Below are 54,668 nucleotides of genomic sequence, written 5' to 3'. Positions count from 1 at the left end.
GATCAGCGCACGCCATCGCATCGGCCGACCACCCGCCGACCACGACCTGTAGCGTTCGCGCGCCGCCTCAGCTGATCAGGAAATCCGTATGGCCCGGCGATTCCGCCGGCTCGCGCGTCACCGATTCCACGGTGGCCGCGACCGGGCCATCCCACAGCCAGCGCTCGAGTGCATCGAGCGCCGCCAGGTCGCCGCAGGCCAGCACTTCGACCCGCCCATCGGGCAGGTTGCGGGCATGGCCAGCCAGGCCCAGTTCGTGCGCCTGTTCACGCGCGCTGGCGCGATAGAACACGCCCTGCACGCGCCCGCTGACAAGGAAGCGCGCCGCGTGCATCACTTGCCCGCCGGGATCGCATGGCCGAGCACGCTGGCGTCGATCGGGCCGATGAAACGCTTGGCCACGGTACCGTCCGGCGCAATCAGATAAGTCGTCGGCAAACCCTGCGGCTCGTCGAAATCCTTCGGCGACTTGTCCAGCGTCACCTGTGCCACCGGGTAGCTCACCGGATGCTTTTTCAGGAAGGCGCGGATGTCCGCTGCCGGGCTGTCGTCATAGGCCAGTCCGATCGCGCGGACGTTCGCATGCTTGCTGACGAAGGCCGAGATGTCCGGCATTTCCTTGATGCACGGCACGCACCAGGTTGCCCAGAAATTCACGATCACCCAGTGCCCGCGCTGCGCGGACAGATTCCACGGCTGGCCATCCAGCGTGGTGACTTTCAGCGTCGGATGCGTGGGCATGCTGGCGAACGCAGGCGTCACCGCCAGCGCAAGCAACAGCGACGCCCAGGCCGGAGCCAGCCATTTGCGCGACTTCATGGAGCGGATTCCTCGACAGCGGGGGGTGGGGTCGAAGCAGGATAAGCCTGATCGAGGCGCGTTCCCAGCGTCGATGCCAGTGTCTGCGCCATCTCGTCAAGCAGGGCCAGCAATTCATCGGGAAGCTCGACATCCAACTCGGCGACATCCTTCATCGGCTCCAGCGGCAGGCGATAGCCGCTGTGGACATACACGCGCAACAAATCGGTACTGTCCAGGCTGCGCGCCAGCAGCCAGCCCCCGGCCTCGCTGCGCTGGATCAGGTCTGCGCGCTGCAGCGCATCGAAGCAAGCCGCGATGGCGGTGCTGTGCATGGCCGGTTCGGCCAGTTGCACCGAGGCCGGATCCACCGGTTTTCCCTCTCGCTGTCCCGTCACGAAGTGCCGCAGCACCACCAGCAGGCCGAGAAACTCGGCGTCCTTTGGCATCGCCTTCGCCGCGGGGCGATATTCGAATGACGAGATCGACGCGGCAATCGACGCACCCAGGATCACGATGATCCACGATAGGTAGATCCACAGCAGGAAGATCGGGATCGCCGCCAGCGCCTTGCCGTAGATCTGCTGATAGGTGTGCGCGCCATGCACGAACAACCGGAAACCCCAACGCGCAATTTCGAACAGCACTGCGCCGAGCACGGCCCCCACCGCCGCATCGCGCCGCGACACGCGACAGTTCGGCACCATCGTGTAAAGCAGCCACAGCGTCACCAGCGTCACCACGAAGGGCAGCACGCGCAGCACCACCTCGCCCAGCCCGAACTGGTCTGCCGTTCCATGCAGCAGCGGCAGCGCCGTGATGTAGGAGCTGGCAGCGAGGCCACCCACCACCAGGATCGGTCCCAGCGTCAGTGCCGCCCAGTACAGCAGCAGGCGCGAGCCCCAGCCGCGCGGCTGATGCACGCGCCAGATGCGGTTGAGCCGATCCTCGATGCTCACCATCATCGAGATTGCGCTGAACAGCATCACCAGGATGCTGATGCCGGTGAGCTGGCTCGCGTTGCTGGAGAATTCCTGCAACGCATCCTGCACGTGATGGCCGGCGGCGGGCACGAAGTTGCGGAACACGAAATCCAGCAGCGTGTCGCGCGCACCGGCGAATACCGGGAATACCGAGAACATCGCCAGGCCGGCCACCATCAGCGGCACCAGCGACACCAGCGTGGTATAGGAAAGCGCGCCGGCGGTCTCGAAGCACTTGTCGTCGACAAAGCGCTGCCACAGGAAGCGACTGAAAGTGGCTGCGCGGTCGCGGTCGAAACGTTGGGTCATGGACGGCTCGGCAACATCGCGGAGATCGACCGGTACACTAACAGCCTGCCGGGCTTATGAGGAATCGGCTGCACATTCGCCCGTGAACGGCCTACCCACACGAACCGAGAACCGCCACGCATGTCCGATATCCTGGTGCTCTACTACAGCCGCTCGGGCCACACCGCACAGCTTGCGCGACTGATCGCCCGCGGCATCGAGGAAGTGCCCGGCATGCGCGCACGGTTGCGCCAGGTGCCGCCGGTGGCGCCGGTGACCGAAGTCGCCCAGCCACCCGAACCCGAAGACGGCGCGCCCTACGCAACCAAGCAGGACCTGCACGACTGCGTCGGCCTCGCCATGGGCAGCCCGACCCGTTTCGGCAACATGGCCGCTCCACTGAAATACTTCCTCGACAGCACCGGTGCCGAATGGGCCAGCGGCGCGCTCAGCGGAAAACCGGCGGCGGTATTCACCTCCACCAGCACCCAGCACGGCGGCCAGGAAAGCACCTTGCTGACCATGGCGTTGCCACTGCTTCATCACGGCATGCTGCTGCTCGGCATTCCGTTCACCGAAGCAGCGCTCACCGCCACCCGCAGCGGCGGCACGCCCTACGGCGCCAGCCATGTCGCCGGGTCGAATGGCGAACAAGCCATCAGCGAACACGAACGCGAACTGGCCCGCGCGCTGGGACGCCGCCTTGCCGTGACCGCGCGCAAGCTGGCCGCCGACGCATGAACAGCAGCCCGGTCACCAACACCGACCGCATCGGCCTCGGCGCATGGGCTGCACTCGGGCTGTTGCAGATCGCCTGGCACGGCTGGCTGTTTCCGCCGCAAACGATGCCGGTATGGCTGGCGCTGGCCATCACCGTGGTTCCGCTGCTGCTGCCGCTGTCCGCCCTGCGCAAGGTACGCCGCGCATTGCTGTGGACCGGCATCCTCAGCCTGTTCTATTTCTGCCATGGCGTGGCCGAAGCGTGGAGCGCACCCGACGAGCGCGCCATCGCGTCACTGGAAATCGTGTTGACCCTGTTGCTGATCGGCACACTCGGCGCAGGCGTGCGCCGCCCACGCACCTGATCGATCCAGCGCCGCACCATGCCCGCACGGAAAGTCTTTCCCGCACCAGCCTGACCATCGCGCCACCCATTTCCATGTCGCCCCCGTTTGCGACATCGCGGATGTCGATCGCCAAATTTGCGAAAACCCCGGCATTCCGTTCGGCCGCGCCACTGTAATTTGGCCGTGCAGGGGAAGACATCAGGCACATGGAAGGAACAGCAAATGCCGAAACACACGGGTTGCAACGTGATGCTTGCGCGCGCGATACGCATGGCGCTCGCCGCCACCGCACTGGTGGCATGGTCGGTCCAGGCACGGCCACAGGACACGACGGAACATCCCCTAACCTCAGCGTCGACACCGGCACAAACCAACGCCGGCAAGAACAAGACCCCCACCAACCTGCAGGAAGTCGTGGTCACCGGCACGCACCGCGCCGGCCTTTCACCGACCGAATCGGTGTCGCCCATCGACACCTTCAGCGGTAGCCAGATCGCGAACCAGCCCTCGGCGAACCTGACCGACTCGCTGACCAACATCGTGCCGTCGCTGACCACCCAACGCTTTCCCATCGCCGACGGCACCGCCTTCGTGCGGCCGGTCTCGCTGCGCAACCTGTCGCCCGACCAGACCCTGGTCCTGGTGGATGGCGTGCGCTTCCACCGCTCGGCCCTGGTCAACCTGCAACTGGACCCGCTCGGCACCTTCAACCAGGGTGCGCAGGCGGTCGACTTCTCGGTATTTCCGTCCAACGCGATCAGCCGCGTGGAAGTGCTGCGTGATGGTGCGTCGGTGCTGTACGGATCGGACGCGATCGCCGGCGTGGTCAATGTCATCCTCAAGAAAGCCCGCGAAGGCGCCACGGTGAGCGCGCAATGGGGTCAATACAGCAAGGGCGACGGCAACATGCGCCGCTACGACGCCGACGCGGGTTTTCCGCTTGGCGCCAAGGGCTTTGTCCACGTGAGCCTGGAGCGTGAAACCACCGACCCCACCTCGCGCGGCGTCGCCCAGCACGACGCCGCCACCGTCGCCGCGGCGGTAGGCGCGAACCTGGTGCCCTACCACGGTCTGGGCCAGCGCTGGGGCGATCCGGACACCACGGCGAACAAGCTTTTCGTCAATGCCGGCTTACCACTGGAGGGCGACGTGGAGCTGTATGGCCACGCCAGCTACATGGACAAGAAAGTCCTGTCCAGTTTCTTCTATCGCAACCCGGTGCTGCCGCCGCAATACGGTGTCAGCGGCAGGTCGACGCTGGTCAGCTATGCTAACGGCAGTCTGGTGCCGGCCAACGCGCCGCAATCGCTGGTGAACAGCATCGTCGCCGGTGGCGGCAACCCCGCGAACTACCTGACCTCCAGCGCTTCCAGCCCGAGTGGCTGGACCTTGCTCAATCCGGTTTACAAGGCCTTCCCCGGCGGCTACAGCCCGCTCTTCGGCGCCGACATTGCCGATCACCAGATCGTCGGTGGCGTGCGTGGCGGCGCACAAAGCAACCTGCAGTGGGATGCGCATTACCGCACCGGCAGCAACGAGATCGACTACCGGCTCGAAGGCTCGATCAACCCCAGCCTGGGCAGCCTGTCGCCCACGAACTTCCATCCCGGCAAACTGACCCAGCGCGAACAGGGCGCCGGCGCGGACCTCGTCCGTTCGTTCGACGACTCGCCGCTCACGCTGGCGTTCGGCGCGCAATGGCGGTCGGAAACCTACATCATCCATCCCGGCGATGCCGGCTCGATCGAGGTGGGACCGACGGCGTCGGTCTTCGGTGTCGGCTCGGATGCCTTCCAGGGCTTCCCGACCAGCGCGGCAGGCCGCTTCACCCAGGACAGCGACTCGGCCTACTTCGACGCCGAAACCAACCTGACCGACCAGTGGTCGGGGGCCGCGGCCGTTCGCTACGAGCACGCGAACAATTACGGTTCCAAGGTGCTGTACAAGCTTTCCAGCCGCTATGCGTTCAATGACAAGTTCGCCTTGCGCGGCACCTACAACACCGGCTTCCGCACGCCGACGCCGGGCCAGGCGAATACGCTCAATGTCACCACCACGGCCAACGCACAAGGCCAGCTGATCCCCAGCGGCACCTATCCCGTGAACAACCCGGTGGCACGCACACTCGGCTCGACACCACTGAAGACGGAAACGTCGAAAAGCCTGACCATCGGCGCGGTGTGGACGCCCATCGACAGCGTGACCGCCACGCTCGACTACTATCGCATCCGCATCCACGATCGCATCGGCCTGGTCAGCAAGACCGTCACCCAGGCCAATGTCGACCAGCTCGCCGCGGATGGTTATCCGAACGCGCAACTGTTGCTCGGCAGCGATGCCAGCTACTTCAGCAACGCGTTCGGCTCGGTCGTGCATGGCATCGACTTCGTGGTGGACACGCGGCACCGGCTGGGCAGCGGCACGCTGAACGTCGACCTGCGCTACAACCGCAACGTGCAGGACGTGGTCAGGGTCAAGCCCGACACGCTCAACCGCGATTTCGTCTACGACCTCGAACACCAGGTGCCCGGGAGTCGTTCGGTGCTCAGCTTCGACTACGGGCTGCACCGGTTCCACGCCGTCGCGCGCATCAACCATTACGACGGCTGGAGCACCACGGCCGGCGTGTTCGGCAGCAACAACCCGCCGGCCGACGTGGCGCATTACGGTGGCAAGACGCTGCTCGACCTGGAAGCGAGCTTCCGCTTCAACGACACCTTCACCATGGCAGTGGGCGGCAACAACGTCTTCAACACCTATCCGGACAAGGAGCAGAACGCGACCTTGCAGTTCCTCGGTGCGAAGTACGCCCTCACCTCGCCATTCGGCTTCAACGGCGCCTTCTGGTATGCACGGCTGACCGCGCGGTTCTGAGCGGACACAAGACGGGACGCCGCCCAGGTGGCGTCCCGTCTTGCCGGCACCTTGACCGACAGGCAACGCGATCCTTCCTATAATGGCTTTCCTTGCACGGGAGCCAGCCATGGGATTTCTGCAGACCGCCCCGCAACTGCCGCACCCCTGGCGCAGCGATCGCCTGCTGCACGCGCTGCTCGATCGCGCCCTGCCCGCCGAGCGCCGTGCCGCGCTGGATACCGACCTCGACGTTCTCGGCGATTACGCCGTAATGGCCTGGCAACGTGCCAGCACCAGCACACGGCGCAAGCCGGTGCTGACGCAATGGGATGCGTGGGGACGCCGGGTTGACCGCATCGAGCTGACCACCGCATGGCAGGAAGGGCCGGTCATCACCACCGGCCATGCCGTGCTCGCTGCCGGCCACGAAGACCACGAACACGCGCGGCTGGAAGAATTCGCGCGCGTCTACCTGTACCACGTGGCCAGCGAGTTCTACACCTGCCCGCTGGCGATGACCGATGGCGCGGCAACCGCGCTGAAGGCCTCCGGCAATCGCGAACTGATCGAGCGCGCGCTGCCGCATTTCCTCAGCCGCGACCCGGCCACGTTCTGGCTCAGCGGCCAGTGGATGACCGAGACCCACGGCGGCTCCGACGTGGGCAACACCGAGACCGTGGCGAAACAGGACGCGGACGGCCAATGGCGCCTGTACGGCCGCAAGTGGTTCAGTTCGGCCGTGGTCGGCGAAGCCGCGCTGGCGCTGGCGCGACCGGAAGGCGCGGGCAGCGGCACCGGTTCGCTGGCACTGTTCTACGTGGAGACGATGGATGGCGCCGAGCGCAAGCCGGAGCTGATCATCGATCGCCTGAAGGACAAGCTGGGCACGCAGGAATTGCCCACCGCGGAAGTCCACCTAGATGGCCTGCCCGCCTGGCCGCTGGGCGAATTGGCGCATGGCGTGCGCCAGGTGGCGCCGATGCTCAACGTCACCCGCACCTGGAACGCCATCGGCGCGGTGTCGCACATGTCGCGCGCGATCAGCCTGGCACGCGACTTCGCCACGCGGCGACAGGCGTTCGGCCGCCCGTTGATCGAACAGCCGCTGCATGCACGGACGCTGGCCGACATGCAGGCCGAATTCGAGGGCGCATTCGCACTGGCTTTCGAAGTGGCGCACCTGCTCGGTCGCGTGGAACACGGAGCCTCCGCTGCGCACGAAGTCGCCCTGCTGCGCCTGCTCACGCCGCTGGCCAAGCTGTGGACCGGCAAGCTGGCGGTACAGACCTGTTCCGAGGCGATTGAATGCTTCGGCGGTGCCGGCTACATCGAGGACACCGGCCTGCCGCAACTGCTGCGCGATGCGCAGGTGTACGCCATCTGGGAAGGCACCACCAACGTGCTCTCGCTGGACAACCTGCGTGCGCTGGCCGGCGATGGGCTCGACGCCTTGCGCACCGCCACGGCGCGCTGGCTGGAAGGCAACGACGACATGCACGCCGCCAGCGCGATCCGGCAAACGCTGGACGCCGCGGCACGCTGGCTCAACCAGCACGCCGCCCAGCGCGACATGCTGGAAGCCGGCGCGCGTGGGCTCGCCTTCACATTGGCACGTTGCGCCGCGGCCACCTTGCTGGCACGGCAGGCGACCTGGTCGACCGATCACGGCGACCGCCGCCCCGCCGCTGCACTGCAGCGCTTCATCGCACTGGGCCTCGACCGGCTGGTTGCGCCGGATGCCGGCAATACCGCGCTGCTGCTGGGCTGACGGCGTTGTTCAACGCGGCTACCAAGCCAACAAGTTTTGCAGGAGCCCGCTGGCGGGCGATGCTTCTGCGACGTGCCGAAGAGCATCGCCCGCCAGCGGGCTCCTACGGCACCATGAACCGTTGCGCGACCCGCGGCCTCTGCCTACGGGCTAAAATGGCGCGTCCCCACCACCACGGCCCAACGACATGCAGCACCTGACCATCGTCACCACCGGCGGCACCATCGACAAGATCTATTTCGACGACAAGTCGGATTACAAGATCGGTGCGCCGCAGATCGGCGACATCCTCGGCCAGCTCGGCGTGGCGTTCCAGTTCGACGTGATCCCGATCCTGCGCAAGGACAGCCTGCATGTCACCGACGAGGACCGCGCGCTGATCCGCTCCACTATCGAGGCACAGCCGCACCGCCACGTGCTGGTGACGCACGGCACCGACACCATGGTGGAAACCGCCAAGGTGCTGGCCGCCATCCCTGGCAAGGTGATCGTGCTGACCGGCGCGTTGAACCCGGCGCGGTTCCAGGGCTCGGACGCGGTGTTCAACGTCGGTTGCGCCGTGGCCGCGGTGCAGACCCTGCCCGACGGTGTCTACATCACCATGAACGGCCGCGTGTGGGATCCGGCACATGTACGCAAGAACCGCGCCGCGAACCGCTTCGAAGAGGCCAACTGACCCGTCGCGAGGCGCCCTGATGCTGCCATCACCGGCAAAAAGAACCCCGGCCGAAGCCGGGGTTTTCGTTGGAGCCGTGTGGAGCTGCACCGGTTACCCGGCGCAGCTCCGGGCCGGCATCAGTTCAGCGTTTCGGTCAACGTCACGCCCGAGAACGTCTGGTACGCACGCACCTTGATGTAATAGGTGGTGCTTGCCGACGGCGTGAAAGTGCAGCTTTCGTTGCTGCCGGTCTTGTACGGACGGCAGCTGTAGGCGCTGGTGGTCGGCGCCGCGCCAGCCCGCACGTACAGGTCCGCGTCACCGGTGCCGCCGGAAATCGCGAAGGTCACGGTATGACCGGCCTGCACCGTCTCGGTGTAGGTCTGCGACCAGTTGCCCGAAGTCACTGTCGGCAAGTTCACCGTGTCGGTGCTGCCGCCACCGTTGCCACCACCGGTGCTGTAGCTGGCCTTTACCGTCACGCCGGAATACGACGAGTAGCCGTGCACCTTGATGTAGTACTTGCCGGCCGACGGCGACGGCACGCTGCAGCTTTCCGAGTTGCCGGTCTTCCATGGGCGGCAATCGTAACTACTGGTGGTGGGCGCACTGCCGAACTTGGTGTACAGGTCGGCGTCGCCGCTGCCGCCGGAGATCGACATCACCAGGTTGCTGGCACCGGCCGGCACGGTGATGAAGTAATCGTTGTCGGCACCCGAACCACCGGCCACGCCGGTTACGCCCACGTTGTTCTGCAGTTCCGTGGTGCCACCGTTGCCCGGATCGCCGCCACTGCCCGGGCAGGTTACGCCGACGCCGTTGAACGCGGCGATCACCGCATTCTTGTCATAACCCAGGTCGGTCGCGGCCGACTCCACGCCACAGGCGCCGGAGTTGAAGGTCGAGTTGGCCGTCCAATACGCCTTGTTGGCCAGCGCGTAGACCTGGAAGGCCTTCTTCACGTTCCAGCCACTGGTCTTGGCCAGCAGGCAGAACGACTTGTTGTAGACGCCACTGGAATAGTGCACGTCCAGGCCGGAGTTGTAATCCGCGGCGTTGTCGATCGAGCCGCCATCCTGCGTCGGGTTGCACATGTAGCGCAGCGCCTGGCCGATACCCGCGCTGGCCTTGACGATGTCGGCGCCGACCAGGAAATCGGCCGAGCCGCGGTCGAAGTATTCGGCGGCTTCGCCGGCGATGTCCGAATAGGCTTCATTCATGCCGCCGGACTGACCGGTGTATTCCAGGCCGGAGTTCTGCTCGGTGTAGCCGTGGCTGATTTCGTGGCTGGTCACGTCCAGCGAAACCAGCGGATAAAACGTGCTGGCACCGTCACCGAAGTACATCGCCGAACCGTCCCAGAATGCATTTTCGTAATTGGACTGGTAATGCACCTTCATCAGCAGCTGGATATTCAGCGGCGGCGCACCGGTGTAGGACTGGTACATGTCGTGCACCACGCCACCGAAATGATGGGCGTCGTTCACCGGCGAATAGGCGCCGTTGATCGCGTCGGTATTGCTGGTCGGGCAGATGAAACTGACCACCGAGCCACCGCTGCTGCCATGGTTGAGGTTGTAGGTCTTCACGTTGGCGTTCTGCAGATAGCAGGTGCTGCCGGACTGCGTCACGTCCAGCGCCGCGTAGTCGGTGCCGTAATTGTATTTGCCGGTTTTCTGGTTGCCGCCCGGGCCATTGGCCGTCGCATCGGTCAGGCCATTCCAGCTCTTGACCACTTCGCCGGTATTGGCGTCGATGATGGCGGTGGGCCGGCTCGGGTTGGCACCGTTGACGAAATAGGAAACGCGATACACCAGGCGCGCCGGGCCATTCTCCTGCGGGTAGACGAACAGGTCGGTCTTCCGGTTTTCGATCGTCGCACCACCCACCAGCATGGTGTGCGCATGCGCGCGCAGTGTGGCCACGGCGCGATCCGCGCTCAACTTCGGCACCACCGACAGCAGCCCGGGCTGCGATTCCTGCATCAGCTCACCGGTGGCACGCAAGGCATTGCCCTGCGCATCCTGCAGCACCGCGATGCTGCGACCGTACACCGGCACGCCGCGATACATCTGCTGCTGACGCACCACGTGGCGCCCATTCGCCACTGCTACCGCACTTTGCGGCGCCAGCGACATCTGCGGACCAAGATTCAGCTGGGTTGCCAGCGAACTGGCCGGCACCGCACCCAGGTTCTGGGCGCGCAGGGTTTGTGTGGTGGCGGCCGTGGCGACCGTGCCGGTGGCCATGCCGATGGCGGCCACGAGTAGTTTCAAGCGGAGATGATTAACCATGTCAGTAAAACTCCTGGACAAAACGAAGGGACAAACGGGCCCGATGCAGCCGTACGGCCACATGCGAGAAATGTCGTGCAAGGCACGACGCGCTATTCGTCTGCTATCCGACGATCCCCAACTACGCCCATAAGCGGCTTCCTCCCCCCCGCTTTCCATGCAGGAACAGCACGCGGACGCGTAACTGCAAAACGGCGCTCACGCCGCCAAAGGATCATCCGCCAGCCTCCCAGATGGCGGATTCAAAAACGTTATTACTTGCGATTACTTATGACAATTCGTTTTTTCCAACGCGTGATAGACATCACGGATGCATCCATGTGTCACGAGGGAAATCCGGTACGGCTTCACAGATCGCAATGCAAAAATGCCGCTGGATTCAGCGGCATTTCGCAAGATGACCAAGTGTTTGATGGGCCTGCGGGGCGATCGCGCCGCGTTGAGGAGGTGGCCCCAGAATCCGGGCCGACACGCAACAAATTACGCCACTCGAAGCCCGTTTGCTGTGCCCATGCGCCGCGCGTTCAAAGCATGCCGGTTTCGAGCTTGGCCGCGTCGGACATCATCGAATGGTTCCACGGCGGATCGAACACCAGGTCGATGTCCGCCTCGGAAATGGTGGGCACCATTTCGAGCTTGGTGCGCGCGTCATCCACCAGGATGTCGCCCATGCCGCAGCCGGGTGCGGTGAGCGTGAGTTTCACGTAGACCTTGCGCTGTCCATCGTCGAGATGGCCCAGGCTGACGTCGTAGACCAGTCCCAGCTCCACCACGTTGATCGGAATCTCCGGGTCGAACACGGTGCGCAACTGGTCCCACACCAGCTTTTCCACATCCGCATCGCTGGCATCGGCCGCCAGTTCCAGCGGCGGTGGCGGTTCCTTGCCCAGCGCGTCGGCATCATCGCCCGCCACGCGGAACAGGTTGCCCTCCACGTACACCGTGAAGCTGCCGCCCAGGGCCTGGGTGATATAGCCGATCTGGCCTGCGGGAAGAGTCACGCTTTCGCCCTGCGGCACCATGATCACCGTGCAATCACGCGTGAGAGTGAAAGGTTCGCTGTTCAGACTGAAACCGCTCATGCCATCCTGCCGATCATTGGGGACAGGCCGCCATGAGGTGACGGCCCGATTGTCTATTATGCCGGTCGCACGCCCGGCCTGCCCTGTTCCAGATCAGGTCGGCGACGTTTTGTCTCAAGGGCCGGATCGACCAATCCGGTTAAAATGGCTGCTTTTCCAAGGGAATCCAGATGACCATCGCTCCGTTTTCCGCCGCGCGTCGGACATGAGATTGCGCTCGCTTGCCGGCACCATCTTTGCCTTGTTCTGCGCAGCCATGCTCGGTCTGGCGGCCGGTGCGGTGTGGATGCTGGCCGCGGTTTCCCTGGGCCAGGTGGCCGCCTGGCTGGCGTTGCCGGCCGGCTGGTTGCTGGCCACGGCGATGCGACACTGGGTCTATCCCGGCCATCGGCTCGGAGCCGCCACGCTGGCGGCCGCGGCCACCCTGCTCGCGGCGATTTACGTCAGCGTGCTGATCGCCGCCGCGCGGATCGCCGGCAGCATGGGCATCGGCCTGGTCGAGGCGCTGCGCACCGCCGGCGTGGGCATGCTGCTGGAACTGGCCCGGCTGGGGCTTTCCCGCGGGGCGGCCCTCTGGTTTTTCGCCGGCATCGTGCTTGCGGCCATCCTTGGCGCACGGCCGCTGCAGCGCCCGGCGCAAGACTGAGCGCCGGTTCCAGAGCCTGTTCAGAATCTTGTCCGACCCTTGAAGAACGGCCTGTAGAGCCCGCTGGCGGGCGATGCCGTTGTTCTGGATCTGCACAGCATCAAAGCAAGAGCATCGCCCGCCAGCGGGCTTCTACAGGTCACTCCGGCTACCCATCCGTGTATTCACATGGAAAGGTTTTAAACAGGTTGTCAGCCGTCGATCGACTTCAACTGTGTCACCAGTTCGCCGGCGGCAGCCTGGCCGTCGCCGTACAGCATGCGGGTGTTGTCGGCATAGAACAGCGCGTTCTCGATACCGGCGAAGCCGGTGCCGCGGCCGCGCTTGATGACGATGACGTTCTTTGCCAGCGACACGTCGAGGATCGGCATGCCGTAGATCGGCGACGCCGGATCGGTCTTGGCCACCGGGTTGACCACGTCGTTGGCGCCGATCACCAGCGCCACGTCGGTGTTGGGGAATTCGGGATTGATGTCGTCCATGTCGGCGATCAGGTCATACGGCACGCCGGCCTCGGCCAGCAGCACGTTCATGTGCCCGGGCATGCGGCCGGCCACCGGATGGATGGCGAACTTCACCTTCACACCGCGCGAAATCAGCAACTTGGCGAATTCCCATACTTTGTGCTGCGCCTGCGCGACCGCCATGCCGTAGCCCGGCACGATCACCACGCGCTCGGCGTAGGCCATCATCACCGCCGCGTCGCTGGCCTCGATCGGCTTCTGCGCGCCCTCGATGGTTTGCGCGGCGCCACCGGCGACCGCGCCGAAGCTGCCGAACAGCACGTTGCCGATCGAACGGTTCATCGCCTTGGCCATCAGCTGGGTCAGCAACGTGCCGGCCGCGCCAACCACCATGCCGGCGATGATCATCGCCTCGTTGCCCAGCACGAAGCCCTCGAAGGCCACGGCCAGTCCGGTGAAGGCGTTGTACAGCGAGATCACCACCGGCATGTCGGCGCCGCCGATCGGCAAGGTCATCATCAGGCCGAACAGCAGGGCCAGCACGAAGAACGCGGCGATCAGCCAGGGCAGCAGCAAGTCGTTGCCGATCGCCACCAGGCAGGCCACCGCAAGCACCAGCACCGCCAAGTTGAGCAGCCGCTGGCCGGGAAACACGAAACGCTTGTCCATCCAGCCTTGCAGCTTGGCGAAAGCCACCATTGAACCGGAGAACGACACCGCGCCGATCAGCGCCCCCACCAGCGCCAGCCACAACGGCGCGGCGTCCGGCAGTTGCCGATAGCTGAAGGTGTCGCCGACGCTCACGCCGCCACCCACCTGCGCTGACATCGCGAAGGAAACATGGGCGGCGGCGGCAAAGCCCAGCAACTCCACCGCCCCGATTGCCGCCGCCGCGCCACCGCCCATGCCGTTGTACAGCGCCACCATCTGCGGCATCGCAGTCATCGCCACGCGTCGACCGGTCCACCAGGCGGCGCTCACGCCGATCACCACTGCGGCAAGAATCAGCCCGCGGTTATGCATGCCCGGCAGCGCAAAGGTGGCCAGCACCGCCAGCAGCATGCCCACGCCCGCCCACACGATGCCGCCACGCGCGGTGCGTGGCGAGCTCATGCGCTTCAGACCCAGGATGAACAGCAGGGCGGCGAGGAAATAGCACGCCTTGATCAGCGTCGGCAGCCAGCTCATGCCTTGTCTCCCGGCTTCTTGCTGGACTTGAACATCTCCAGCATGCGCTCGGTGACCACGTAGCCACCGGCCGCATTGCCGGCGCCCAGCAGCACGCCGAGGAAGCCGATGCCGATGCCCAGCGGCGTTTGCGCATGGCCCAGCGCTATCATCGCCCCTACCAGCACGATGCCATGCACGAAATTGGAACCGGACATGAGCGGGGTGTGCAAAATCACCGGCACCCGCGAGATGATCTCGTAGCCGGTAAATGCGGCCAGCATGAAAATGTACAGCGCCAGGAACCCGTCGAGCATGTGCTTCCCCTGCCATTTCGCCGTTGTCACCGCATCATACGGTACAAGCGATGGTCTGCTTAACGCCAAGGCATCACCTCGATATTCGAATACGGGTGATCAGGGCCGGCGTGGTCGTGGTGGCCGCCAGGACACCCCGGGGTCAACCTGTACGAGCCTGCCGCGTTGAACGTGGAAACCGGACCGATGGACCCCGACCATGCGCCCCCGCCTGAAACGGAAGACAGCGCCGTGAACAGTCTTGCCCCCGCATTGGGCGAGGCGGAGCTGCTGGCGCGCGAGGAACAGGCCACGCCCGCCACGCTGGACGCCTTCCTGGCCCAGGTGGAACGACGTGCCTTCCGCATGGCCGAGATGCATCTGGGCCATCGCGAGGACGCGATGGATGCCGTGCAGGACGCCATGTTGCGGTTGGTCAGGCATTACCGCGACAAGCCCGCCGCGGAATGGGCGCCACTGTTCTGGGGCATCCTGCGCCGGCGCGTGGTGGACCTGCAGCGTCGCCGCAAGGTGCGCTCGATCATGATCGGCTGGCTGGGCGGTGGTCGTGATGCCGAGGGCGACGAATTGCCTGCCTGGGAGCCGGCCGACACCGGCCCCGGGCCGCTGGACCGGTTGAATGACGCCCAATCCTGGGCCGACATGGCTGCTGCGGTGAAGCAATTGCCCCAGCGCCAACGCGAAGCTTTCATGCTGCGCGTGCTGGAAGGCCTGGACGTGGCGGAAACCGCCCAGGCCATGGGCTGCTCGGAAGGCAGCGTGAAAACCCATCTGTCGCGCGCGATGCACAGCTTGCGCGACCAACTGGAGGACTGGCGATGAACAACGCGTCCGACAAGGCATTCGAACAGCGCGCCCGCGCGCTTTATCACGAAGCCAGCCGGCAACTCGACCCCGCCACCGCAGGGCGCCTGCGCGCCGCGCGCCGCACCGCCCTGCAGGCGGCACAAGCTCCCGTACACCATCGCTTGCGTACGCTGCTGCCGGTCGGCGCACTGGCCGCGGTGGCGCTGGCGGCACTGATGGTGTGGCAGCCGCTGCAGCGCGGCAACGTGTCGGCTCCGGCAGACGCCATGTCCGCCATCAGCTCGCCCGCAAGCAACGAATTGCCGCCGGACCTCGATGGCCATGACGACCCCAAGCTGTACCAGAATCTCGATTTCTACAGCTGGCTGGCGTCCAACAAGGCCCAGACGACGGATACGCACTGACCCATGAGCATGTTCCGCCTCGTCCTGCTTCTGTCACTGGCTCTGCTGTTCGGTCTGCCCGGCACGCTGCGCGCGCAAGCCGCGGCGCACCCGTGGCAAAGCCTGACGCCGGCGCAACAGGATCTGCTGTCGCCACTGCGCGACAAGTGGAACACCCTGCCGGCGCATCGGCAGGATCACCTATTGGAAAAGACCACGCAGTGGGTCACCCTGCCGCCCGCGAAACGCGAGGAGATCCGCGAGCGCATCGCCCGCTGGCAGAACATGACACCCGAGCAACGCGCCGAAACGCGCCAAGCCATGGCCCGGTTCCATCGACTTCCGCCGGCACGCCAGCAACAACTGCGCGCAGCCTTCGAACGGTTCCACCAATTGCCGCCCTCGCAACGCGAACAACTGCTGCAACAGTGGCAATCGAAGACGCCCGCCGAGCGCAAGCAGTGGGTTCACCACATGGGACCCGGCGGTGCCATTCCGCCGCCCAGCATGCGCTCGTTCGGAAGACGGGGGCATCCGTAAGCGCAGGTGCCGAAACCGGCACCTCGCGAATGGCGCACCGACTTCATCCGCCCGCCGGACACCGCAACCCGATGCGATATCCGGGTGACGCAAGCGTCAGCCCTGGAAAATCCGTTCGCCCGCGCGCACCAGGCAGCTTTTCGCGACCAGTTCGTCGTCGAAATCCGGCTGCAAGGCATCGTCGTGAACCAGCAGCTCGACGAAATGCTGCACGTTGCGCGCATACATTTCCGAGGCGTGCAATGGCGCACCCGCCGGCAGATTGAGCGGTCCCAGGATGGTCACGCCGCCATGCACCACGCGCTCGCCCGGACGGGTCAGCGCGCAGTTGCCACCGCTTTCGGCGGCCATGTCGACGATCAGCGCACCCGGCTTCATGCCTTCCACCATCACCTGGCTGAGAATCTTCGGCGCAGGACGGCCGGGAACCGCGGCGGTGGACACCACCACGTCGAATGGCTTCAAGTGATCGGCCAGCGCCTGTTGCTGGGCGGCGCGCTCCTCGGCCGACAACTCGCGCGCATAACCACCGCTGCCGGCGGCACTAACGCCGAGATCAAGGAATTTCGCACCCAGCGATTCCACCTGTTCGCGTGTCTCCGGGCGCACGTCGTAACCCTCGATCTGTGCGCCCAGCCGACGGGCCGTGGCGATGGCCTGCAGGCCCGCCACGCCCGCACCGATCACCAGCACTTTCGACGGGCGAATGGTACCGGCCGCGGTGGTCAGCATCGGGAAGAATTTCGGGCAAGCCTCGGCGGCGATCAGCATCGCGCGATAGCCCGAAACCGCAGCCTGCGAACTGAGCACATCCATCGCCTGCGCGCGCGTGGTACGCGGCAGCAACTCCAGCGCGAAGGCGGTGAGCTTGCGTGCAGACAATGCGGCGAGGCGTGCATCAGCGCCGTAAGGGCGCAGTTGCCCGACCACCACGCTACCGTCGCGCAACCGACCAAACACGGCGTCTTCCGGCGGCAACACGCAGGCCAACAGGTCGGCCTGGGCCAGCACCGCATCGGCGGCGGCGAATTCCACATCGACATAGCTGGCGTCAGGGAAACCGGCGGCCTCGCCCGCACCGTGCTCCAGCAATACGCGTACGCCCTTGCCGCGCCACTTCTTCGCTGCCTCGGGTGTAATCGCCACGCGCCGCTCGGCGGCGGCGGTTTCGCGCAATGCAGCCACGGTGATCGACATCGTGCATCCCCTGCGTAGGTGTCCATGCATCGTAGAAGTCCGCAGGCGAGAAACCAAGCGCATCGCTTATGACATCGACGCTGGCCGGATGCTTGCTCGTCAATATGGTGGCGGGAGTAGACTGGACCGCCGGCCGGTTTGCATGGCACGCGTCGGGGGATGGACCGCCCCGACGACCCGGATGCCCATGAACGAAACTGCCGAAACCCTGTTGCACGAAGCCCGCCAGGCACGCGAACGCGCCTACGCTCCCTATTCGCATTTCCTGGTCGGCGCCGCCCTGCTCACTCGCGACGGGCGCCGATTCGACGGCTGCAACGTCGAGAATGCCGCCTATGGCCTGTGCAACTGCGCCGAACGCACCGCCCTGTTCAGCGCCATCGCCGCCGGCTGCAAACCGGGCGATTTCGCCGCCCTGGCGGTGACCGCCGACACCCCCGAGCCGGTCTCGCCGTGCGGCGCCTGCCGCCAGGTGCTGGCCGAACTGTGCGATGCCGACATGCCGGTCTGGCTGGGCAATCTCGGCGGAAAGATGCAACAGACCACGGTGGCCGACCTGCTGCCCGGCGCGTTCCGGCTGGAGCCCCGGCAAGGCTGATGCCGATTTTCCCCGCGCGTTAACATGCACGTTCCCCCGCTGAGCCCGTTCCCCATGTCCGCTCCGCTCGACCTGCTGAACCAGCGTCACTCCGTGCCCTCGCGCCAACTCGGCGAACCGGCGCCGGACGACACCACCCTGCGCGCCCTGCTGCAGGCCGCCATCCGCGTGTCCGACCACGGCAAACTGGTGCCGTTCCGGCTGATCAAACTGCGTGGCGAAGCCAAGCTGCAATTCGGTGAACGACTGGCCGAACGCGCCATCGCACGCGATCCGGACCTGCCCGAATCCAAGCAGGAGAAGGAACGCCTGCGTTACACCTTCGCCCCGCTGGTGATCGTGGTGGTGGCCTGCCTGCACCCGGACAGCTCGGTGCCGGAAATCGAGCAGAAACTGTGCGCCGGCAACGTCGCCTGCAACCTGCTGCTCGGCGCCCACGCACTGGGTTATGGCGCGCAATGGCTGACCGGCTGGGCTGCCTACGACGACGAGGCCGCTCGCATCATCGGCCTGGGTGCGCACGAACACGTGATCGGCTTCGTGCATATCGGCACGCCGCGCATCGACGTGCCCGACCGCGACCGCCCCGCGCTGGACGACCTGCTCAGCACGTGGACGCCGTGAACGCGAACGTCACCGCGGGCATCCCGCGCCAGGCCGCCCACCTGGTCGACGGCAGCCTGTACGTGTTCCGCGCCTGGCACTCGATGCCGGACGAATTCCATGACCGCGACGGCCACCCGGTCAATGCCGTGCACGGCTTCACGCGTTTTCTCTGCGAGCTGCTGGAAAAGGCACGCCCCGAACATGTCGCAGTGGCTTTCGACGCCTCGCTGACCACCTCGTTCCGCAACGCGATCTACCCCGCCTACAAGGCCAACCGCGAATTGCCGCCGGCCGATCTCGAGCACCAGTTCGTGCTGTGCCGCGAAGTCACTGCCGCGCTCGGCATTCCGGTGCTGATCGACCACAGCTACGAGGCTGACGACCTGATCGGCAGCGCACTGTGGAGCCTGCGGGGTCACGGCCTCTCCAGCGTGATCGTGTCGGCCGACAAGGATTTCGGCCAGTTGCTGGGCGAGCACGACGAACAATGGGACTACGCGCGCAACCTGCGCTGGGGGCCGGCCGGCGTGCACGAAAAGCTGGGCGTGATGCCGCATCAGGTCGCCGACTACCTGGCGCTGTGCGGCGATGCGGTGGACAACATTCCCGGCGTACCCGGCGTCGGTGCCAAGACCGCGGCGGCCCTGCTTTCCCACTTCGGCACTCTCGACGACCTGCTCGACCGGGTGGATGAAGTCGCCTACCTGCGCCTGCGCGGCGCTGCCAGCTGCGCCGCCCGACTGCGCGAACACGGCGAAGCCGCCCGGCTCTACCGCCGGCTCACCCGCATTGCGCTGGATGCGCCCGTGCCTGCCGAAGCGGATGCACTGCGCCGCCAACGCGGTGATGCCGCAGCCCTTGAAGCCTTGTGCGAACGCCTGCGCTTCGGCCCACTCACGCGCAGCCGGCTGGGCGCACTGGCCGACAGCTGATCGACCAACCTCGACGAACGCCGGCTTGCCCGCCGGTTGTCGCCAGGCCGGGCCCGCGTCACCATGGTCGGCATCTTTCACGCTGACGGACCGCCATGGACTCCACCGATCGCCGCATTCCCGCCGACGCCAACGCACCGGTGCAAACCCTCCACGCCGGCCGCTGGCTGAGCCTGCGCCAGCGCGGTCGCTGGGAATACGTGGAACGCAACAACCCGGGCGGCGCGGTGATCATCGTGGCGGTGACGCCCGAAGATCGCGTGCTGTTCGTCGAGCAATACCGCGTGCCGATCCGCCAGTTCACCATCGAGATGCCGGCCGGACTGATCGGCGACGTCGCCGGGCAGGAGCAGGAAGGCGTCCTGCTTGCCGCGCAACGCGAGCTGGAAGAGGAAACCGGTTGGCGCTGTGGCCGTGTGACCTTCGTCCACGCCGGCCCGTCGTCATCAGGCATGAGCACCGAGAACATCGCCTTCGTGCGCGCCCTCGACCTGGTCAAGGTCGGCCCCGGTGGCGGCGACGAAACCGAAAACATCGTGGTGCACGAAGTGCCCCACAACGAAGCCGGCGCATGGCTGTTTGCCCGCGCGGCCGAAGGCTATTCGATCGACCCGAAGCTGTTCGCCGGGCTGTGGTTCCTGGAACACGGGCTTGGCGACCAAGCCGAGTAATTAACCCAGGCTGCGCGCCCGCAATCGCCAAACCGCCAGCAGGATGCCCAGCACGGTCAAGCCGAACCAGGCGATGGCGGTACCCATGTCATCGCCCAACCACAGCACGCCAGCCACGGCTCCGACCGCAACCGCACCGCTGGCTCCTGCCAGCACGGCCTCGATCCGCCTCGGCTTGGCATACAACAGCACTCCGGCACCGAGCATGGCCAGCAACAGCGCCAGCACGCGCCGCGGCCACACGAATTCCGGCGGCACCGGCAAATCGGGATAGATCGCCAGCAGCGGACGGTCACCGATTTCCACGTCGAAGCCCTTGCCGTCCGCAGCACCAGCGGCCGGCACCAGGCGGTTGCCGTCGAGCCGGGCCACCACGGTCACCGTTCCCGTCGGCACCGCGCTCCAGCTCACCCGCAGGTCGCCCAGTTGCGGGCTGGTCGGGCGCGAACTGGTTACCAGCGCATCGTGATGAAAGCTGAAGCTGGCAGCAAGGTTGACCGGCAGGCGACGCATGTCCGGCACCACCGCCTGGCTGCCGGGCAGCGCACGCTGGATCGCCCGGGACAACACGAAGGCGCCGATATTGACTCGCCCGGCATCGAACTCTTGCGACTGCAGGGGAAAATGCGCGGGATTGCCGTGGCCGGGAGCGAAGTGGCTGGCGTCGACCGGATGATCTTCCCAGTCCTGCTCGTATATCGGCGGGCCGCCTGCGCGTATCTCATGCCACTGGAACATCTCCACGTGACGCATCAGCACCGGTGTTGACGCCTGCTGGTTGAACTGGACGTCCAGCGGCGCCTCGACCACGCGTATCGGCCCGCTCACCCGCACCATGTAGCCCTGATCGGCGCCTTGGGGCTGGCCGTTGCTGCCAAGGTCGAGAATCTGCCCGCCATGCCGTTCGGCGGCGCTGCGAAAGCCGATGAGCCCCTGCTCGGTGAGCGCGACCAGTGCCACGCCTGCCAGCACCAGCAGGGCTCCGACCACCAGCAGGATCAGTTGCGGCTTGCGGGCCTGGGCTTGCTTGCGGCGATGGCTCATCGAATCTCCAGCTTCGGTGGTCAGCGGGCGTGCCACCCGCGCAGGTCACGCTGTTCGTCAACGGTGCCGTAGCGGCCGCGTTCATCGCGATGCACCCGAGCCAGCGCACATTCGTGGTCGTGCGTGAAAAACAGTTGCACGTCGCGTGCCAGCTTGTCGTCGAGGAACGCACGCTTCTCGTCGATCAGCTTCTCCGGGTAACGGTCGTAGCCCATCGTGATCGGCAAATGCACCCAGAAGCGCCCCGGGATCAGGTCGGCGCAGAACACCACGCCGCCGACTTCGGCCAGCATCAGGCCCGGCGTGTGGCCATCGGAAAAATGGAAGCGCACCGACTCGCCCAAAGTACGCGAGTGCGCGCCATCGACCCGCTCCAGCCGACCACTCTGTTCCAGCAGCGCCGGCAGTTCGGGAATGAACGAGGCGCGATCACGCGGGTGTGGCTTCAATGCGCGCTGCCAATGCTCGGCGCCCACCACGAAACTGGCCTTCGGGAACAGCAGGCGTGGCGCCTGCCCTTCCTCCCACGCGGCAAGCAAGCCACCGGCGTGGTCGAAGTGCAGGTGCGAGAGCACCACCACGTCGATGTCTTCGTGGCTCAGCCCCGCCTCGGCCAGCGAATCAAGCAGCACGTGATGCGACTCGACCACGCCATAACGTTCGCGCAACGACGGCTCGAAGAACGCGCCGATGCCGGTCTCGAACAGCACGTTGCGCCCGTCGAGATGCTTCACCAGCAGGCAGCGGCAGGCCAGCGGAATGCGGTTCTGCGCATCCGGCGCGATCCAGCGCGACCACAGCGCCTTCGGCGCATTGCCGAACATCGCACCGCCATCGAGCTGCTGCGAGTTACCCAGTAACGACCAGAATTCCATGCTGACTCCAACCCTGCCGCCCTTCATGCCGATGCAGGCCGGCATGACGAGAAAAAATTACTCCACCTTGCCCAGCCCGGACGGGCGACGCGGATCGCTGGCCGCGTCCAGCGTGTTGCTCTTGCGGTCCCAGGTCACCACGTTCATGAAGCCCCAGGATTCGCGCGGCTTGAGCGTGTAGCCCATTTTTTCCAGCGCGGCACTGGTCGCCGGATCGAAGGTGCCGTCCTCCACGTCCACCACATCGGGCAGGAACTGGTGGTGGAAACGCTTGTCCGCGACGATCTGCTGCGCGCTCTGGCCATCGACGAAATGCAGCACGGCTTCCATCACCTGGGTGATGATGGTGGAACCACCCGGCGAGCCGATCACTGCCGTGCGTGTCGGTCCGATCACGATGCTCGGCGACATCGACGACAGCATGCGCTTGCCGCCCACCGGCGCATTCGCCTTGCTGCCGAGCAGTCCGTACACGTTGGGCTTGTTCGGCACCAGCGCGAAATCGTCCATCTCGTCGTTGAGCAGGATGCCGGTGCCCTTGGCGACGAAGGTGGAGCCGAGGATGTAGTTCACGGTGGACGTGATCGCCACCATGTTGCCGTCCTTGTCGATGATCGAGAAATGCGTGGTGTGCATGCCCGGATCGTGGGTCGGCCCGTGTGGCAGCATCGACGACGGCGTGGCCTTGTCGGGCAGGATGCTCTGGCGCAGGCCATCGGCGTAATACGGCGACAGCAGCATCGCCAGCGGCATCTTCACGAAGTCCGGATCACCGAGGTAATCGTTGTGATCGCGGAACGCGCGACGCATCGCCTCGACGATGTAGTGCACGCGGTGGGCCTTGTCCATCTTGTCCAGGTCATAGCCGGACAGGATGTTGAAGATCTCCGCCATTGCCACGCCACCGGAAGACGGCGGCGGCGCGGTGATGATGTGATAGCCGCGGTAGTCGATGGTGATCGGCGTACGTTCCTTGGCGCGGTAGTTGGCCAGGTCGGCCAGCGTCCAGTTGCCGCCGGCCGCACGCACTGCGTCCACCAGCTTTTGCGCCACTTCACCGTGGTAGAAGCCCGCGTCGCCGTGAGCGGCGATCAGCTCCAGCGTGTGTGCCTGGTCGGGATCGCGCCAGATTGCACCCTCCACCGGCGGCTTGCCATTGGGCAGGTACTTGGCCGCCGAGGCCGGCCAGCGCTCGAGGTTCTTCTGCTCGCCCTTGATCGATGACAGCAGGCGCGGATCAGGCTTGAAGCCGTCGCTGGCGATGCGGATCGCTGGCGCCAGCGAGGTCTTCAGCGGCAGCTTGCCGTAATGCTTCGCCAGCCAGACCAGCCCGGCCGGCTCGCCCGGAATGCCGGCGGACAGCGGCCCTTTCAGCGACGCATCGCGGTTGGGCGAACCGTCGGGGTTCACGTAGTCCTTCGGGTTCACCGCCGCCGGCGCCACTTCGCGCGCGTCCAGGAACACATTGCGGTTGCTCTTGGCGATATGCAGCGTGCCCATGAAACCACCGCCGAGACCGGAGCTTTCCGGCTCCACCACCGACAGCGTGGAAGCCACCGCGATGGCTGCGTCAAAGGCATTGCCGCCCTTGGCCAGTACTTCGAAACCGGCATTGGTCGCCAGGAAATTGGCGCTGGCAATGGCTGCGTGACCGGGACGCAAGGCCAGCTGCGAGGCAGCGGCGGCATGGGCCTGCGCCGGTGCCTGATCGGCAGCAGCGAATGCCGGGGCAGCGACCAGGGCAGCGCCCAGCAGCACGATGCGCCAGCGCAACGCAACAGTCATGGCTTGTTCTCCATCAGATGGCGGTACTTGAGTTCGAGGTCGGCACGCGACTCGGGAAGATCGGTATCGACGAGGATGCATTCGACCGGGCACACCTCGACGCACTGGGGCTCGTCGTAATGACCGACGCACTCCGTGCACAGGGCCGGATCGATGACGTAGTACTCCTCACCCAGCGAAATCGCCTTGTTCGGGCAAACCGGTTCACAGACGTCGCAGTTGACGCAGGTATCGAGGATTTTCAGGGACATGACATCAAGGCAGGAGTGAGTGAAGAAGAGTGAGAAGTGAGAGAAAGCAAGAACTCGCCGCATACCCGGCTGTTTCTCTCACTCCTCACTTCTCACTGCTCACTCCTGGCGCTTACATCTGCACGAAGCGCACGGTAGCGCCAGTCGGATTGACGGCAGTCTCGACGCGCTGCTCATCGGCCTTGTCACCGATGAACAGCACGATCACGCCCTTGAACGAACCCGGCTTGGCGCCCTGGAAAGCCGCGACGATCAGGTCGGCGGTCTTGCTGGAATCGGGACCGGCGAAGGCCAGCAGGTTGCCCGGCAGCACGCCGCGGGCCACGGTGTCCTGCACATTTTCCAGCTGGCGCTGGTAACCGGCCTTGGAGGCATCGTCGTCACCGGCCGGCACCAGGTACGGGTACGGCTGGGCGGCGGTCATGCCCTGCAGGTTGCTGCGCACCAGTTGGGTCAGGTAAGCGCCCCAGGCCTTGGTGTCGTTCGGGTTGGTCGGCTTGGTCAGCTTCTGCACCTGCGCGGTGGCCTGCTGGTTGCTGTCCTGGTTGTTGCAGGCCGTCAGGGCCAGGCAACCGGTCAGCGCGAGGGCGGTGGCGAGATAGGCGAATTTACGCATGATGATCCCCTTCGGTTTCGGGTGACTTCTTGTGCCAGCGTTGGCGCATGGCTTGTTGTACCGCTGGATGCACGAAGCCGGAAATATCGCCGCCAAGGCGTCCGATCTCGCGCACCAGCGACGAGGAAATGAAACTGTATTGCTCCGCCGGCGTGAGAAACAGCGTCTCCGTCTGCGGAATCAGGTGGCGATTCATGCTCGCCAGCTGGAATTCGTATTCGAAATCCGACACGGCGCGCAGCCCCCGGATGATAACCCCGGCGCCGATCTGGGTGACGAAGCTGGCCAGCAGGCAATCGAACCCGCGGACTTCGACGTTCGGCAGGTCGGCCAGCGCCAGTCGCGCCAGCGCAATGCGTTCGCCGATGCTGAAACCCGGCCCCTTGCCCTTGTTCGGACTCTCGGCCACCGCCACCACGATGCGCTCGAACAGCGGTGCGGCACGGGCGACCAGGTCGGCATGCCCGTTGGTGATCGGATCGAACGTACCCGGATAGACGGCCAGGCGAGTGTTGACGGGTGGCTTGTTCACGGAACGGGGCAACACCTGTGGGGGAGACGCCTAGCTTAACGGAAGGTCACCAGCCCGGCGATACAGGGCAAAGCGCACGTCGCCAGCGGCCCCCTCGCGCCATGCCTGCCAGTTCGCGGGCAGCGCCGGCAGCGTGTTGCGCGGGGATTCCACGTAAATTTGCGCCGACGGCGTCAACCAGCCGCCCTGTTCCAGTTGCCGCGCCAGGGGCGCCCACAGCTCCAGCGCAAAGGGCGGGTCCATGAACACCAGCCCGAAGGTTCGCGGCGCGCCGTGCAGATAGCTGGCTGCATCAGTTGCCGCAACCGCCCCGCCCGGTGCTTTGAGCCGGGCCAGGTTCTCGCGCAATGCCCTCGCCGCCGCCGCGTCGCGCTCCACGAACTGCACGCCGGCCGCGCCGCGCGACAACGCCTCGATGCCCAGTGCCCCCGTCCCCGCGCACAGGTCCAGCGCCTGCACGCCGGCGATGGTCGGGGCAAGCCAGTTGAACAGGGTTTCGCGCACGCGCTCGGGCGTGGGCCGCAAGCCCGGCAGGTCGGGCACGTCCAGTCGGGAGTTGCGCAGGCTGCCGCCGATGATGCGGATGCGTCCGGCCCTGCCGTTCATGCCGCCCGGGCTTCTTGCCGCGGCTCAGCGGCCGGTATGGAAGGGAGTGTTAGCATGCCGCCCATTGTCTTTGAATCGCCGCCGCAATGCTCAAGTTCTGGAAGAAAAAACCCGCCGGCACGACGCCCGAGCAGCCTGCCGACGCGCCCGCCTCGCCATCCGTCGAGGACAACGAAAGCGTTGCCGAAACCCCTGCCGTCACGCCGATAACGGCGGTTGAGCCCGCGCCCGGGCCGGGCATGGACCCGGTTGCGAGCGAACCGGTCGTCGTCGAGCCGGTTCCCGAGGCTCCGGCGGCACCCGCCGAACCGACCCGGCGCGGCTGGCGTGACCGGCTGTCCGGCAGCGGCTTCGCGCGTGGATTGAGCTCGCTGTTCGTGCGCCACCCCAAGCTCGACGACGACCTGCTCGATGAGCTGGAAACCATCCTGATTACCGCCGATGTCGGCATCGAAACCAGCACCGAGCTGGTGGAAAACCTGCGCGCACGCATGCACAAGCGCGAGTTCGCCGACGCAGACGCCCTGCTGGCAGCGCTGCGCCAGGCCCTTCTGGTGCGACTGGCGCTCGTCGAAAAGCCGCTGGACGTGGGCGATCGCCTGCCGTTCGTGATCCTCACCGTGGGCATCAATGGCGTCGGCAAGACCACCACCATCGGCAAGCTGGCGCGCCGCTATCGCGACGAAGGCCGCGAAGTGCTGCTGGCCGCCGGCGATACCTTCCGTGCCGCCGCCGTCGAACAGCTCAAGACCTGGGGTGCACGCAACAGCGTGCCGGTGATCTCGCAGGGCCAGGATGCCGATTCGGCCAGCGTGATCTTCGATGCCCTGCAGACTGCGCGTGCGCGCGGCACCAACGTGCTGATCGCCGACACCGCCGGCCGCCTGCACACCCAGGGCGGTCTGATGGACGAGCTGGGCAAAATCGCCCGCGTGCTGAAGAAGCTCGACCCCGAGGCGCCGCACGAGGTATTGATGGTGATCGACGGCACCACCGGCCAGAACGCGCTCAGCCAGTTGCGCCAGTTCCGCCAGATCGTCGGCGTCACCGGCCTGGTGGTGACCAAGCTGGATGGCACCGCCAAGGGCGGCGTCGTATTTGCGCTGGCCCGCGAGTTCGGCCTGCCGATCCGCTATGTCGGCCTCGGCGAGGGGGCCACCGACCTGCGCACCTTCAATGCCGAGGCCTTCGTCGACGGCCTGCTGCCCCCGCGCCTCGGCCAGCCATGACCCTGTCGCGCCGGCTGCGCCTGACACTGATCGCCTGCGCCGGCGTGGTGTCGGTATTGGTGTTGGCCGTGCTGGTGACGCTGTATCTGTTACTGCAGCCGGATCGCTTCACCGCCATGCTGCAATCGCAGGCGCACGGTGCCGGGCTGGAACTCAGCCTGGCCAGCCCTGCCCACCCGACCCTGCTCCCCTATCCTTCGCTCGAACTGGAAGGGCTGACGCTGACCGCGCAAGGCGCCAGCACGCCGATCCTGCTTGCCGCACGCGGGCGCCTGGCACTGCCCTGGCGCACCATTTTCGGCGGCCCCACCGCCATTTCGCAGCTGGAAATCGACTCGCCTCGCGTGGACCTCGGCGCACTGCAGGACTGGCTCGGCGCGCTGCCGCCACGCCCGGCCAGCGCGCCGCTGCAAGTACCGCGCATCGACACCGGCGTACGCATCACCCAGGGCAGCGTGGTCAGCGGCGACCACCTGTTGTTGAACCAGGTCACCCTGAACGCCGGCAGCCTGATTCCAAACAAGCCGTTCCTGCTCGACGTCACCGCCCGCACCGCCGACGACACTCCGGTTCAATGGCATCTGTCCGCCACACCGCGCATGCAGGGCAACTCGCTGCAACTCGATGACATCGCCTTGCACATCGCGCATGGCAGCACGTTGTCGCTGCAACTGGCCGGCACCGCACGCTGGCAGGGCGCGGCAAACGCCTCGCTGCAACTGCACGGCACGCTGGCCGACAAGGATCGCGGCGACTACAGCACGTCGCTCACGCTGACTCCGGCCGATCAGAACAGCCCGCTGCTATTGGCACTGAAGCTGGATGGCACGGACAACCACGTCGACCTGCGCCTGCCGCCACTGGCACTGGCGCACTGGTGGACCCAACTGGGCAGCACGACCTCCACGCCGCAACTGACCGTGCCACCCGCCAACGGCAGCATCGACGTGGCCAGTCTTGACGTGGGCGGGATGCATATCGAAGGCCTCAGCGTGCGCGCAGGCGACGCCGTGCCTGCGGCCGCATCCAGCACCGCCACGCCAGCTCAACCGGCAAAGACAAAACACGCGCCGAAGCCGAAGAAAAAGTGAGCGATATCGCCGCTCCCCTGCTGGCCTGGTTCGATCACCACGGCCGCCACGACCTGCCCTGGCAGCATGCCGGACCCGGCAACGCACGCGACGCCTACCGCGTGTGGCTGTCCGAAATCATGCTGCAACAGACCCAGGTCGCCACGGTCATTCCCTACTTCCAGCGCTTTGTGGAAACCCTGCCCACGCTGCGCGACCTGGCCGCGGCCGATGAAGACACGGTGCTCGCGCTGTGGTCCGGACTGGGCTACTACCGCCGCGCACGCTTCCTGCAACGCGCCGCGCAAGAATGCGTGGCTCGGCATGGCGGCGAATTGCCACGCGATTTCGACGCGCTCGTTGCGCTGCCGGGCATCGGTCGTTCCACCGCCGGGGCGATCCTCGCGCAGGCGTACGGGCTGCGCTTTCCCATCCTCGACGGCAACGTCAAACGCGTGTTGACCCGCTATCACGGCATCCATGGCCACCCTGGCCAGGGCGCCGTGGAGAAACAGCTCTGGCAGCATGCCGATGCCCACACGCCAAGCCAACGCGTAGCCGACTACACGCAGGCGATCATGGACCTGGGCGCCACTGTATGCGTGCGCTCGCGGCCGCAGTGCGACGCCTGTCCGCTCGCCACGGACTGCGTGGCCCGGCGCGATGGACTCACCGCGCAACTGCCCAGCCCCAAGCCGCGCAAGACCATTCCCGAACGCGACACCGTGATGCTGGTGCTGCGCGACGCACGCGGCAAGATATTGCTCGAACGCCGCGGCCCGCAAGGCGTCTGGTCGGGCCTGTGGAGCCTGCCCGAAGCCGGCGACAACGATGCCGCGTGGCGCATCGCCCAACAGCACGCCGTCATCGACGACGCGCAGGCGCTGACACCCTTCGTCCACGTCTTCAGTCACTATCGGCTGCGGATCGAGCCACTGTTGTTCGACGGCGCGACAGCACACCCCGCGATCGCCGATAATCCCCATCTGCGCTGGTGCGGCGCTGGTGAACTGGCCTCGCTCGGCCTGCCGGCCCCCGTCCGCAGCTTGCTGCAAAGTCTTTGAGGAACTGTTGTCCATGAGCCACACCGTCCATTGCGCCAAGCTCGGCATCGACGCCGAAGGCCTCGACTTCGCCCCCTGGCCCGGCCCGCTCGGCCAGCGCATCTACGCCGAGATCTCCAAGCCCGCCTGGCAGCAATGGCTGGCCCACCAGACCATGCTGATCAACGAAAACCGGCTCAATCCGCTCGATCCCGAGTCACGCAAATTCCTCGCCGGCGAAATGGAGAAATTCCTGTTCGGCGGAGAGCTTTCCCCGGTCCCGGGCTACGTCGCCCCCGACGCCAAGTCTTGACGCCCAACCGCACATCCGCTTTAATGCGCGGCTCCACGCAACACCGATGACCCGCGCGGTCGTCCACCCTTGGCCGGGTAGCTCAGTTGGTAGAGCAGGGGATTGAAAATCCCCGTGTCGGCGGTTCGATTCCGTCCCCGGCCACCATAGATTCTTGCAAAAAGCCTGTCCTCTCCGGATAGGCTTTTTCGTTATGCGCATGGTCACGGCCAGTTCCTGTCGACTGACACGCCACTTCGCGCGTGCTAGCGTGTGTTTCCCCATTCCAGAGGATTGCGCACATGAACAGGCGGTTTGCGGGATCGATGGCAACGGGTGCTTTGATGGCACTGCTTCTGGCGACGCCGGCACTGGCGGCGCTCAAACCGGGCGCCACGGCGCCGGACTTCACGGCCGAGGCCAGCCGGGCCGGCCATGACTTCACCTTTTCGCTCAAGGCAGCCCTGAAGAAGGGGCCGGTGGTGGTGTATTTCTACCCGTCGGCCTATACCGGCGGCTGCGACCTCGAGGCGCATACCTTCGCCACCGAGAAGGACAAATTCGATGCGGCGGGCGCCACCATCATCGGCGTGTCGGCGGACAGCATCCAGCGGCTGAACACGTTCTCGGCGGACCCGAAATACTGCGCCGGCAAATTCCCGGTGGCTTCCGACGCGCACGGCAAGATCGCCGCGTCCTACGACCTCAAGACAATGGCGTCGCAAGCCGGCATGAAGGACGTGCGTGGCGTGGCGATCGACCACGGCTTCATCCCGCGCACCACCTTCGTGATTGCCCGCGACGGCCACATCGTCGCTGCGCTTTCCTCGGAAGCCGACCACCTGCGGCCGGACCAGCACGTGACGAAGTCGCTGGCCATCGTGCAGAAACTGCAGGCGGGCAAGGCGCCGTAATCGATGGCGCTGCGGAACAGGTTCACGCGAAGCTTCCCCACGGTTCTGGCCGCAAGCCTGCCGTTGCTGGCCATTTCGGCCTGCTCGCCGCACTCGCCCGCCACCGCCACGACGCCCGTGGCGGTGTCGGTATCCGCACAAGCCGGCCCATGCAGCGCAACGCAACTCGCACTCGGCCTCGATGGTGGTGACGGGCGGTTCAACGGCATGTCGCACTCCGGCACCATGCTGGTCCTGCGCAACCACGGCAAGGCGCCGTGCACGATGCCGGCACGCCCGCTGCCGCAATTCACCGACAGCGGCCGGCAGCCGCTGGACATCGTCATGCAAGCCCCGGTGGGAATGCATCCGGGACCGGTACTGCTGCCCGTCGTGGTGCCGCCCGGGGCAACGGTGACGAGTGACATGCGCTGGGTTTCCGGCAACGTCTACGACCACGGTCACTGCGAATCGCCGGCATTCATCACGCTGAAGATCGGCAAGGAAGCGGTGTCCTCCGCGTTTTCCGGCCACCTGTGCGGCGCCGGCGGCAAACCGTCCAGCTATTCGATGACGCCATTCCGGGCCGCAACGACGCATCCCTGAGGTGACTTCCGCGTCACGCGGCGACAGGCATGCTGCCGTCGATCGGATTTCGCAGGAGTTTCCCGCATGAAGCCACCACGCACCCTGTTGATCATCCCAGCCCTGCTGCTTGCCGGCTGCCAGACACCCGCCCCTGACGTGACAGCGAAGACATTCAGCTACCGCTGCGACGACGGTCGCAGCGTGCAGGCCAGTTACCCCGACGCGGATACCGCCGTGTTGACGCTCGCCGGGCATGCCCACCGCCTGCACATCGCCCGATCCGCCGATGGCGCGCGCTACGTTGGCGACACCTGGCAGTGGTGGACCAAGGGCATGCACGATGCCTCCCTCGCACCACTCAAGCCGGGGGAAACCTACGCATCGGCGCCGGGCGTGGCCTGCCACGCGCCCTGACGAAGCGGGCCGGTTCGCGCATCAGGCCCCTTGGTCAGACACTTGCCCCGTGCCTGCCATCGCGCCGTCCCGCCACGGCAACCGCTGCGTCATGCAGTGATCGCATCATGCCTCCCCACCCCACCCGGAGGATGCCGCCATGCTGACGCAATACGTGTTCCCCTCGAAGCTTGGGCTGTTCCGCATCGTGCAGCACGGCCGTCGCTGGCGCGCCCTGCACGATCGCATCGAATGCGGCCGGCACGACTCGGCGGAGATCGCACTGGCAACCTTGCGCAACACCTGGCCGCAGGCCCGGCTGCCGATATCGCTGGATGCGTGGCGCTGTCCGTCGAAGCCATCCTTCGCACGCGCCTCATGCACGCCCCTGCCGCGCTGGTGCACCGCTTACTGAGCGGGCGCACGGTGCGGGCGCAAGTCATTCCTTCGCGTTGATCACCGCCAGGAAATCGCGGCCATAGCGCTTGAGCTTGGCTTCGCCGACGCCGCTGACCTCGGCCAACTCGTCCTCGTTGGCCGGCATCGCGCGCAGCATGGCCAGCAGCGTGGCATCGTGGAACACCACGTACGGAGGCACGCCCTGCTGCTTCGCCAGTTGCGTGCGCAGGGCGCGCAAGGCGTCCCACAACGGCTGCTCGTACGCCTCGATGCCGATGCTGGCCCCGGTGACGAGCTGGCTGTCGCGGCGACGGCGCGTGGAGCGCACCGGCTTGGCATCCTCGCGCAGCAATACCCGTCGTCCATCGACCAGCACTTCGCGACTGGCCTTGGTCAGCCGCAGCGTGCCGTAGCCTTCCGCGTCGGTGGCCAGCAGGCCGGCGGCCAGCAACTGGCGGAACACCGAGCGCCAGCCCTTCTCGTCCATGTCGGCGCCGATGCCGAAGGTGCTGAGCTTGTCGTGACCGAGCTGGCCCACGCGCTCGCTGTCCACGCCACGCAGGATGTCGACGACATGGCCGGCGCCGAAACGCTGGCCGCTGCGATACACCGCCGACAACGCCTTCTGCGCGGGCACGGTGGCGTCCCAGGTTTTCGGCGGTTCGACGCAGTTGTCGCAATGGCCGCAGGGGCCATGGAATGCCTCGCCGAAGGCACCGAGCAGCAGCTCGCGCCGGCAACGCGTGGCTTCGGCATAGGCCAGCAGTGATTCCAGTTTCTGCCGTTCGACGCGCTTGCGCTCGTCGCCCGATTCGGACTGCGCAATCATCTGGCTCATCGTCACCACGTCGGACAGGCCGTAGACCATCCACGCCTCGGCCGGCAGGCCATCGCGACCGGCGCGGCCGGTTTCCTGGTAATAGCCTTCCATCGAACGCGGCAGGTCCAGGTGCGCAACGAAGCGCACGTCCGGCTTGTCGATGCCCATGCCGAACGCCACCGTGGCCACCATCACCACGCCATCCTCGCGCAGGAAGCGCTGCTGATGCCGCGCGCGCGTGGCCGCGTCGAGCCCGGCGTGGTACGGCAGCGCCTCGATCCCGGCCTCGGCCAGCCACGCGGCGGTGTCGTCCACCTTCTTGCGGCTCAAGCAATAGACGATGCCGGCCTCGCCACGATGCCCCTCGATGAAACGCATCAGCTGCGTACGCGGGTTGTGCTTCAGCATCACCCGGTAGCCGATGTTCGGACGGTCAAAACTGGAGATGAACTGGCGCGCATCCTGCAATGCCAGCCGCTCGACGATCTCCTCGCGCGTGCGCGGGTCGGCGGTGGCGGTGAGCGCGATGCGCGGCACGTGCGGGAAGCGCTCGTGCAGCAGGGTCAGCTCACGGTATTCGGGGCGGAAATCGTGGCCCCATTGCGATACGCAATGCGCTTCGTCGATGGCGAACAGCGCGGGTTCCATGCGTTCCAGCAACCCCAGGAAGCGCGACGTGAGCAGGCGCTCCGGCGCCACGTAGAGCAGGTTCAATTCGCCGGCCAGCAACTGCCGTTCCACCTCACGCTGGCTTTCGGCATCCAGGCTGGAGTTGAGGTAGGCCGCGGCCACGCCGGCGGCGCGCAAGGCGTCCACCTGATCCTGCATCAACGCGATCAGCGGCGAGACCACGATGCCGGTGCCCTGCCGCAGCAGCGCGGGAATCTGGTAGCACAGCGACTTGCCGCCGCCGGTGGGCATGAGCACCAGCGCATCGTGGCCTTCGGCCAAGTGTTCGACGATGGCCTGTTGCTCGCCGCGGAAACTGGAATAGCCGAAAACGCTTTCGAGGATGTCGAGGGGGGAGGACTGCATTGCACACATGCTAGCAAACCGCACGCGGGCAGCGACCGGTCCGCGACGATGGCGCCTGTCGGGCGGACCCGCGTCAGGCGTCGGGCATGCCCCACAGGACGCGGTCGGTATCCGCGTCCAGTCCGAACGCGCTCAGCGCGACCCGCCCATTCTTCACCTCCACCCCTTCCGCGCGCAATCGCCGACATTGTTCACGGAAGCCACGACTGCCTGCAGGCAACGCGATATGGCCGCTGGAGCGCAATACGCGGAACCACGGCAGTTCCATCCCGTCAGGCACTTCGCCGAGCAATTTGCCCACCAGCCGGGCGCGCCCCGGCAAGCCGGCTCGCGCGGCGATGGCGCCATAGCTGGCGACGCGACCGGGCGGAATCGCGGCGATGGCGGCGTACACGCGCGCGTGGCTGTCCTGCATGGCAATCATTTGGGTGACGGAAGGCGCACAGGGTACCATCGGGATATCGCCGGCCAGGCAGTTCAACAAGGAAGCCGCACCATGCGTCACTTCGAAGCCGTGCGTTCGCATATCGGTAGTCAGTACACGCTGCGCCAGAACGATCCCTACCTGATCAGCTTCGACCTGCGACTGCCGCAAGGTCGCAACCAGGGCATTTACCTGGCCGAACTGGAGGACGAGGGCGGGCGACGTTACCTGCGCGTGTCCACGCCGATCGGGCCGCTGGCAGGCACCGACCCGCATCGCTGCCTGCGCTTCAACTGGGAACAGCGCTGCGGCTTCCTGGCCGTGACCGACCTGGATGGCTCACCGTTCCTGCACCTGTGCGAGAACCGCCCCTACGAACTGCTGGACGAAGCCGAATTGCAACGCCTGATCGGCGAGATTGGCCTGCTCGGCGACCAGCTCGAACGCGCCATCGCCGACGACGGCGACGCGCTCTAGCACGACGCGCTCTAGCAAGCTGTCTGGCGCTGGTTGGCCGGCGTCACCGGCTCAGATGAGTCCTTGCGCCAGCCGCACGAAGCCGTAGGCGATCAGCGCCGTGATCGGCAAGGTCAGGATCCACGCCCACACCATGCGCTGCACCACGCTCCAGCGAATCGCGTTGGAACGCTTTGCCGTGCCCACGCCCATGATCGACGAAGACACCACGTGCGTGGTGGACACCGGCAAGCCGAACGCCGACGCGACGAGGATCACGATGGCCGAGCTGCCCTCGGCGGCGAAGCCGTTGATCGGGTGCAGCTTCACCATCTTGTGGCCCAGCGTCTTGATGATGCGCCAGCCACCGCCGGCCGTGCCGCCAGCCATGGTCAGCGCGCACACCACCGCCACCCATGCCGGCACCACGAAACCACCGGCAGCGGATTCGTTGATGCGCAGGAAGTGCAGCCAGTCCGGCAGATGATCGAACTGCCCCGCCGCGGTGGCACCGGCCAACGCCAGCGCGATGATGCCCATGCTCTTCTGCGCATCGTTCATGCCATGCGCCAGGCCCATGGCGCTGGCCGAGGCAATCTGCGCCTTGCCGAAGAAGCTGTTGACGAACGGGGTGCGACCGAAGCGGTGCAAGAAACCCTGCCGGCGCGAGAACCACGACAGCAGCGCATACAGCGCCCCCATCAGCACGAAACCGATCAGGAAGCCCATGAATGGCGAAATCACCATCGGCACCACGACCTTCGGAATGACGCCATTGCCCAGCCACCAATGGACCCCGCCCTGGGACCAGATGACCGAGTCGAAGCGGCCGCCGGAACCGGCAATCGCCGCGCCCACCAGCGCCCCCACCAGCGCGTGGCTGGAACTGGACGGCAAGCCCAGCCACCAGGTGATCAGGTTCCACACGATCGCCGCCAGCAAGGCACAAACCAGCAACTGCGGGCCGGCCTCGATCACCCCGGTATTGACGATGCCCGCGGCGATGGTCGCCGCCACGGCGGTTCCCCACAGCGCGCCGATCATGTTGGTCACGGCCGCCAGCAGCACCGCCTGCCCCGGTGAAAGCACCTTGGTCGCCACCACGGTGGCGATGGAGTTGGCGGTGTCGTGGAATCCGTTGATGTAGGTGAAGACCAGTGCGATCAGCACCACCACGGCAACCAGTCCGATCGTCATGCACGATCTCCCCGGAGCATGCGCAATCCGCGATTCGACATCGGCATGTGCGGACCCTCAGGAATTCTTCAGCACGATCGAATAGACGATGTTGCCGACGTCGCGACACTTGTCGATGGCCTTCTCCAGCAACTCGAAGAGATCCTTCGCCAGCATCGCGCGCATCGCGTCATTGCCTTCCACGTAAAGCGTGCGGTACGGCGCCAGCAGCATGCGGTCGCCTTCCGATTCCAGCGTCTGCAGGCGATCCTGCAGCTTCTTCACCGGATCGATGCGCAGGCCGCGGCGCAACTCGCCGATCATCTCCACCACCACGGCACTGGAACGCTCCAGCACCATCGCGCGCTGGGCGAAATCCACCCCGGCCAGGCGCTGGGCCACGATCTCGTAGCGCTCGGCGAATTTTTCCACCGTCTTGGGAATCTTGTACAGCGCGGAATTCAGCGCCTCGATGTCCTCGCGGTCCAGCGCGGTGACGAAGGTATTCACCAGTTCCTCGCTGATCTGCGCCGCCAGCGCCTTCTCGCGCGCACGGGCGGCCGCGAATTCCGCCATCACCGGCGTGTGATCGGCCTGGGTCACCAGCCCGTGCAGGGCCTTGGCGCTCTCGTGGGCCGCGGCGGCACTCTGTTCCAGCAAGTTGTAGAACTTGTCGCCTTTGCCGAAGATGGTCTGCAATGAAAACATGCGGGCTATGCCTGGATGGAATCGTGGTTACCGTGATGTTACAGGACAGGTCCCCCGCACCGCACCATTCGGGACGCTCCGATGCAGTGTGGGGAGCCGTTCCGGCGCCGGACAAGCCGGCATGATGGCGGCGCAAGCGCCCGCCCGGCGGGACGATTCCGAACACATTCCGGATTCACCACCCGACGAAAGCCAGGCTGGCGGTTTTGCGGAAATGCCCTCCTGACGTGAAGACCGGCGCGACAGGCCTTACACTCACCCCATGTCGCCCCCACCCTGCCTGCCGCGATGCTGACCGAAATCGCGCTCGTCTTCGTCCTGGCCCTGTGCAACGGTTTCTTCGCGTTGTCGGAAATGGCGTTGGTCGCCTCGCGCAAGAGCCGCCTGAAGCAAATGGCGCGCACCAGCCGCCGCGCCCGCGTCGCCCTGCGCCACGCCGAGGCGCCCGAGCGCTTCCTGTCCACCGTGCAAGTGGGTATCACCGTGGTGATGCTGATCACCGGTGCGGTGGCCGGCGATGTCCTCGGCAGCCACATCGCCGCCTTGCTGCACGGCCGTGGCCTGGCCTGGCTGGCGCCGTACGCCCGGATCGTCGGCATCGTGCTCGGCTTCGTGCTGATCTCCTTCATCCAGATCGTGATCGGCGAACTGGTACCCAAGCGCCTGGCGCTGGCGGCGCCGGAGCGCGTCTCCGGCATCGTGGCCATGCCGATGCTGGTGCTGTCGCGCGCCACCGCGCCCTTCGTGTGGTTGCTGAACACCTCCAGCGGCCTGCTGATGCGGCTGCTGCGGATCAGCGACAAGGGCCGCGACGCGGTCACCGAGGAAGAAATCCGCCTGCTGGTGGCCGAAAGCACCGAACAAGGCGTGCTCGACATCGACGAACAGGCCATGGTGAACCGGGTATTGCGCCTGGGCGACCGCACGGTCGACAGCGTGATGACGCCACGCATGCGCGTAGCGTGGCTGGACATCGCCGCACCGCGCAGCGAGAACGTCGAAGTGATGCGCGACACGCCCTACTCGCGTTACCCGGTCTACCGTGGCGACGAAAGCGACATCGTCGGCGTGGTCGAGGTGAAGAGCCTGCTCGGCGGCATCGTGCAAGGCACGCCCGAGCTGTTCCGCACCCTGGCCAAGCCGCTGTTCGTGCCCGCCACCGCCCGCGCGCTGGATTTGCTGGAGGAATTCCGCGACGCCGAGACGCCGATGGCGCTGGTGGTGGACGAATACGGCGACATCGAAGGCCTGGTCACGCTCAACGACCTGCTCGCCGCCGTGGTCGGCGCCAGCCAGCTTGGCCATGGCAATGGCGAGGAAAGCGCGCCGATCGTGGTGCGCGCGGACGGCAGCTGGCTGGTCGACGGCAGCCTGCCCACCGACGACCTGCGCGAATTGCTGCGTGTGGACAGCCTGCCCGGCGAGGACGAGCACGATTTCCATACCGCCGCCGGCATGGTGATGACCGCGCTGGGCCATATCCCGCTGGCTGGCGAGATCTTCGAATGGCGCGGCATCCGCTTCGAAGTCGTCGACCTCGACGGCGCCCGCATCGACAAGCTGCTGGTCACGCCGGCACCGACGAGCGAAGAAACCGGCGACGAGGAAACCGGCTAGGGGCGAGAAGTGAGTGGAGAGAAGTGAGAAGTGAGAGAAAGCCCGCGAGCTTGCAAGGTTTCCCGGCTTCCTCACGCCTCGTCTCTGCTTTGCGCTTCTGCTGAAAAGCCTCAACCAAGGAAGGTCTGATTTTACTCGTCATCCCAGCGAGGCGCTTTTCAACGGCCGAAGGGCCGGTCAAGCTGGGATCCAGCGCCTGCAAGCCATTGAAAGCCTAGGCGCCGGATTCCTGTTTGACCGATCCTTCGGCCGTTGAGAGCCGCAGGAATGACGAGCAACCGATCAATCAAACCTTCCCCAAGGATCCACGGGACGATGGAGAAAGGCGAGAGAGCCTACAGCTCTTCATCTCACTCCTCACTTCTCTCCACTCACTTCCCGCCCTTCCCCGCCAGCATCGCCATGCGCTGCGCATCGGCCAGGATGCCGTGCAGCACGCGCAATTCGCGCTCGTCCATCTGCGCACGCTGGAACAGTTTGCGCAGGCGCAGCATGATCGTTTCGGCCGAACGCCCCTTGTGGAAATCGATGTCGTCCAGCGTCTGGCCGAGGTGCTCGTAGAAGCGCTCCATCTGCGCCGCATCGGCCAGCGGGCGATCGTGTTCGGGGGGTGCTTCGGAAGGCGCATCGCCCAGCATGACCGTGCGCAACTCATAGGCCATCACCTGCACTGCCTGCGACAGGTTCAGCGAGCTGAAATCGTCCACGCTGGGGATGCGCACCATCGCGTGGCAACGCGCCAGCTCGTCGTTTTCCAGACCGGTGCGCTCGTTGCCGAACAGCAGCGCCACCTGCTCACCGCGTGCTGCGGCGGCCAGCGCCTGCTCGGCACCTTCGCGGGGCGAAAGCTCGGGCAGGTTCACCCCGCGCCGGCGGGCCGAAAGCCCCAGCGCGAACGTGCTGCCGATCAAGCCATCGACCAGCTCCGCATGCACGCCGGCCGCTTCCAGCACGTCATCCGCGCCTGCCGCCAGGGCATGGGCCTCGGGATCCGGAAAGCGGTGCGGCAAGACTAGCTCCATCCGGGTGAAACCCATGGTGCGGATGGCCCGCGCCGCACTGCCGATATTGCCCGGGTGCGAAGTGCGTACCAGCACGAAACGGAACAGCGAAGCGAGATCGGTAGCGGTATTCATGGGCATGGCATGGGCGTGGAACAGCCGATGAGCATAGCCGATGCATCGCCCGGGTCGGGCATTCGGCAAGCCTTCGGGCACGCGTGGCAAGCCGCCGCGCCCATGCTCTGCTAGAATCCCCCGCCGCAACCCGCTCTTTTGAAAGTCGAAGCCATGACCAGACCCGCCGTCACCATCGCGGTACGCGCCGCGCGCGCCGCAGGCAACGTGATCCTGCGCTACATGAACCGCATCGACGGCCTCCATGTCGTCGAGAAGCAGCGCATGGACTTTGCCTCCGAGGTCGACAAGCTGGCCGAGGCCGAAATCGTCAAGGAACTGCGCCGCGCCTATCCCGACCACGCCATCCTCGCCGAGGAAAGCGGTGCGATCGGCAAGAGCAGCACGCACACCTGGGTGATCGACCCGCTCGACGGCACCCACAACTACCTGCGCGGCATCCCGCACTTTTCCGTTTCCATCGCCCTGGTGGAAAAGGGCGTGCCGGTATACGGCGTGGTGTTCGACCCGCTGCGCGACGAGCTGTACACCGCCAGCAAGGGCGACGGTGCCTTCCTCAATGATCGCCGCATGCGCATCGGCAAGCGCGAAAACCTGGGCGGCGCGATGATCGCCACCGGCTTCCCCTACCGCCAGCGCACCCATCTGGACGCCCAGTTGGCGATGACCCGCGCCCTGCTCGGCCAGGCCGAGGACATCCGCCGTTCCGGCTCCGCCGCGCTGGACCTGGCCTACACCGCCGCCGGCCGCTACGACGGCTACTTCGAGCTGGGCCTGAAGCCCTGGGACATGGCTGCCGGCGTGCTGCTGGTGCGCGAAGCCGGTGGCCGCTGTTGCGATTTCGCCGGCCGCGACGGCATCCCCGCCAGCGGCAACATCATTGCCGGCAACCTGCACGTAGCCAAGGCGATGGTCGACGCCATCGGCCAGCACGCGACGCCGGAATTGCTCAAGGCCTGAACCCAGCTGTCAGGTTGAACGCAACAAGGGCGCCGATGGGCGCCCTTGTCGTTTTTACTTGTCGTCTGCCGGCCATGGCTCGATACAGCCGGCTCAAACCGGCTCCTGACCCGCCTCGCGAAGAAAGCCGCGCAGGAACGGCACGGTGATCCGCCGTTGTGCCGCCAGCGAGGCCCGATCCAATTGATCGAGCAGGTCGAGCAGCGCACCGAGATCACGTGCATAGCGGGCGAACAGCCAGTCCAGCACGGTGTCGTCCAGCTCGATGCCACGCGTCGACGCCTGGCTTTTCAACACCTCGCGCCGCTCGCCGTCGTCCAGCGGCTTGAGCGGGAACTGCGTGCAGGCACCCAGGCGCGAACGCAGGTCGGGCAAGCCCAGACCAAGTTGCGTCGGCACCGCTTCGGCCGCAAACAGCAGCGCCGTGCCTTCGGCTTTCGCCTGGTTGTACAGGTCGAACAAGGCGTGTTCCGCCTCGCGCTCGCCGGCAATGGCGCCCAGGTCGTCCAGCGCCAGCAGCGCACTGCCGGCCACGCCACGCAGCGCGGCAACCTTGTCGCCCAGCTTCGCCAGCGGCAGGTATTGCACCATGCGCCCGGCCTCGCTGGCCGCCTGGCAGGCGGCCATCAGCAGGTGGCTCTTGCCGCTGCCGGCAGGGCCTTGCAGATACACCCACGGCGCACCAGGCCCATGCGCCAGCGCCTGCACGGCGGCCAAGGCGACGGCATTGGCGCCAGGGTGGAAATGTTCGAAACGCTGGCGACGGGGCCAGCGCAGGGCAAGCGGGAGTTGCGGAATCATGTCGGGGTGTCGGCGCCCTTGTCGTCGGGTTTGGCCATGACGGTTGTCGTCTCCACGCTGCCTTTGTCGGTCGTCACGGTGACGTCCACTTCGGTAAGCGCCGGATCGTCCGGCCCCGACTCGGTATACAGCTCGCTCTGTCGGTAGCGCTCGCTGAGGTAACGCAGCACCACCAGGATCACCGAGGCCGCCGGCAGCGCCAGCAGGATGCCGAGGAAGCCGAACAGGTAGCCGCCGGCCAGCACCGCAAAGATCACCGCCACCGGATGCAGGCCGATCTTCTCGCCCACCAGCCGCGGCACCAGCACGTAGCCCTCCAGCAACTGGCCAACCACGAACACGCCGACCACCATCAGCACATGGCTCCAGTCGCCGTGCTGCACCAGCGCGGCAATGATGGCGGCGGCAAAGCCGGTGATGAAACCCAGGTACGGCACGAAACTGAGCAGGCCGGCGACCATGCCGATCAGCGGACCGACCGAGATCCCGACCAGGGTCAACGCCACGCCGTAGAAGATGCCCAGCGCCAGCATCACCAGCAACTGGCCACGCACGAAGGCACCCAGCACGGCATCGGACTCGCGCGCCAGATGCGCGATGGTCGGCTCGACCGAGCGCGGCAGCATGCGATCGATCCACGCCACCAGTCGGTCCCAGTCGCGCAGCAGGTAGAACGCCACCACCGGGATCAGCACCAGGTTGGTGAGCCACATCACCGCGCCCACGCCCGAGCGCGACAGTTTGCCAAGCACGCTGCCGATGGAGCCGATGTGCGCCTTCAGCGCCGCCATCAGGCGATCGCTGTCCAGCGCATGCGGATCCAGGTGCAGCTTGTGCTGCAGCCACGGCAACGCGGTGTCGCGCGCCCATGCCAGGTAGTTCGGGAAGTTCTGCACCACGCTCTCGATCTGGCGCGCGATCAGCGGCACCAGCAACAGCAGTGCGCCGGCCGCCACCAGCACCAGCACGATGAACACGATGCTCACGGCCAGCGTGCGGCCCATGCCGTACTTTTCCAGTCGATCGGCCAGCGGATCGCCGAGATAGGCCAGCATCCCGGCGATCGCGAACGGCATGATCACCGGCGCCAGCAACCAGATCAGCCAGACGATGACGGCCGTGATCGCCAGCAACTGCCAGCGACGCGAAGCGTCTGGCGAAAGATCGTGGTTCATGGGCAAGCTCTCAGATGCGGTATCGAAGTGTCGCCGATGCGGCGGGTGCGTGTCAGCGTGCCGGACCGGACATGCGCCATGCACCGTCCGGCCGACTCGTGGCGTACCGTGTCGCCACCCGCTGCAGCCGCGACGCGGGCGGGAGTACTCCCGGCCACCGGTACATGAACAATCGACGATACGCCGCGGGCCTGGAGCAGCCAGCCGGGTTGCGCCCGGATCAGCCCGGTCAGCATCCGCCCGAACCGGCACTCAGTGCGTTCACCGCATCGCACCCGCAAACCGCAGCGAAGCGCCCCTCGGCAGTGGACGCCACGGCCAACACGATGCCGCGGACATCGTCCCGGCTCAGTGCAACCAGCGCAGGCTGACATCCGCGCCGTCGTGAGCCGGCGCCTGCAGCAGGCGACCGTTGGCCGTGAGGTCAGCGGCCAGCGCCGACAGCGGCAGGTTGATCTTCACGTCGAGCAGGGCGCCGTCATCCTGCGCGCCCAGCGTGGTGGCCTTGAGCACGGAGGGATCGGCGCGCAAGGTGGCCAGCATGTTGGCGTAATCCATTGCCGAGTTCAGCCCCGACACCCACAACTTGCCTTCGACCGTGCCGCCGCCGATCACGTTGAGCTGTCGACCGACACGGTCCGCCATCGCGTTGCCGGCATTGCCCAGCAGGATATCGGTGCCGGGCGCCTGGTCCGTCCATTGCTGCGTGTTGCCACCGCTGACCAGGGTCCAGTCGGCGCCACCCTGTTTCAACTGGCCCAACAGCACCAGGCCGGTGTGATACTGGCTGGTGACCACCGCCAGCGCCGCCGGGTCGGCCGCCGCCAGCTTGGCCGGATCGGGCAGTGCCGCAGCGTTGGCATACACCACGCTGTAACCGCGCTGGCCGGCCGCCGAGGCCAGCGCCGCCAAGGCCCCCTGCCCCAGCAGCTTGCCGCCGGCATCGCGCACCACCAGCAGCACGGGGGGCTTCACGCCGGCACTGCTGGCACCCATCTGGGTGATCGCCCGACGCACCGCCCCGCTGTCGAAGGTCGCCTGCAGCAGCAAGCCCGGCGGCGTGCCGGTGCCGCGCTGATACTGGTATTGCTGCACCATGCCCGGTGCATGCTTCAAGGCATCGGCGTAACCGGGCTTGCTGCGCAGGTCCTGGCCACCGGAAACCCGTGCCAGCACCTGGGCCAACGCCGTGGCAAAGCCCTGGTCGCGTTGCGCCTCGCTGGTGTCGGAAACCGGCACCACGACGGTGTAGGGCGAGGCGGACTGGGCCAGCGCGCGCAGCGGCGACAGCGCGGCAAAGCCCAGCAGCAGGAAGGCGATCAGCGGACGCGACAGGCGCATGACGGGGTGGACCTTGGGGGAAACTCAGGGAAAGTCTGCCCAATCCGGCCCCCAACGTCTATCATTACGCGTTTTCCAAGGCCGGTTTCCGCCATGTCCGACGCCCTTACCTACCGTGCCGCCGGGGTCGATATCGACGCTGGCAACGCCCTCGTCGAACGCATCAAGCCGCTGGTCAAGCGCACCTTCCGCCCGGAAGTGATGGGCGGGCTGGGCGGCTTCGGCGGCCTGTTCAACCTGGGCAGCAAGTACAAGGAGCCGGTACTGGTGTCCGGTACCGACGGCGTGGGCACCAAGCTGAAGCTGGCGCAGATGCTGAACCGCCACGACACCATCGGCATCGACCTGGTCGGGATGTGCGTGAACGACGTGCTGGTGCAAGGCGCCGAGCCGCTGTTCTTCCTCGACTACTTCGCCACCGGCAAGCTGGACGTGGATACGGCCGCGGCCGTGGTCGGCGGGATTGCCAGGGGCTGCGAACTGGCCGGTTGCGCGCTGATCGGCGGCGAAACCGCCGAAATGCCCGACATGTACCCGCCCGGCGAATACGACCTGGCCGGCTTCACCGTCGGCGTGGTGGAAAAGGACGCCATGCTCACCGGCGACGCCATCGCCGCCGGCGACGTGGTCCTGGGCGTGGCCTCCAGTGGTCCGCACTCGAATGGCTATTCGCTGGTGCGGCGCATCCTGGAACGCGCCGGTGCCACGCGCGACAACGGCGGGCTCGACCTGGACCTCGGCGGCGTCAAGCTGGTCGATGCGCTGATGGCGCCGACCACGATCTACGTCAAGCCGATGCTGGAACTGCTGGCCGGGCAGCGCACGGCCATCCACGGCATGGCCCACATCACCGGTGGTGGCCTCAAGGAAAACATCATCCGCGTGGTGCCCGACGGCCTGGGCCTTGCGCTCGACGCCGCCGCGATCAAGCTGCCGCCGGTGTTCGACTGGCTGATGCGCGAAGGCAACGTGGCGCGAGAGGAAATGTGGCGCACGTTCAACTGCGGCGTGGGCTTCACCGTGATCCTGCCGCGCGACGCGGTGGATGCCGCCTCGGCGTTGCTGGCGCGGCACGGCCTGGCCAGTGCGGTGATCGGTGAAGTGGTGACCGCACAGGGCGACGAGCGCGTGCGGATCGGGTGATGCCGGCCAGCTCAAATACGCCTGTTCGCTTGATTCACCGTCATTCCGGCGCAGGCCGGAATCCAGCAGCGACCACGCTTGCCCAGGCCCTAAAGCCACTGGATTCCGGCCTGCGCCGGAATGACGAGCAAACGCATCGCGGCGGCATGCCCCGCGCATTGCTGCGGCTGTCACGGATCATTCCGGACAGCAGTGGGCTTTCGCCGGAATGACGCCCCCAACACCTTCCGGACCATGACCCTTCCCCTACGCATCGCCGTCCTCGCCTCCGGCCGCGGCAGCAACCTTGCCGCACTGATCGCCGCGCGCGACGCCGGCACCTTGCCGGTGGAGTTCACCCTGGTCGCCAGTGACAAGGCCAGTGCCGGCGCGCTGCGATTGGCCGAAGCCGCCGGCATTCCCACGCTGGCGCTGTCTCCACGCAGCTATCCGGACCGGCGCGCATTCGACCTCGACCTGTTCGCACGCATCGCCGACAGCGGCGCCGAGCTGCTGGTGCTGGCCGGTTTCATGCGCATCGTCGACGGCGCGGCCTTGGAGCCTTGGGCCGGGCGCATCGTCAATATCCACCCTTCGCTGCTGCCGAAATATCGTGGCCTGCATACGCACCGCCGCGCACTGGAAGCCGGCGATGCCGAACACGGCGCCAGCGTGCACTTCGTCACCGCCGAGCTGGATGGCGGGCCGGTGATTGCCCAGGCGCGCATCTCGATCGAGAGCGGCGATGACGAGGACACCCTCGCCGAACGTCTGTTGCCGCTGGAACATCGCCTGCTGCCGGCGGTGATCGCATTGATCGCCGCGCAACGGCTGGCATTGGGTCCGAACGGGATCACGCTCGACGGCTCGCCCCTGACCCGGCCGCTGAACCTGAGTGGCTTTCAACTGAGCCGTTGAACATGCGCCGGCATCGCCACGCCGCGTTCAGGCAATTTGCGTAGACTGGGTCGCATGTCCACTTTTTCCCCATCCCGCACATTCGTCGCTGGCCTCGTGCTGGCTCTCGCCACCAGTGCCGCGTTCGCCGCCACGCCGCCCCAGCCGTTCACCGCCACCTATCAAGTGCTGCGCGATGGCGAGGCAATCGGCCAGGCCACGATCCAGCTCAAGGCCGTCGGCGACGGGCAATACGAGTACAGCAACGACGTGAAGGGCACCTCCGGCTTGGCCGCGATGCTCGGCGCCAGCTCCAGCGAAACCACCCGCTTCCGCTGGACCGGCGGCGTACCGGAAACGCTGACCTACGACTACAAGATGGAGACGGCGATCAAGCAGAAGCAGCGCCATCTGCAGGCGGACTGGTCGACGCACCAGGTCAGCGTCACCGACAACGGCAAGCATTTCAGCTATGCCACCGCGCCCGGCATGGTCGATCGCAACACACTGCCGCTCGCGCTGGGCCTCGCGCTGCAGGACAACAAGCGCAGCGTGACCCTGCCGGTCGGCGTGAAGCAGCAGATCGAGAGCCAGCAGTTCCAGGTGAAGGGCAAGGAGACGGTGAAGGTGCCCGCTGGCAACTTCCAGGCCGAACGCGTCGAGCGCACCGATTCGGACAAGTCTTTCGATGCCTGGTACGCCCCGCGGAAATATCCGGTACCGGTGAAACTGGCGCAGAGCGACGGCGGCAACCTCACCCTGCAATTGATCGGCTATCACCAGCCGTAGTCAGGACGTGGCGTAGCGATTCAGCTCGTGTGCGTGTTCGCGCAGCCAGCGGCGGGCCACGGGACGTGTCATCAGCGCATCGGCCACGAAACCGCTGCTGACCAGCGCCAGCAACCCCACCCAAAGTGCCTGTTCTGCCATCCCCAGCTCCAAGGCGAGGGTGGCGAACGTCATCGCGACGACAAAGCGCACCATCAGCAACGCCAACATGCGCGCTGGCCGAACGCCACGGCGCACTGCCTCGTTCCAAAGCGCATGCTGCCGACGCGGCGGCAAATCACACAGTTCGGGAACACTGAAGATTGGGCCGTACCACCAACGCTGCCAGTTCATGCAGCCTCCGCCGCAAATTTGGGCTTTTTCGGCCCCCTGCCACCAGTTCCAAGTCTGCGCTCGAACGAATGCAAGGTACAAGAGTCAACTCGATGCCCGGTAGTAGCCGTGACCGCCGCTTCAGGTCGGCAGGCGGCGAATCTTCGCGCCCAGCACGCCGAGCTTTTCCTCGATGTTCTCGTAGCCGCGATCGATGTGGTACACGCGGTCGACGGTGGTGTCGCCCTGCGCCACCAGGCCAGCCAGCACCAGGCAGGCGCTGGCGCGCAGGTCGGTGGCCATGATCGGCGCGCCGCTCATCTGCTCCACGCCCTGGATGACGGCGGTGTTGCCTTCCAGGCGGATGTCCGCACCCAGGCGCTGCAATTCGTGCGCGTGCATGAAGCGATTCTCGAACACCGTCTCGGTGATCACGCCCACGCCTTCGGCCACGCAGTTGAGCGCGGTGAACTGCGCCTGCATGTCGGTGGGGAATGCGGGGTACGGCGCGGTAGTGATGTTGACCGCCTTCGGGCGCTTGCCGCGCATGTCCAGCTCGATCCAGTTGTCGCCGGTGGTGATGTGTCCACCCGCTTCTTCCAGTTTGCTCAGGACGGCATCCATGGTGTTGGCGCGCGCGCCACGGGCGCGCACCTTGCCGCCGGTCATCGCGGCACCCACCAGGAAGGTACCGGTCTCGATGCGGTCGGGCAGTACTTCGTATTCGGCGCCATGCAGGCGTTCGACGCCCTGGATGGTCATGGTGGACGTGCCGGCGCCGCCGATCTGCGCGCCCATGGCCATCAGGCAATGCGCCAGGTCGACCACCTCGGGTTCCTGCGCGGCGTTCTCGATGATCGTGGTGCCCTGGGCCAGCACCGCGGCCATCAGGATGTTTTCGGTACCGGTGACGGTGACCATGTCCATGGCAATGCGCGCGCCCTTCAGCCGCTTCGCCTTGGCCTTGATGTAGCCGTTTTCCACCACGATGTCGGCGCCCAGCGCCTGCAAGCCACGGATGTGCTGGTCGACCGGGCGCGAACCGATCTGGCAGCCGCCGGGCAACGACACTTCGGCCTGGCCGAAACGCGCCACCAGCGGTCCCAGTACCAGGATCGAGGCGCGCATGGTCTTCACCAGCTCGTACGGGGCGAAGTAGCGGTCGGCGGGACGCGGGTCGACCTGGATCTTCATGCGGTCGTCCAGCACCAGCTGCACGCCCATCTGGCCGAGCAGTTCCATGGTGGTGGTGACGTCGTGCAGGTGTGGCACGTTGCTGATCGTCACCGGCTCGTCGGCGAGCAGACAGGACGCGAGAATCGGCAACACGGCATTCTTGGCACCGGAGATGCCGACTTCACCACGAAGCGGCTCGCCACCACTGATCAGAATCTTGGCCATCAAAAGTCCTTGGAAAACAGGTGGCCCGGGAGAACCGCGGCAGCCGTCAACGGCGCGCGGCGGCTTCCTCGGGAGTCAGCGTCTTGAGCGCCAGTGCGTGGATCGCCCCGCCCATCAGGTCACCCAGCGTGGCATATACCAGCCGGTGGCGGGCCAGCGGCAATTTCCCGGCAAACTGCGCGGCCACCACTTCAGCCTCGAAATGTACGCCATCGTCGCCGCGCACGTTCGCGCGGGCGCCGGGCATGCCGTTTTCGATCATTGACTGAATGCTGGCTGCGTCCATGGGGTCGTCCACTGGAAGTGATCCTGAACGCCGGCTCCCGGGGCGGAAACCATTGGCGTCAGGCATCACGATAGAATGCGAATATGCCATGTTAATGGAAATCTGCTGTCGCAGAAACGACACACCGCCCGGTTTGGCTCCGACGCCCCCTCCCCGACACCCCACGAGGACGCATGAACGCACCCATCGCCACGACCCGATCCACCCCGATGGATGCCGACGTCATCGTGCGCAGCGCGCGTACGGTAATCGCCACCGAGGCGGCGGCAATCCGTGCGCTGGAACCGCGCATCGGGGCGGAATTCGTGGAGGCCTGCCGGCTGATCCTGGGCTGCCAGGGGCGGCTGGTGGTCACCGGCATGGGCAAATCCGGGCACATCGGGCGCAAGATCGCCGCCACCCTGGCCTCCACCGGCACGCCGTCGTTCTACGTGCATCCGGGCGAGGCCAGCCACGGCGACCTGGGCATGATCCTGCCGCAGGACGTGGTGCTGGCGCTGTCCAACTCGGGTGAAACCGACGAGGTGCTGTTCATCTTGCCAGTGATCAAGCGCCAGGGCATTCCGCTGATCGCGATCACCGGCAACCCGAAATCCTCGCTGGCCGGCCAGGCCGACGTGCACCTGGACGCAGGTATCTCGGCCGAAGCTTGCCCGCTGGGCCTGGCGCCCACCGCCAGCACCACTGCCGCGCTGGTGATGGGCGATGCGCTGGCGATCGCCCTGCTGGAAGCGCGCGGTTTCACCTCGGAAGACTTCGCGCGCTCGCACCCCGCCGGTAGCCTGGGGCGTCGTCTGCTGCTGCACATCGGCGACGTGATGCACACCGGCGACGGCATTCCCGCCGTCGGCCCTGATGCGAGCCTCACCGAGGCGCTGATGGAAATGACCCACAAGCACCTGGGCATGACTGCGGTGGTCGATGCCGAGCGGCGCCTGCTCGGCGTGTTCACCGATGGCGACCTGCGCCGCGCCCTGGACGACGACGGCGTGGACCTGCGCAACGCCCGCGTCGCCGATCTGATGACCCGCCATCCGAAATCGATCGGCGCCGACAAACTGGCGATCGAGGCAGCCCAATTGATGGAGAAACACCAGATCCACGCACTGCTGGTGCTGGACGAAACCCAGTGCGTCGTCGGCGCCCTGAACATCCACGACCTGCTGCGCGCGCGGGTGGTCTGATTCGTCTCCGGCTGATTCGTCTCGACGAATCAGACAAATCAAATACCCCGCTCTTGCTGTTGCTCTCATATCACCAAGCCGAAAACCACGTGCCCTACCTCACCAACCTCCCACCCGACCTGCTCGCCCGCGCCGCCAAGATCCGGCTGGCCGCGTTCGACGTGGACGGCACCCTCACCGACGGCCACCTGCACTACAGCGAAGGCGGCCACGAGACCAAGGTGTTCCACGTGCACGACGGCCTCGGCCTGAAGCGGCTGCAGGCGAATGGCGTGCAGGTGGCTTTCATCACCGCGCGGATCAGCCATCCAGTGGCTTTGCGCGCCGAGGAACTGGACATCGCCCACGTCTACCAGGGCCAGCGCGACAAGCGCAGCTGCCTGCTGCAACTGCTGGAAGCGCTGAACCTGAGCCCGGAACAGGCCGCCTTCACCGGCGACGACCTGCCCGACCTGCCGCCGATGCACATCGCCGGGCTGGCCGTGGCGGTAGCCAACGCCCATCCCTGGGTGGCCGAAGCCGCGCACTGGCAGACCCGCCTGTCCGGCGGCATGGGTGCGGCGCGCGAAGTCGCCGACCTGATCCTGCATGCCCAGGGCAAGGCCGATGCGGAACGGGAGCGTTGGCGGTGAGCCCCCTTGCGCGCTTGCGCGAATACGTGCGCGACCGCAAGGTCGCCAGCGGCATCGTGCTGCTGGCGCTGGTCGTCGGCACCCTGCAGACCATCATGTGGTGGGTAGCGCCCACGCCGAAGACCAACGACTTCGTGGGCCCGCCGCGTTCGGGCTATACCCTGATCAACTTCCACATGTGGTCGTACGACCAGCTCGGCCATCCCAGCTTCAGCATGGTCTCGCCGCGGCTGGATCGTCGCGAGGGCGACGATTCGCTCTATATCATCACCCCGCAATTCACCCTGGCCGCGAAGAAACCCGGCGTGCCCGACTGGCATGGTCACTCCCTGTACGGCTGGGTCAACCATGCCGGCACCCTGCTCAAGCTGCAGGGCCCGGTGCAGATGCAGCGCCCCGCCTACGACAACGTCGCCGCCGCCACGCTGGATACCTCCGATGTCACCGCATGGCCGAAGGAAAACCGCATGGAAACCGCGGCGCCGGCACAGATGACGCAGGGCGACAGTAGAATGAGCGGCGTCGGCATGCGCGCCGAACTTACCGATAACCATCTGGAGCTTCTCCATGACGTCCACGGCACCTTCGTTCCGCACCCGCGGCCTGCTGCGCCTCGGCGCACTGGCGCTGGGTCTGCTCGTTCTGCAGCCGGCACTCGCGCGGAAGGATGACCGCCAGAAGCCCATGAACGTCGAGAACGCGCAACGTTTCGACGGCAAGTACGCACCCAACAGCACGGCCACCTTCTACGGCAACGTGGTCATCACGCAGGGCACGATGAAGGTCACCGGCGACAAGGCGGTGGTGCACTTCGACGGCGACCAGAACGTCGATCACGTCTTGATCACCGGCGCACCCGCGCACATCCAGGAAATGGATGACAGCGGCAACCTGATGCTCGGTCACGCCAGCCAACTGGACTACGATAACAACTCCGGCATAGCCGTCCTCACCGGCCACGCGTTCATCCAGCAGAAGGGCCGCGGCGAAGCGCACGGCGACAAGCTCACCTACAACACCCAGACCAGCGAGATGACGGGCGTCAGCGGAGGCGATGGTCGCGTGCAGATGACTTTCATACCCAAGCCCAAGCCCAAGCCCGCGGCCGCCAAGGGCTCGACTCAGCCAACCATGACATCGACCGCGGCGCCGACGTCAGCCAATCCACCTGCCGGCACACCCGCCCACGCCGGCTCCGCCGCCACACCGCAAGGGCAGCACTGACCCATGCTCTCGGCCGAAGGTTTGCAGAAGCGTTTCAAGTCGCGCCAGGTGGTGCGTGATTTCGGGTTCTCGATCCGCCAGGGCGAAGTGGTGGGCCTGCTCGGCCCCAACGGCGCCGGCAAGACCACCTGCTTCTACATGGTGGTAGGCCTGATCGAGGCCGATGGCGGCACCATCAAGCTCGACAAGCAGGACATCACCGGCCTGCCGATGCACGCGCGCGCCAAGCTCGGCATCGGCTACCTGCCGCAGGAAGCGTCGGTGTTCCGCCGGCTCAGCGTGTCCGACAACATCCTCGCCGTGCTGGAACTGCGCGAAGGCCTGGACGCCCGCAAGCGTGCCGCCGAACTGGAAAGCCTGCTCGACGAGCTGAAGATCGCGCACATCGCCGAGCAGAAAGGCGTCAGCCTGTCCGGCGGCGAGCGCCGTCGCGTGGAGATCGCCCGCGCGCTGGCCGCACAGCCGCGCTACATGCTGCTGGACGAGCCGTTCGCCGGCGTCGATCCGATCTCGGTGGGCGAGATCCAGCGCATCGTGCGCCACCTGAAGGAGCGCGGCATCGGCGTGCTGATCACCGACCACAACGTGCGCGAAACACTGGGCATCTGCGACCGTGCCTACATCCTCAACGACGGCGAAGTGCTGTCGCGCGGCACCCCGGCGCACATTCTCGCCGACGAGAAGGTGCGCGAGGTTTACCTGGGCCGCGAATTCCAGCTTTGAGGGCGGCCGTCGTCGCAGACTCGGCCGGGCCATGCCGCCACGCCGAGAGCCCGGTCACGTCCACGCCACCCGGGATGGCCATCGGCCAACCGAACTATGGTCGCTCCGCTGACGACGGGGTACGATGGCGCCGAGTTCATTTCCACGGGCAGGCATGAAAACCGGTCTGCAGTTTCGCCTCCATCAGCAACTTGCCCTGACGCCCCAGTTGCAGCAGGCCATCCGCCTGTTGCAGCTCTCGCAGCTGGAGCTGGAGGCCGAGTTGCGCCAGATTGCCGAGAGCAATCCCCTGCTCGAGTTCGCCGAGGATGCCGAACCCGATCCGGATGACGAAGGCGAATTCGCCGAAGCCAACTACACGGCCCCGACGGCTGCCGCCGAGCCGGCCGTCGACAGCGACCCGTCCGATGCCACCGAATGGTCCGACAGCGGCAGCAGCGAGCAGCCGATCGACTTCTCCTCCAGCGGCAGCAGTTCCAGCAGTTCAGGCAATTCCTCACGCGACGACGACGGCCTGGAGCCGCAGAATGCCGCTCCGGAGACGCTGCAGGAACACCTGATGTGGCAGCTCAACCTGAGCTCGTTCGATGCGCGCGAGAAGGCCATCGCCACCGTGCTCATCGATGCGCTCAACAGCGACGGCTACCTCACCGACAGCCTGGATGCCATGCTCGCCGCGCTGCCGCCGCGACTGGATGCCACGCTCGACGACGTCGACGCGGTACGCCGCCGGCTGCAAGGTTTCGATCCCACCGGCGTGGCCAGTCTGGACTTGCGCGACTGCCTGCGTGCCCAGCTGGAGCAGTTCGACCCGGCCACGCCGCAACGCGAGCTGGCCCTGAGCATCGTCAACGACGAGCTGGACCTGCTGGCCCGCAACGACATCGCCCGGCTGGCCCGCCGCCTGCGTGCCAGCGAGGACGAGACCGCCGCCGCCGCCCTGCTGATCCGCAGCCTCGACCCGCGTCCCGGCGCGGCGCTGGACACCACCCCGGTGGAGTACATCGCACCGGATGTCTACGCGCGCAAGCTCAATGGCTACTGGCAGGTCAGCCTGAATCCCGACAGCCAGCCGAAGCTGGGCCTCAACCAGCACTACTGCAGCCTGATCGCCCAGGCCCGCGGCAACGACGCCAGCTGGATGCGCGGCCAGCTGCAGGAGGCACGCTGGCTGCTGAAGAGCCTGGAATCGCGCGCCGAAACCCTGATCAAGGTGGCCGACGCCATCGTGCGCCGGCAGAGCGCCTTCCTCGACTACGGTCCCGAGGCGATGCACCCGCTGGTGCTGCGCGAAGTGGCCGAGGAAGTGGGCATGCACGAGTCCACCATCTCGCGCGTCACCACGCGCAAGTACATCCACACGCCACGCGGCACCTTCGAGCTGAAGCACTTCTTTTCCAGCGGCGTATCCACCGAGGATGGCGGCAGCGCCTCGGCCACCGCCATCCAGGCCATGCTGCGCAAGCTGGTCGACGCGGAAGACCCGCGCAAGCCGCTGTCCGACCAGTCGCTGGCCGAAGAGCTGAACGGCAAGGGCATCCAGGTGGCCCGCCGCACCGTCGCCAAATACAGGGAGGCACTGCGAATCCCCAGTTCCAACGAACGCCAGCGCGCCGGCTGACCCGCCGTCATGAACGAGCGGGAACTTGCCCTGCGTGCAGGCGTCCCAATATCTGAAAGTGTCGGTTTGAGGATGCATCGCCACCAGGCAATGCATCGACCCACGCCGCTACGGCGGCACACCAGAGGAGGCGCATCATGCAATTCCAACTCAGTGGCCAGCAGATCGAAGTCACCCCGGCCCTTCGCGACCATGTGGAAGCCAAGCTCGACCGGTTGACTCGCCTCGACGATCGCCTGCTCGGCCTCAATGTCGTGCTTTCGCTGGACAAGCTCCAGCAACGCGCCGATGGCACCCTGAAGACCAGCGGCGCCACCCTCCACGCCGAAGCCGCCGAAGCGGACATGTACGCCTCCATCGACACCCTGTTCGACAAACTGGTCAGCCAGCTGCGCCGCCATCGCGAGAAGATCAGCGACAAGCACCAGAAGGAAGTGCGCGAAGAGCGCCAGTACGGTTGATCGAGGATGCTCGCGGGCCCGCTTCGCCTTTGGGCGGGGCGGGCTCGTTTTGTCTTTGGGTGATCGCCCGATGCGTCGTCTGCGGCGGGCTTTTGCTCGTTCTGACGTGATCGATGGGTGGCTCGCCTGCGGCGGGCTCTCGCTCGTACCTGCGTAGTCGATGGCTGGCTCGCCTGCGGCGGGCTTTCGGACGCCTGCCGGCGCCCGAGTTACCTCTCTTTGCTGGCCCAAAGAGACGTAACCCAGAGAAAGGGCCTGTGGGACCCGCCGACCCTACAAGCCTGATCGGTCGAGGCTTTTTGGAATAGAGGTGGCTCTTCCTGTTACACGCGCGGCCACACCGCGCCGTCACCGATAACCGAGGGCTAGGAAGGGCAAGCTCGCGTGATTGAATTCGACGCTGCGGTGCGCGGCTCTTCCAACCCTTCGAGAAGCGGCGCGCGGCGGAGGATCAGGCCCGCAGGGTGGTCGGCATGGATGCCGGCCAGTTCGACGCCAGGGCAGGAGCCCTGTCGGCGAACCCCCGTAGCCGGGCGCGGACCCGCCGGCTCGCAGAGCCGGTGGGCGCGAACGCAGGGTGCCCCTCTCTTGGGTTACTTTCTCTCGGGCAAGCGAGAGAAAGTGACTCG

Annotated in this window: 61 protein-coding genes and 1 tRNA gene (1 of these 62 running past the window's edge); 36 read left to right on the top strand and 26 right to left on the bottom strand. The window is 66.2% G+C overall.

Annotation, left to right across the window (positions count from 1 at the left end):
- Positions 1-52: the 3' end of an O-linked N-acetylglucosamine transferase, SPINDLY family protein gene (locus BMY90_RS15580; protein WP_092705119.1), read on the top strand. Its footprint begins 2,051 nt before the window's first position; only the last 52 of its 2,103 coding nucleotides appear in the window; its start codon lies beyond the left edge, outside the window; it ends in the stop codon at positions 50-52.
- A gap of 15 nt (positions 53-67) precedes the next feature.
- Here BMY90_RS15580 and BMY90_RS15575 read toward each other — a convergent pair whose 3' ends face one another.
- Genes BMY90_RS15575 through BMY90_RS15565 form a run of 3 tightly spaced genes read right to left on the bottom strand, consistent with a single transcriptional unit; the run spans position 68 to position 2,090 of the window.
- Positions 68-334: an acylphosphatase gene (locus BMY90_RS15575; protein ID WP_092705118.1), complete on the bottom strand. Its 267-nt coding sequence runs from the start codon at positions 332-334 to the stop codon at positions 68-70.
- Complete coding sequence (locus BMY90_RS15570; protein WP_008207933.1) at positions 334-819, bottom strand: TlpA family protein disulfide reductase; 486 nt, start codon at positions 817-819, stop codon at positions 334-336. The genes BMY90_RS15575 and BMY90_RS15570 overlap by 1 nt, the downstream gene beginning before the upstream one ends.
- Complete coding sequence (locus BMY90_RS15565; RefSeq protein ID WP_008207934.1) at positions 816-2,090, bottom strand: YihY family inner membrane protein; 1,275 nt, start codon at positions 2,088-2,090, stop codon at positions 816-818. The genes BMY90_RS15570 and BMY90_RS15565 overlap by 4 nt, the downstream gene beginning before the upstream one ends.
- A 120-nt stretch (positions 2,091-2,210) precedes the next feature.
- On the opposite strand from BMY90_RS15565, the gene wrbA reads away from it, so the two are divergent.
- From wrbA to BMY90_RS15540, 5 genes are all read left to right on the top strand, one after another.
- Positions 2,211-2,810, top strand: a complete 600-nt coding sequence (gene wrbA / locus BMY90_RS15560) for an NAD(P)H:quinone oxidoreductase (protein WP_092705117.1) — start codon at positions 2,211-2,213, stop codon at positions 2,808-2,810.
- Positions 2,807-3,154 carry a DUF2069 domain-containing protein gene (locus BMY90_RS15555; protein ID WP_092705116.1) on the top strand — a complete coding sequence of 116 codons (348 nt, stop codon included), beginning with the start codon at positions 2,807-2,809 and terminating at the stop codon, positions 3,152-3,154. The genes wrbA and BMY90_RS15555 overlap by 4 nt, the downstream gene beginning before the upstream one ends.
- A gap of 204 nt (positions 3,155-3,358) precedes the next feature.
- A complete protein-coding gene (locus BMY90_RS15550) occupies positions 3,359-6,010 on the top strand; it encodes a TonB-dependent receptor plug domain-containing protein (protein WP_092705115.1) in 2,652 nt (883 codons plus the stop codon).
- A 109-nt stretch (positions 6,011-6,119) separates the two neighbouring features.
- Entirely contained in the window at positions 6,120-7,760 is a 1,641-nt protein-coding gene (locus tag BMY90_RS15545; protein WP_092705114.1) for an acyl-CoA dehydrogenase family protein, read from the top strand.
- 187 nt (positions 7,761-7,947) lie between these two features.
- Positions 7,948-8,436 (top strand): asparaginase domain-containing protein, encoded by a 489-nt coding sequence (locus tag BMY90_RS15540; RefSeq protein WP_092705113.1) that lies wholly within the window; start codon positions 7,948-7,950, stop codon positions 8,434-8,436.
- A gap of 119 nt (positions 8,437-8,555) precedes the next feature.
- Here BMY90_RS15540 and BMY90_RS15535 read toward each other — a convergent pair whose 3' ends face one another.
- Both BMY90_RS15535 and sufT read right to left on the bottom strand, forming a co-directional pair.
- Positions 8,556-10,712: a M4 family metallopeptidase gene (locus BMY90_RS15535; RefSeq protein ID WP_092705112.1), complete on the bottom strand. Its 2,157-nt coding sequence runs from the start codon at positions 10,710-10,712 to the stop codon at positions 8,556-8,558.
- Positions 10,713-11,236: 524 nt separating this feature from the next.
- The gene (gene sufT, locus BMY90_RS15530; protein ID WP_092705111.1) at positions 11,237-11,794 is read right to left on the bottom strand and encodes a putative Fe-S cluster assembly protein SufT; all 558 of its coding nucleotides are present in this window, start codon (positions 11,792-11,794) and stop codon (positions 11,237-11,239) included.
- Between the two features lie 205 nt (positions 11,795-11,999).
- On the opposite strand from sufT, the gene BMY90_RS15525 reads away from it, so the two are divergent.
- Positions 12,000-12,440: a hypothetical protein gene (locus BMY90_RS15525; RefSeq protein ID WP_092705110.1), complete on the top strand. Its 441-nt coding sequence runs from the start codon at positions 12,000-12,002 to the stop codon at positions 12,438-12,440.
- 191 nt (positions 12,441-12,631) lie between these two features.
- Here the strand turns inward: BMY90_RS15525 and BMY90_RS15520 are convergent, their stop codons facing one another.
- Positions 12,632-14,092: an NAD(P)(+) transhydrogenase (Re/Si-specific) subunit beta gene (locus tag BMY90_RS15520; RefSeq protein WP_092705109.1), complete on the bottom strand. Its 1,461-nt coding sequence runs from the start codon at positions 14,090-14,092 to the stop codon at positions 12,632-12,634.
- Positions 14,089-14,388 (bottom strand): NAD(P) transhydrogenase subunit alpha part 2, encoded by a 300-nt coding sequence (locus BMY90_RS15515; RefSeq protein WP_008207953.1) that lies wholly within the window; start codon positions 14,386-14,388, stop codon positions 14,089-14,091. The genes BMY90_RS15520 and BMY90_RS15515 overlap by 4 nt, the downstream gene beginning before the upstream one ends.
- A gap of 186 nt (positions 14,389-14,574) precedes the next feature.
- On the opposite strand from BMY90_RS15515, the gene BMY90_RS15510 reads away from it, so the two are divergent.
- The 3 genes from BMY90_RS15510 to BMY90_RS15500 are packed head-to-tail and all read left to right on the top strand — an operon-like array spanning position 14,575 to position 16,118.
- Positions 14,575-15,210 (top strand): RNA polymerase sigma factor, encoded by a 636-nt coding sequence (locus tag BMY90_RS15510; protein ID WP_008207955.1) that lies wholly within the window; start codon positions 14,575-14,577, stop codon positions 15,208-15,210.
- Positions 15,207-15,599 carry a hypothetical protein gene (locus tag BMY90_RS15505; RefSeq protein ID WP_092705108.1) on the top strand — a complete coding sequence of 131 codons (393 nt, stop codon included), beginning with the start codon at positions 15,207-15,209 and terminating at the stop codon, positions 15,597-15,599. Before BMY90_RS15510 ends, BMY90_RS15505 begins: the two co-directional genes overlap by 4 nt.
- A gap of 3 nt (positions 15,600-15,602) precedes the next feature.
- A complete protein-coding gene (locus tag BMY90_RS15500; RefSeq protein ID WP_092705107.1) occupies positions 15,603-16,118 on the top strand; it encodes a DUF3106 domain-containing protein in 516 nt (171 codons plus the stop codon).
- Positions 16,119-16,214: 96 nt separating this feature from the next.
- Here BMY90_RS15500 and BMY90_RS15495 read toward each other — a convergent pair whose 3' ends face one another.
- Complete coding sequence (locus BMY90_RS15495; RefSeq protein ID WP_092705106.1) at positions 16,215-17,315, bottom strand: NAD(P) transhydrogenase subunit alpha; 1,101 nt, start codon at positions 17,313-17,315, stop codon at positions 16,215-16,217.
- 187 nt (positions 17,316-17,502) lie between these two features.
- Between BMY90_RS15495 and cdd the strand changes: the two genes are divergently transcribed.
- The 4 genes from cdd (at position 17,503) to BMY90_RS15475 (ending at position 20,122) form a co-directional block, all read left to right on the top strand.
- The gene (gene cdd, locus BMY90_RS15490; protein ID WP_092705105.1) at positions 17,503-17,913 is read left to right on the top strand and encodes a cytidine deaminase; all 411 of its coding nucleotides are present in this window, start codon (positions 17,503-17,505) and stop codon (positions 17,911-17,913) included.
- A 54-nt stretch (positions 17,914-17,967) separates the two neighbouring features.
- Positions 17,968-18,537 carry a nitroreductase family protein gene (locus BMY90_RS15485; RefSeq protein ID WP_092705104.1) on the top strand — a complete coding sequence of 190 codons (570 nt, stop codon included), beginning with the start codon at positions 17,968-17,970 and terminating at the stop codon, positions 18,535-18,537.
- An 83-nt stretch (positions 18,538-18,620) separates the two neighbouring features.
- The gene (locus BMY90_RS15480) at positions 18,621-19,451 is read left to right on the top strand and encodes a 5'-3' exonuclease (RefSeq protein WP_245735063.1); all 831 of its coding nucleotides are present in this window, start codon (positions 18,621-18,623) and stop codon (positions 19,449-19,451) included.
- Between the two features lie 95 nt (positions 19,452-19,546).
- Positions 19,547-20,122: an NUDIX hydrolase gene (locus tag BMY90_RS15475; protein ID WP_092705102.1), complete on the top strand. Its 576-nt coding sequence runs from the start codon at positions 19,547-19,549 to the stop codon at positions 20,120-20,122.
- On the opposite strand, the gene BMY90_RS15470 is transcribed toward BMY90_RS15475, so the two are convergent.
- The 7 genes from BMY90_RS15470 to rsmD form a co-directional block, all read right to left on the bottom strand.
- Positions 20,123-21,166, bottom strand: a complete 1,044-nt coding sequence (locus tag BMY90_RS15470; RefSeq protein WP_092705129.1) for a TMEM43 family protein — start codon at positions 21,164-21,166, stop codon at positions 20,123-20,125.
- Between the two features lie 20 nt (positions 21,167-21,186).
- Positions 21,187-22,041: an MBL fold metallo-hydrolase gene (locus BMY90_RS15465; RefSeq protein ID WP_092705101.1), complete on the bottom strand. Its 855-nt coding sequence runs from the start codon at positions 22,039-22,041 to the stop codon at positions 21,187-21,189.
- Positions 22,042-22,098: 57 nt separating this feature from the next.
- Complete coding sequence (gene ggt, locus BMY90_RS15460; RefSeq protein ID WP_092705100.1) at positions 22,099-23,826, bottom strand: gamma-glutamyltransferase; 1,728 nt, start codon at positions 23,824-23,826, stop codon at positions 22,099-22,101.
- On the bottom strand, positions 23,823-24,077 hold the full coding sequence (locus BMY90_RS15455; protein ID WP_008213607.1) for a YfhL family 4Fe-4S dicluster ferredoxin: 255 nt from the start codon (positions 24,075-24,077) through the stop codon (positions 23,823-23,825). The genes ggt and BMY90_RS15455 overlap by 4 nt, the downstream gene beginning before the upstream one ends.
- 112 nt (positions 24,078-24,189) lie before the next feature.
- A complete protein-coding gene (locus tag BMY90_RS15450; RefSeq protein ID WP_008213608.1) occupies positions 24,190-24,693 on the bottom strand; it encodes a hypothetical protein in 504 nt (167 codons plus the stop codon).
- Positions 24,686-25,225 carry a pantetheine-phosphate adenylyltransferase gene (gene coaD, locus BMY90_RS15445; protein WP_037100952.1) on the bottom strand — a complete coding sequence of 180 codons (540 nt, stop codon included), beginning with the start codon at positions 25,223-25,225 and terminating at the stop codon, positions 24,686-24,688. The genes BMY90_RS15450 and coaD overlap by 8 nt, the downstream gene beginning before the upstream one ends.
- Positions 25,226-25,255: 30 nt before the next feature.
- Entirely contained in the window at positions 25,256-25,831 is a 576-nt protein-coding gene (gene rsmD / locus BMY90_RS15440; RefSeq protein ID WP_008213610.1) for a 16S rRNA (guanine(966)-N(2))-methyltransferase RsmD, read from the bottom strand.
- 86 nt (positions 25,832-25,917) lie between these two features.
- Between rsmD and ftsY the strand changes: the two genes are divergently transcribed.
- From ftsY to BMY90_RS15395, 9 genes are all read left to right on the top strand, one after another.
- A complete protein-coding gene (gene ftsY / locus BMY90_RS15435; protein ID WP_092705099.1) occupies positions 25,918-27,060 on the top strand; it encodes a signal recognition particle-docking protein FtsY in 1,143 nt (380 codons plus the stop codon).
- Positions 27,057-28,151, top strand: coding sequence for an AsmA family protein (locus tag BMY90_RS15430; RefSeq protein ID WP_175481597.1), 1,095 nt, complete (start codon positions 27,057-27,059; stop codon positions 28,149-28,151). The genes ftsY and BMY90_RS15430 overlap by 4 nt, the downstream gene beginning before the upstream one ends.
- Positions 28,148-29,194, top strand: a complete 1,047-nt coding sequence (mutY, locus tag BMY90_RS15425) for an A/G-specific adenine glycosylase (RefSeq protein WP_008213613.1) — start codon at positions 28,148-28,150, stop codon at positions 29,192-29,194. The genes BMY90_RS15430 and mutY overlap by 4 nt, the downstream gene beginning before the upstream one ends.
- 13 nt (positions 29,195-29,207) lie before the next feature.
- Entirely contained in the window at positions 29,208-29,486 is a 279-nt protein-coding gene (locus BMY90_RS15420; protein WP_008213614.1) for an oxidative damage protection protein, read from the top strand.
- A 71-nt stretch (positions 29,487-29,557) separates the two neighbouring features.
- Positions 29,558-29,633 (top strand) — tRNA-Phe (locus tag BMY90_RS15415).
- A gap of 176 nt (positions 29,634-29,809) precedes the next feature.
- Positions 29,810-30,379, top strand: coding sequence for a peroxiredoxin (locus BMY90_RS15410; RefSeq protein ID WP_008213616.1), 570 nt, complete (start codon positions 29,810-29,812; stop codon positions 30,377-30,379).
- A gap of 3 nt (positions 30,380-30,382) precedes the next feature.
- Complete coding sequence (locus tag BMY90_RS15405) at positions 30,383-30,964, top strand: DUF4232 domain-containing protein (protein ID WP_092705098.1); 582 nt, start codon at positions 30,383-30,385, stop codon at positions 30,962-30,964.
- Between the two features lie 66 nt (positions 30,965-31,030).
- Positions 31,031-31,360 (top strand): MliC family protein, encoded by a 330-nt coding sequence (locus BMY90_RS15400; protein WP_092705097.1) that lies wholly within the window; start codon positions 31,031-31,033, stop codon positions 31,358-31,360.
- A 139-nt stretch (positions 31,361-31,499) separates the two neighbouring features.
- A complete protein-coding gene (locus BMY90_RS15395) occupies positions 31,500-31,754 on the top strand; it encodes a hypothetical protein (RefSeq protein ID WP_008213619.1) in 255 nt (84 codons plus the stop codon).
- Between the two features lie 24 nt (positions 31,755-31,778).
- On the opposite strand, the gene recQ is transcribed toward BMY90_RS15395, so the two are convergent.
- The gene (gene recQ, locus BMY90_RS15390) at positions 31,779-33,593 is read right to left on the bottom strand and encodes a DNA helicase RecQ (RefSeq protein WP_092705096.1); all 1,815 of its coding nucleotides are present in this window, start codon (positions 33,591-33,593) and stop codon (positions 31,779-31,781) included.
- A gap of 73 nt (positions 33,594-33,666) precedes the next feature.
- Positions 33,667-34,008, bottom strand: coding sequence for an MGMT family protein (locus BMY90_RS15385; RefSeq protein WP_092705127.1), 342 nt, complete (start codon positions 34,006-34,008; stop codon positions 33,667-33,669).
- An 81-nt stretch (positions 34,009-34,089) separates the two neighbouring features.
- On the opposite strand from BMY90_RS15385, the gene BMY90_RS15380 reads away from it, so the two are divergent.
- The gene (locus BMY90_RS15380) at positions 34,090-34,494 is read left to right on the top strand and encodes a hypothetical protein (protein WP_008213622.1); all 405 of its coding nucleotides are present in this window, start codon (positions 34,090-34,092) and stop codon (positions 34,492-34,494) included.
- 51 nt (positions 34,495-34,545) lie between these two features.
- Here BMY90_RS15380 and BMY90_RS15375 read toward each other — a convergent pair whose 3' ends face one another.
- Both BMY90_RS15375 and BMY90_RS15370 read right to left on the bottom strand, forming a co-directional pair.
- Positions 34,546-35,670 (bottom strand): inorganic phosphate transporter, encoded by a 1,125-nt coding sequence (locus tag BMY90_RS15375; protein WP_175481596.1) that lies wholly within the window; start codon positions 35,668-35,670, stop codon positions 34,546-34,548.
- Positions 35,671-35,727: 57 nt separating this feature from the next.
- Positions 35,728-36,357, bottom strand: coding sequence for a DUF47 domain-containing protein (locus BMY90_RS15370; RefSeq protein WP_008213625.1), 630 nt, complete (start codon positions 36,355-36,357; stop codon positions 35,728-35,730).
- A gap of 288 nt (positions 36,358-36,645) precedes the next feature.
- Between BMY90_RS15370 and BMY90_RS15365 the strand changes: the two genes are divergently transcribed.
- Positions 36,646-37,974 carry a hemolysin family protein gene (locus tag BMY90_RS15365; RefSeq protein WP_008213626.1) on the top strand — a complete coding sequence of 443 codons (1,329 nt, stop codon included), beginning with the start codon at positions 36,646-36,648 and terminating at the stop codon, positions 37,972-37,974.
- A gap of 371 nt (positions 37,975-38,345) precedes the next feature.
- Here BMY90_RS15365 and BMY90_RS15360 read toward each other — a convergent pair whose 3' ends face one another.
- Positions 38,346-39,110 carry an RNA methyltransferase gene (locus BMY90_RS15360; protein WP_092705095.1) on the bottom strand — a complete coding sequence of 255 codons (765 nt, stop codon included), beginning with the start codon at positions 39,108-39,110 and terminating at the stop codon, positions 38,346-38,348.
- Positions 39,111-39,263: 153 nt separating this feature from the next.
- Between BMY90_RS15360 and BMY90_RS15355 the strand changes: the two genes are divergently transcribed.
- A complete protein-coding gene (locus BMY90_RS15355) occupies positions 39,264-40,070 on the top strand; it encodes an inositol monophosphatase family protein (RefSeq protein WP_008213630.1) in 807 nt (268 codons plus the stop codon).
- Between the two features lie 93 nt (positions 40,071-40,163).
- On the opposite strand, the gene hda is transcribed toward BMY90_RS15355, so the two are convergent.
- The 3 genes from hda to BMY90_RS15340 all read right to left on the bottom strand — a co-directional run bounded on the left by hda (position 40,164) and on the right by BMY90_RS15340 (position 43,387).
- The gene (gene hda / locus BMY90_RS15350; RefSeq protein ID WP_092705094.1) at positions 40,164-40,871 is read right to left on the bottom strand and encodes a DnaA regulatory inactivator Hda; all 708 of its coding nucleotides are present in this window, start codon (positions 40,869-40,871) and stop codon (positions 40,164-40,166) included.
- Positions 40,868-42,046, bottom strand: coding sequence for an AI-2E family transporter (locus BMY90_RS15345; RefSeq protein ID WP_092705093.1), 1,179 nt, complete (start codon positions 42,044-42,046; stop codon positions 40,868-40,870). The genes hda and BMY90_RS15345 overlap by 4 nt, the downstream gene beginning before the upstream one ends.
- Before the next feature lie 348 nt (positions 42,047-42,394).
- Positions 42,395-43,387: a DUF2066 domain-containing protein gene (locus tag BMY90_RS15340; RefSeq protein WP_092705092.1), complete on the bottom strand. Its 993-nt coding sequence runs from the start codon at positions 43,385-43,387 to the stop codon at positions 42,395-42,397.
- A gap of 93 nt (positions 43,388-43,480) precedes the next feature.
- On the opposite strand from BMY90_RS15340, the gene purM reads away from it, so the two are divergent.
- The 3 genes from purM to BMY90_RS15325 all read left to right on the top strand — a co-directional run bounded on the left by purM (position 43,481) and on the right by BMY90_RS15325 (position 46,195).
- Entirely contained in the window at positions 43,481-44,530 is a 1,050-nt protein-coding gene (gene purM, locus BMY90_RS15335) for a phosphoribosylformylglycinamidine cyclo-ligase (RefSeq protein ID WP_092705091.1), read from the top strand.
- Between the two features lie 234 nt (positions 44,531-44,764).
- Positions 44,765-45,427, top strand: a complete 663-nt coding sequence (gene purN / locus BMY90_RS15330) for a phosphoribosylglycinamide formyltransferase (protein ID WP_008208015.1) — start codon at positions 44,765-44,767, stop codon at positions 45,425-45,427.
- A 54-nt stretch (positions 45,428-45,481) separates the two neighbouring features.
- The gene (locus tag BMY90_RS15325) at positions 45,482-46,195 is read left to right on the top strand and encodes a DUF3108 domain-containing protein (RefSeq protein WP_245735060.1); all 714 of its coding nucleotides are present in this window, start codon (positions 45,482-45,484) and stop codon (positions 46,193-46,195) included.
- Here BMY90_RS15325 and BMY90_RS17285 read toward each other — a convergent pair whose 3' ends face one another.
- From BMY90_RS17285 to BMY90_RS15310, 3 genes are all read right to left on the bottom strand, one after another.
- Positions 46,196-46,528, bottom strand: a complete 333-nt coding sequence (locus BMY90_RS17285; RefSeq protein ID WP_175481594.1) for a hypothetical protein — start codon at positions 46,526-46,528, stop codon at positions 46,196-46,198. It lies immediately after the preceding gene.
- Between the two features lie 120 nt (positions 46,529-46,648).
- A complete protein-coding gene (gene murA / locus BMY90_RS15315) occupies positions 46,649-47,908 on the bottom strand; it encodes a UDP-N-acetylglucosamine 1-carboxyvinyltransferase (RefSeq protein ID WP_092705088.1) in 1,260 nt (419 codons plus the stop codon).
- Between the two features lie 46 nt (positions 47,909-47,954).
- The gene (locus BMY90_RS15310) at positions 47,955-48,194 is read right to left on the bottom strand and encodes a BolA family protein (protein WP_008208007.1); all 240 of its coding nucleotides are present in this window, start codon (positions 48,192-48,194) and stop codon (positions 47,955-47,957) included.
- A 173-nt stretch (positions 48,195-48,367) separates the two neighbouring features.
- Between BMY90_RS15310 and BMY90_RS15305 the strand changes: the two genes are divergently transcribed.
- The 7 genes from BMY90_RS15305 to hpf all read left to right on the top strand — a co-directional run bounded on the left by BMY90_RS15305 (position 48,368) and on the right by hpf (position 54,039).
- A complete protein-coding gene (locus tag BMY90_RS15305) occupies positions 48,368-49,378 on the top strand; it encodes a KpsF/GutQ family sugar-phosphate isomerase (RefSeq protein ID WP_092705087.1) in 1,011 nt (336 codons plus the stop codon).
- 89 nt (positions 49,379-49,467) lie between these two features.
- The gene (locus BMY90_RS15300; protein WP_037098102.1) at positions 49,468-50,010 is read left to right on the top strand and encodes a KdsC family phosphatase; all 543 of its coding nucleotides are present in this window, start codon (positions 49,468-49,470) and stop codon (positions 50,008-50,010) included.
- Positions 50,007-50,681 (top strand): LPS export ABC transporter periplasmic protein LptC, encoded by a 675-nt coding sequence (lptC, locus tag BMY90_RS15295; protein WP_342741518.1) that lies wholly within the window; start codon positions 50,007-50,009, stop codon positions 50,679-50,681. The genes BMY90_RS15300 and lptC overlap by 4 nt, the downstream gene beginning before the upstream one ends.
- Positions 50,578-51,234, top strand: a complete 657-nt coding sequence (gene lptA, locus BMY90_RS15290) for a lipopolysaccharide transport periplasmic protein LptA (RefSeq protein ID WP_245735059.1) — start codon at positions 50,578-50,580, stop codon at positions 51,232-51,234. The genes lptC and lptA overlap by 104 nt, the downstream gene beginning before the upstream one ends.
- Before the next feature lie 3 nt (positions 51,235-51,237).
- Complete coding sequence (lptB, locus tag BMY90_RS15285; RefSeq protein WP_092705084.1) at positions 51,238-51,957, top strand: LPS export ABC transporter ATP-binding protein; 720 nt, start codon at positions 51,238-51,240, stop codon at positions 51,955-51,957.
- 154 nt (positions 51,958-52,111) lie between these two features.
- Entirely contained in the window at positions 52,112-53,578 is a 1,467-nt protein-coding gene (locus BMY90_RS15280) for an RNA polymerase factor sigma-54 (RefSeq protein ID WP_092705083.1), read from the top strand.
- Positions 53,579-53,715: 137 nt separating this feature from the next.
- On the top strand, positions 53,716-54,039 hold the full coding sequence (gene hpf / locus BMY90_RS15275) for a ribosome hibernation-promoting factor, HPF/YfiA family (protein ID WP_008213693.1): 324 nt from the start codon (positions 53,716-53,718) through the stop codon (positions 54,037-54,039).
- The last annotated feature ends 629 nt before the right edge of the window (positions 54,040-54,668 follow it).

Source organism: Rhodanobacter glycinis (genome assembly GCF_900114325.1).
Taxonomy (GTDB): Bacteria; Pseudomonadota; Gammaproteobacteria; order Xanthomonadales; family Rhodanobacteraceae; genus Rhodanobacter_A; species Rhodanobacter_A glycinis.
This window is presented reverse-complemented; position numbering and strand designations above follow the sequence as displayed.

Coding starts and splice junctions, on each gene's coding strand:
- BMY90_RS15510 (WP_008207955.1), top strand. CDS start 14,575: ATGGACCCCGACCATGCGCCCCCGCCTGAAACGGAAGACAGCGCCGTG.
- BMY90_RS15400 (WP_092705097.1), top strand. CDS start 31,031: ATGAAGCCACCACGCACCCTGTTGATCATCCCAGCCCTGCTGCTTGCC.
- BMY90_RS15310 (WP_008208007.1), bottom strand. CDS start 48,194: ATGGACGCAGCCAGCATTCAGTCAATGATCGAAAACGGCATGCCCGGC.
- wrbA (WP_092705117.1), top strand. CDS start 2,211: ATGTCCGATATCCTGGTGCTCTACTACAGCCGCTCGGGCCACACCGCA.
- BMY90_RS15370 (WP_008213625.1), bottom strand. CDS start 36,357: ATGTTTTCATTGCAGACCATCTTCGGCAAAGGCGACAAGTTCTACAAC.
- BMY90_RS15345 (WP_092705093.1), bottom strand. CDS start 42,046: ATGAACCACGATCTTTCGCCAGACGCTTCGCGTCGCTGGCAGTTGCTG.
- sufT (WP_092705111.1), bottom strand. CDS start 11,794: ATGAGCGGTTTCAGTCTGAACAGCGAACCTTTCACTCTCACGCGTGAT.
- ftsY (WP_092705099.1), top strand. CDS start 25,918: ATGCTCAAGTTCTGGAAGAAAAAACCCGCCGGCACGACGCCCGAGCAG.
- hda (WP_092705094.1), bottom strand. CDS start 40,871: ATGATTCCGCAACTCCCGCTTGCCCTGCGCTGGCCCCGTCGCCAGCGT.
- BMY90_RS15505 (WP_092705108.1), top strand. CDS start 15,207: ATGAACAACGCGTCCGACAAGGCATTCGAACAGCGCGCCCGCGCGCTT.
- purN (WP_008208015.1), top strand. CDS start 44,765: ATGACCCTTCCCCTACGCATCGCCGTCCTCGCCTCCGGCCGCGGCAGC.
- ggt (WP_092705100.1), bottom strand. CDS start 23,826: ATGACTGTTGCGTTGCGCTGGCGCATCGTGCTGCTGGGCGCTGCCCTG.
- BMY90_RS15525 (WP_092705110.1), top strand. CDS start 12,000: ATGAGATTGCGCTCGCTTGCCGGCACCATCTTTGCCTTGTTCTGCGCA.
- recQ (WP_092705096.1), bottom strand. CDS start 33,593: ATGCAGTCCTCCCCCCTCGACATCCTCGAAAGCGTTTTCGGCTATTCC.
- BMY90_RS15280 (WP_092705083.1), top strand. CDS start 52,112: ATGAAAACCGGTCTGCAGTTTCGCCTCCATCAGCAACTTGCCCTGACG.
- BMY90_RS15360 (WP_092705095.1), bottom strand. CDS start 39,110: ATGAATACCGCTACCGATCTCGCTTCGCTGTTCCGTTTCGTGCTGGTA.
- BMY90_RS15500 (WP_092705107.1), top strand. CDS start 15,603: ATGAGCATGTTCCGCCTCGTCCTGCTTCTGTCACTGGCTCTGCTGTTC.
- BMY90_RS15355 (WP_008213630.1), top strand. CDS start 39,264: ATGACCAGACCCGCCGTCACCATCGCGGTACGCGCCGCGCGCGCCGCA.
- BMY90_RS15395 (WP_008213619.1), top strand. CDS start 31,500: ATGCTGACGCAATACGTGTTCCCCTCGAAGCTTGGGCTGTTCCGCATC.
- BMY90_RS15385 (WP_092705127.1), bottom strand. CDS start 34,008: ATGCAGGACAGCCACGCGCGCGTGTACGCCGCCATCGCCGCGATTCCG.
- BMY90_RS15305 (WP_092705087.1), top strand. CDS start 48,368: ATGAACGCACCCATCGCCACGACCCGATCCACCCCGATGGATGCCGAC.
- BMY90_RS15325 (WP_245735060.1), top strand. CDS start 45,482: ATGTCCACTTTTTCCCCATCCCGCACATTCGTCGCTGGCCTCGTGCTG.
- lptA (WP_245735059.1), top strand. CDS start 50,578: ATGACGTCCACGGCACCTTCGTTCCGCACCCGCGGCCTGCTGCGCCTC.
- BMY90_RS15420 (WP_008213614.1), top strand. CDS start 29,208: ATGAGCCACACCGTCCATTGCGCCAAGCTCGGCATCGACGCCGAAGGC.
- BMY90_RS15570 (WP_008207933.1), bottom strand. CDS start 819: ATGAAGTCGCGCAAATGGCTGGCTCCGGCCTGGGCGTCGCTGTTGCTT.
- murA (WP_092705088.1), bottom strand. CDS start 47,908: ATGGCCAAGATTCTGATCAGTGGTGGCGAGCCGCTTCGTGGTGAAGTC.
- BMY90_RS15495 (WP_092705106.1), bottom strand. CDS start 17,315: ATGTCGATCACCGTGGCTGCATTGCGCGAAACCGCCGCCGCCGAGCGG.
- rsmD (WP_008213610.1), bottom strand. CDS start 25,831: ATGAACGGCAGGGCCGGACGCATCCGCATCATCGGCGGCAGCCTGCGC.
- BMY90_RS15540 (WP_092705113.1), top strand. CDS start 7,948: ATGCAGCACCTGACCATCGTCACCACCGGCGGCACCATCGACAAGATC.
- lptB (WP_092705084.1), top strand. CDS start 51,238: ATGCTCTCGGCCGAAGGTTTGCAGAAGCGTTTCAAGTCGCGCCAGGTG.
- BMY90_RS17285 (WP_175481594.1), bottom strand. CDS start 46,528: ATGAACTGGCAGCGTTGGTGGTACGGCCCAATCTTCAGTGTTCCCGAA.
- BMY90_RS15375 (WP_175481596.1), bottom strand. CDS start 35,670: ATGACGATCGGACTGGTTGCCGTGGTGGTGCTGATCGCACTGGTCTTC.
- BMY90_RS15515 (WP_008207953.1), bottom strand. CDS start 14,388: ATGCTCGACGGGTTCCTGGCGCTGTACATTTTCATGCTGGCCGCATTT.
- BMY90_RS15480 (WP_245735063.1), top strand. CDS start 18,621: ATGCCGGACGAATTCCATGACCGCGACGGCCACCCGGTCAATGCCGTG.
- BMY90_RS15565 (WP_008207934.1), bottom strand. CDS start 2,090: ATGACCCAACGTTTCGACCGCGACCGCGCAGCCACTTTCAGTCGCTTC.
- BMY90_RS15340 (WP_092705092.1), bottom strand. CDS start 43,387: ATGCGCCTGTCGCGTCCGCTGATCGCCTTCCTGCTGCTGGGCTTTGCC.
- BMY90_RS15535 (WP_092705112.1), bottom strand. CDS start 10,712: ATGGTTAATCATCTCCGCTTGAAACTACTCGTGGCCGCCATCGGCATG.
- BMY90_RS15405 (WP_092705098.1), top strand. CDS start 30,383: ATGGCGCTGCGGAACAGGTTCACGCGAAGCTTCCCCACGGTTCTGGCC.
- BMY90_RS15380 (WP_008213622.1), top strand. CDS start 34,090: ATGCGTCACTTCGAAGCCGTGCGTTCGCATATCGGTAGTCAGTACACG.
- BMY90_RS15365 (WP_008213626.1), top strand. CDS start 36,646: ATGCTGACCGAAATCGCGCTCGTCTTCGTCCTGGCCCTGTGCAACGGT.
- BMY90_RS15575 (WP_092705118.1), bottom strand. CDS start 334: ATGCACGCGGCGCGCTTCCTTGTCAGCGGGCGCGTGCAGGGCGTGTTC.
- BMY90_RS15410 (WP_008213616.1), top strand. CDS start 29,810: ATGGCACTGCTTCTGGCGACGCCGGCACTGGCGGCGCTCAAACCGGGC.
- BMY90_RS15520 (WP_092705109.1), bottom strand. CDS start 14,092: ATGAGCTGGCTGCCGACGCTGATCAAGGCGTGCTATTTCCTCGCCGCC.
- BMY90_RS15555 (WP_092705116.1), top strand. CDS start 2,807: ATGAACAGCAGCCCGGTCACCAACACCGACCGCATCGGCCTCGGCGCA.
- purM (WP_092705091.1), top strand. CDS start 43,481: ATGTCCGACGCCCTTACCTACCGTGCCGCCGGGGTCGATATCGACGCT.
- BMY90_RS15550 (WP_092705115.1), top strand. CDS start 3,359: ATGCCGAAACACACGGGTTGCAACGTGATGCTTGCGCGCGCGATACGC.
- BMY90_RS15465 (WP_092705101.1), bottom strand. CDS start 22,041: ATGGAATTCTGGTCGTTACTGGGTAACTCGCAGCAGCTCGATGGCGGT.
- BMY90_RS15430 (WP_175481597.1), top strand. CDS start 27,057: ATGACCCTGTCGCGCCGGCTGCGCCTGACACTGATCGCCTGCGCCGGC.
- cdd (WP_092705105.1), top strand. CDS start 17,503: ATGAACGAAACTGCCGAAACCCTGTTGCACGAAGCCCGCCAGGCACGC.
- BMY90_RS15475 (WP_092705102.1), top strand. CDS start 19,547: ATGGACTCCACCGATCGCCGCATTCCCGCCGACGCCAACGCACCGGTG.
- BMY90_RS15455 (WP_008213607.1), bottom strand. CDS start 24,077: ATGTCCCTGAAAATCCTCGATACCTGCGTCAACTGCGACGTCTGTGAA.
- BMY90_RS15485 (WP_092705104.1), top strand. CDS start 17,968: ATGTCCGCTCCGCTCGACCTGCTGAACCAGCGTCACTCCGTGCCCTCG.
- BMY90_RS15545 (WP_092705114.1), top strand. CDS start 6,120: ATGGGATTTCTGCAGACCGCCCCGCAACTGCCGCACCCCTGGCGCAGC.
- BMY90_RS15470 (WP_092705129.1), bottom strand. CDS start 21,166: ATGAGCCATCGCCGCAAGCAAGCCCAGGCCCGCAAGCCGCAACTGATC.
- hpf (WP_008213693.1), top strand. CDS start 53,716: ATGCAATTCCAACTCAGTGGCCAGCAGATCGAAGTCACCCCGGCCCTT.
- BMY90_RS15450 (WP_008213608.1), bottom strand. CDS start 24,693: ATGCGTAAATTCGCCTATCTCGCCACCGCCCTCGCGCTGACCGGTTGC.